The sequence below is a fragment of the Streptomyces sp. NPDC058872 genome (genome assembly GCF_042743065.1).
GTDB lineage: Bacteria > Actinomycetota > Actinomycetes > Streptomycetales > Streptomycetaceae > Streptomyces.
In genome coordinates, this window is record NZ_JBHYMK010000011.1 from 114,004 (window position 1) to 164,122 (window position 50,119).

At 72.0% G+C, this 50,119-nt stretch carries 47 protein-coding genes, 1 pseudogene and 1 riboswitch (1 of these 49 cut by a window edge); of the genes and pseudogenes, 20 read left to right on the top strand and 28 right to left on the bottom strand.

Annotation, left to right across the window (positions count from 1 at the left end):
- A protein-coding gene (locus tag ACFW22_RS09635; protein WP_386401045.1) for a hypothetical protein crosses the window boundary here: on the top strand, window positions 1–400 show its 3' portion. 200 nt of this gene lie to the left of the window's left edge; only the last 400 of its 600 coding nucleotides appear in the window; its start codon lies beyond the left edge, outside the window; it ends in the stop codon at window positions 398–400.
- A gap of 6 nt (window positions 401–406) precedes the next feature.
- On the opposite strand, the gene ACFW22_RS09640 is transcribed toward ACFW22_RS09635, so the two are convergent.
- The 9 genes from ACFW22_RS09640 to ACFW22_RS09680 all read right to left on the bottom strand — a co-directional run bounded on the left by ACFW22_RS09640 (window position 407) and on the right by ACFW22_RS09680 (window position 8,423).
- On the bottom strand, window positions 407–1,060 hold the full coding sequence (locus ACFW22_RS09640) for an aspartate/glutamate racemase family protein (RefSeq protein ID WP_386401047.1): 654 nt from the start codon (window positions 1,058–1,060) through the stop codon (window positions 407–409).
- Between the two features lie 62 nt (window positions 1,061–1,122).
- Window positions 1,123–2,472: a nucleobase:cation symporter-2 family protein gene (locus ACFW22_RS09645; RefSeq protein ID WP_386401140.1), complete on the bottom strand. Its 1,350-nt coding sequence runs from the start codon at window positions 2,470–2,472 to the stop codon at window positions 1,123–1,125.
- Window positions 2,473–2,872: 400 nt separating this feature from the next.
- Window positions 2,873–4,264 carry an 8-oxoguanine deaminase gene (locus ACFW22_RS09650; protein WP_386401049.1) on the bottom strand — a complete coding sequence of 464 codons (1,392 nt, stop codon included), beginning with the start codon at window positions 4,262–4,264 and terminating at the stop codon, window positions 2,873–2,875.
- Window positions 4,265–4,309: 45 nt separating this feature from the next.
- On the bottom strand, window positions 4,310–5,728 hold the full coding sequence (locus ACFW22_RS09655) for a nucleobase:cation symporter-2 family protein (RefSeq protein WP_386401051.1): 1,419 nt from the start codon (window positions 5,726–5,728) through the stop codon (window positions 4,310–4,312).
- Window positions 5,729–5,799: 71 nt separating this feature from the next.
- Window positions 5,800–6,723 (bottom strand): factor-independent urate hydroxylase, encoded by a 924-nt coding sequence (gene pucL / locus ACFW22_RS09660; protein WP_386401053.1) that lies wholly within the window; start codon window positions 6,721–6,723, stop codon window positions 5,800–5,802.
- A gap of 5 nt (window positions 6,724–6,728) precedes the next feature.
- Window positions 6,729–7,118, bottom strand: coding sequence for a hydroxyisourate hydrolase (uraH, locus tag ACFW22_RS09665; protein WP_386401055.1), 390 nt, complete (start codon window positions 7,116–7,118; stop codon window positions 6,729–6,731).
- The gene (gene uraD, locus ACFW22_RS09670) at window positions 7,118–7,630 is read right to left on the bottom strand and encodes a 2-oxo-4-hydroxy-4-carboxy-5-ureidoimidazoline decarboxylase (RefSeq protein ID WP_384877684.1); all 513 of its coding nucleotides are present in this window, start codon (window positions 7,628–7,630) and stop codon (window positions 7,118–7,120) included. The genes uraH and uraD overlap by 1 nt, the downstream gene beginning before the upstream one ends.
- A gap of 155 nt (window positions 7,631–7,785) precedes the next feature.
- A complete protein-coding gene (locus ACFW22_RS09675) occupies window positions 7,786–8,124 on the bottom strand; it encodes a helix-turn-helix domain-containing protein (RefSeq protein WP_384877748.1) in 339 nt (112 codons plus the stop codon).
- 44 nt (window positions 8,125–8,168) lie between these two features.
- Window positions 8,169–8,423: a thiamine-binding protein gene (locus ACFW22_RS09680; protein ID WP_386401058.1), complete on the bottom strand. Its 255-nt coding sequence runs from the start codon at window positions 8,421–8,423 to the stop codon at window positions 8,169–8,171.
- A 137-nt stretch (window positions 8,424–8,560) separates the two neighbouring features.
- Here ACFW22_RS09680 and ACFW22_RS09685 point away from each other — a divergent pair, with 137 nt between their 5' ends.
- From ACFW22_RS09685 to ACFW22_RS09695, 3 genes are all read left to right on the top strand, one after another.
- Window positions 8,561–9,394, top strand: a complete 834-nt coding sequence (locus ACFW22_RS09685) for a TIM barrel protein (protein ID WP_386401060.1) — start codon at window positions 8,561–8,563, stop codon at window positions 9,392–9,394.
- A 44-nt stretch (window positions 9,395–9,438) separates the two neighbouring features.
- Complete coding sequence (locus ACFW22_RS09690; RefSeq protein WP_386401062.1) at window positions 9,439–10,329, top strand: 2-hydroxy-3-oxopropionate reductase; 891 nt, start codon at window positions 9,439–9,441, stop codon at window positions 10,327–10,329.
- Window positions 10,330–10,515: 186 nt separating this feature from the next.
- Complete coding sequence (locus tag ACFW22_RS09695; RefSeq protein WP_386401064.1) at window positions 10,516–11,973, top strand: catalase; 1,458 nt, start codon at window positions 10,516–10,518, stop codon at window positions 11,971–11,973.
- Between the two features lie 295 nt (window positions 11,974–12,268).
- Here the strand turns inward: ACFW22_RS09695 and ACFW22_RS09700 are convergent, their stop codons facing one another.
- Window positions 12,269–13,525 carry an MFS transporter gene (locus ACFW22_RS09700; protein WP_386401066.1) on the bottom strand — a complete coding sequence of 419 codons (1,257 nt, stop codon included), beginning with the start codon at window positions 13,523–13,525 and terminating at the stop codon, window positions 12,269–12,271.
- Between the two features lie 59 nt (window positions 13,526–13,584).
- Between ACFW22_RS09700 and ACFW22_RS09705 the strand changes: the two genes are divergently transcribed.
- Window positions 13,585–14,559 (top strand): ArsR family transcriptional regulator, encoded by a 975-nt coding sequence (locus ACFW22_RS09705; protein WP_386401068.1) that lies wholly within the window; start codon window positions 13,585–13,587, stop codon window positions 14,557–14,559.
- Window positions 14,560–14,619: 60 nt separating this feature from the next.
- Here the strand turns inward: ACFW22_RS09705 and gcl are convergent, their stop codons facing one another.
- Entirely contained in the window at window positions 14,620–16,407 is a 1,788-nt protein-coding gene (gene gcl, locus ACFW22_RS09710) for a glyoxylate carboligase (protein ID WP_386401070.1), read from the bottom strand.
- A gap of 232 nt (window positions 16,408–16,639) precedes the next feature.
- Between gcl and ACFW22_RS09715 the strand changes: the two genes are divergently transcribed.
- The 3 genes from ACFW22_RS09715 (at window position 16,640) to ACFW22_RS09725 (ending at window position 19,145) form a co-directional block, all read left to right on the top strand.
- A complete protein-coding gene (locus ACFW22_RS09715; RefSeq protein ID WP_386401072.1) occupies window positions 16,640–17,668 on the top strand; it encodes a hypothetical protein in 1,029 nt (342 codons plus the stop codon).
- Between the two features lie 99 nt (window positions 17,669–17,767).
- Window positions 17,768–18,610: a TIGR04222 domain-containing membrane protein gene (locus tag ACFW22_RS09720; protein ID WP_386401074.1), complete on the top strand. Its 843-nt coding sequence runs from the start codon at window positions 17,768–17,770 to the stop codon at window positions 18,608–18,610.
- 19 nt (window positions 18,611–18,629) lie between these two features.
- Entirely contained in the window at window positions 18,630–19,145 is a 516-nt protein-coding gene (locus tag ACFW22_RS09725; RefSeq protein WP_386401076.1) for a GNAT family N-acetyltransferase, read from the top strand.
- 58 nt (window positions 19,146–19,203) lie between these two features.
- Here ACFW22_RS09725 and ACFW22_RS09730 read toward each other — a convergent pair whose 3' ends face one another.
- Complete coding sequence (locus ACFW22_RS09730; protein WP_386401078.1) at window positions 19,204–20,799, bottom strand: AMP-binding protein; 1,596 nt, start codon at window positions 20,797–20,799, stop codon at window positions 19,204–19,206.
- Window positions 20,796–22,478, bottom strand: a complete 1,683-nt coding sequence (locus tag ACFW22_RS09735; RefSeq protein WP_386401080.1) for an AMP-binding protein — start codon at window positions 22,476–22,478, stop codon at window positions 20,796–20,798. Before ACFW22_RS09735 ends, ACFW22_RS09730 begins: the two co-directional genes overlap by 4 nt.
- 91 nt (window positions 22,479–22,569) lie before the next feature.
- Between ACFW22_RS09735 and ACFW22_RS09740 the strand changes: the two genes are divergently transcribed.
- Window positions 22,570–23,385, top strand: coding sequence for a response regulator transcription factor (locus ACFW22_RS09740; RefSeq protein WP_386401082.1), 816 nt, complete (start codon window positions 22,570–22,572; stop codon window positions 23,383–23,385).
- Between the two features lie 82 nt (window positions 23,386–23,467).
- On the opposite strand, the gene ACFW22_RS09745 is transcribed toward ACFW22_RS09740, so the two are convergent.
- Both ACFW22_RS09745 and ACFW22_RS09750 read right to left on the bottom strand, forming a co-directional pair.
- Window positions 23,468–24,337: a peptidoglycan-binding domain-containing protein gene (locus ACFW22_RS09745; RefSeq protein WP_386401084.1), complete on the bottom strand. Its 870-nt coding sequence runs from the start codon at window positions 24,335–24,337 to the stop codon at window positions 23,468–23,470.
- 588 nt (window positions 24,338–24,925) lie between these two features.
- Window positions 24,926–26,530, bottom strand: a complete 1,605-nt coding sequence (locus ACFW22_RS09750) for a sigma-70 family RNA polymerase sigma factor (protein WP_386401086.1) — start codon at window positions 26,528–26,530, stop codon at window positions 24,926–24,928.
- A gap of 565 nt (window positions 26,531–27,095) precedes the next feature.
- Here ACFW22_RS09750 and ACFW22_RS09755 point away from each other — a divergent pair.
- The 5 genes from ACFW22_RS09755 to ACFW22_RS09775 all read left to right on the top strand — a co-directional run bounded on the left by ACFW22_RS09755 (window position 27,096) and on the right by ACFW22_RS09775 (window position 30,190).
- Entirely contained in the window at window positions 27,096–27,383 is a 288-nt protein-coding gene (locus ACFW22_RS09755; protein ID WP_386401088.1) for a hypothetical protein, read from the top strand.
- A 214-nt stretch (window positions 27,384–27,597) separates the two neighbouring features.
- The gene (locus tag ACFW22_RS09760; protein ID WP_386401143.1) at window positions 27,598–28,071 is read left to right on the top strand and encodes a GNAT family N-acetyltransferase; all 474 of its coding nucleotides are present in this window, start codon (window positions 27,598–27,600) and stop codon (window positions 28,069–28,071) included.
- A gap of 139 nt (window positions 28,072–28,210) precedes the next feature.
- Window positions 28,211–29,017: a hypothetical protein gene (locus tag ACFW22_RS09765; protein WP_386401090.1), complete on the top strand. Its 807-nt coding sequence runs from the start codon at window positions 28,211–28,213 to the stop codon at window positions 29,015–29,017.
- Between the two features lie 134 nt (window positions 29,018–29,151).
- Window positions 29,152–29,658 carry a DinB family protein gene (locus ACFW22_RS09770; protein WP_386401092.1) on the top strand — a complete coding sequence of 169 codons (507 nt, stop codon included), beginning with the start codon at window positions 29,152–29,154 and terminating at the stop codon, window positions 29,656–29,658.
- 85 nt (window positions 29,659–29,743) lie between these two features.
- Window positions 29,744–30,190: a VOC family protein gene (locus ACFW22_RS09775; RefSeq protein ID WP_386401094.1), complete on the top strand. Its 447-nt coding sequence runs from the start codon at window positions 29,744–29,746 to the stop codon at window positions 30,188–30,190.
- Window positions 30,191–30,495: 305 nt separating this feature from the next.
- Here ACFW22_RS09775 and ACFW22_RS09780 read toward each other — a convergent pair whose 3' ends face one another.
- The gene (locus ACFW22_RS09780; RefSeq protein WP_386401096.1) at window positions 30,496–31,488 is read right to left on the bottom strand and encodes a GlxA family transcriptional regulator; all 993 of its coding nucleotides are present in this window, start codon (window positions 31,486–31,488) and stop codon (window positions 30,496–30,498) included.
- 53 nt (window positions 31,489–31,541) lie between these two features.
- On the opposite strand from ACFW22_RS09780, the gene ACFW22_RS09785 reads away from it, so the two are divergent.
- Window positions 31,542–31,937 carry a cupin domain-containing protein gene (locus ACFW22_RS09785; protein WP_386401098.1) on the top strand — a complete coding sequence of 132 codons (396 nt, stop codon included), beginning with the start codon at window positions 31,542–31,544 and terminating at the stop codon, window positions 31,935–31,937.
- A 197-nt stretch (window positions 31,938–32,134) separates the two neighbouring features.
- Here ACFW22_RS09785 and ACFW22_RS09790 read toward each other — a convergent pair whose 3' ends face one another.
- Both ACFW22_RS09790 and ACFW22_RS09795 read right to left on the bottom strand, forming a co-directional pair.
- The gene (locus ACFW22_RS09790) at window positions 32,135–32,374 is read right to left on the bottom strand and encodes a hypothetical protein (protein ID WP_386401100.1); all 240 of its coding nucleotides are present in this window, start codon (window positions 32,372–32,374) and stop codon (window positions 32,135–32,137) included.
- A gap of 143 nt (window positions 32,375–32,517) precedes the next feature.
- Window positions 32,518–33,858 (bottom strand): diacylglycerol/lipid kinase family protein, encoded by a 1,341-nt coding sequence (locus ACFW22_RS09795; protein ID WP_386401102.1) that lies wholly within the window; start codon window positions 33,856–33,858, stop codon window positions 32,518–32,520.
- 509 nt (window positions 33,859–34,367) lie between these two features.
- Between ACFW22_RS09795 and ACFW22_RS09800 the strand changes: the two genes are divergently transcribed.
- Together ACFW22_RS09800 and modA are read left to right on the top strand one after the other, a co-directional pair.
- On the top strand, window positions 34,368–36,068 hold the full coding sequence (locus ACFW22_RS09800) for a sigma-70 family RNA polymerase sigma factor (RefSeq protein ID WP_386401104.1): 1,701 nt from the start codon (window positions 34,368–34,370) through the stop codon (window positions 36,066–36,068).
- 285 nt (window positions 36,069–36,353) lie between these two features.
- Complete coding sequence (gene modA / locus ACFW22_RS09805) at window positions 36,354–37,136, top strand: molybdate ABC transporter substrate-binding protein (RefSeq protein WP_386401106.1); 783 nt, start codon at window positions 36,354–36,356, stop codon at window positions 37,134–37,136.
- Window positions 37,137–37,240: 104 nt separating this feature from the next.
- Here modA and ACFW22_RS09810 read toward each other — a convergent pair.
- The 7 genes and pseudogenes from ACFW22_RS09810 to ACFW22_RS09840 form a co-directional block, all read right to left on the bottom strand.
- Window positions 37,241–38,625: pseudogene (locus ACFW22_RS09810) on the bottom strand (MFS transporter); the annotation flags it as partial.
- 103 nt (window positions 38,626–38,728) lie between these two features.
- Window positions 38,729–39,106 (bottom strand): ArsR/SmtB family transcription factor, encoded by a 378-nt coding sequence (locus ACFW22_RS09815; RefSeq protein ID WP_386401108.1) that lies wholly within the window; start codon window positions 39,104–39,106, stop codon window positions 38,729–38,731.
- Window positions 39,079–39,912, bottom strand: coding sequence for an ABC transporter ATP-binding protein (locus ACFW22_RS09820; protein WP_386401110.1), 834 nt, complete (start codon window positions 39,910–39,912; stop codon window positions 39,079–39,081). Before ACFW22_RS09820 ends, ACFW22_RS09815 begins: the two co-directional genes overlap by 28 nt.
- On the bottom strand, window positions 39,909–40,907 hold the full coding sequence (locus ACFW22_RS09825) for a FecCD family ABC transporter permease (RefSeq protein ID WP_386401145.1): 999 nt from the start codon (window positions 40,905–40,907) through the stop codon (window positions 39,909–39,911). Before ACFW22_RS09825 ends, ACFW22_RS09820 begins: the two co-directional genes overlap by 4 nt.
- A gap of 101 nt (window positions 40,908–41,008) precedes the next feature.
- Window positions 41,009–42,091 carry an ABC transporter substrate-binding protein gene (locus tag ACFW22_RS09830; protein ID WP_386401112.1) on the bottom strand — a complete coding sequence of 361 codons (1,083 nt, stop codon included), beginning with the start codon at window positions 42,089–42,091 and terminating at the stop codon, window positions 41,009–41,011.
- A 37-nt stretch (window positions 42,092–42,128) separates the two neighbouring features.
- A riboswitch (cobalamin riboswitch) is annotated at window positions 42,129–42,309 on the bottom strand.
- Between the two features lie 55 nt (window positions 42,310–42,364).
- A complete protein-coding gene (locus tag ACFW22_RS09835) occupies window positions 42,365–42,574 on the bottom strand; it encodes a cold-shock protein (protein WP_386401114.1) in 210 nt (69 codons plus the stop codon).
- A gap of 381 nt (window positions 42,575–42,955) precedes the next feature.
- On the bottom strand, window positions 42,956–43,549 hold the full coding sequence (locus ACFW22_RS09840) for a TetR family transcriptional regulator (RefSeq protein ID WP_386401116.1): 594 nt from the start codon (window positions 43,547–43,549) through the stop codon (window positions 42,956–42,958).
- A 115-nt stretch (window positions 43,550–43,664) separates the two neighbouring features.
- On the opposite strand from ACFW22_RS09840, the gene ACFW22_RS09845 reads away from it, so the two are divergent.
- Entirely contained in the window at window positions 43,665–44,879 is a 1,215-nt protein-coding gene (locus tag ACFW22_RS09845; protein WP_386401118.1) for an alkane 1-monooxygenase, read from the top strand.
- Window positions 44,880–44,922: 43 nt separating this feature from the next.
- Here ACFW22_RS09845 and ACFW22_RS09850 read toward each other — a convergent pair whose 3' ends face one another.
- The 3 genes from ACFW22_RS09850 to ACFW22_RS09860 form a co-directional block, all read right to left on the bottom strand.
- The gene (locus ACFW22_RS09850) at window positions 44,923–46,275 is read right to left on the bottom strand and encodes an MFS transporter (protein WP_386401120.1); all 1,353 of its coding nucleotides are present in this window, start codon (window positions 46,273–46,275) and stop codon (window positions 44,923–44,925) included.
- Between the two features lie 383 nt (window positions 46,276–46,658).
- Window positions 46,659–47,645 (bottom strand): NAD-dependent epimerase/dehydratase family protein, encoded by a 987-nt coding sequence (locus ACFW22_RS09855; RefSeq protein WP_386401122.1) that lies wholly within the window; start codon window positions 47,643–47,645, stop codon window positions 46,659–46,661.
- A gap of 14 nt (window positions 47,646–47,659) precedes the next feature.
- On the bottom strand, window positions 47,660–48,610 hold the full coding sequence (locus ACFW22_RS09860; RefSeq protein ID WP_386401124.1) for a ScbA/BarX family gamma-butyrolactone biosynthesis protein: 951 nt from the start codon (window positions 48,608–48,610) through the stop codon (window positions 47,660–47,662).
- 128 nt (window positions 48,611–48,738) lie between these two features.
- Between ACFW22_RS09860 and ACFW22_RS09865 the strand changes: the two genes are divergently transcribed.
- Both ACFW22_RS09865 and ACFW22_RS09870 read left to right on the top strand, forming a co-directional pair.
- Window positions 48,739–49,419 (top strand): ScbR family autoregulator-binding transcription factor, encoded by a 681-nt coding sequence (locus tag ACFW22_RS09865; RefSeq protein WP_386401126.1) that lies wholly within the window; start codon window positions 48,739–48,741, stop codon window positions 49,417–49,419.
- A 128-nt stretch (window positions 49,420–49,547) separates the two neighbouring features.
- Window positions 49,548–50,119, top strand: a 572-nt coding sequence (locus ACFW22_RS09870; protein WP_386401128.1) for an acyl-CoA dehydrogenase family protein, incomplete at its 3' end; no start/stop codon positions are given.

Genomic DNA, 50,119 nt, shown 5'->3' on the forward strand with positions numbered 1-50,119 from the left:
GCTCTGCCGCGCTCCGGCTTCGGTCTCGGCCGGCCGCACCGGGCAGCGGCGGGCCGCCGTCCTGGCCGCGGTCCGGGCGGAACCGATCGAGGTGCCCCGGCTCCCCCGCCCGGAGCTGGAGCGGCGTGCCGTCCGACACCGACGCCTACTGGGGGCGCGCGAGCCGGGAGGCCCGCGCGGAGGAGGCACCCCCGTCCCGGCCGGGGCACTGGTGCGCTGGCAGGTCAGCTATCTGCGCCATGCCCTGTCGCGGTACGAGGCGCTGCTCGACGGCTTGTACGGGGAGACCGGACGGGGCGAGGTCGAGAGGCTGCTGCGGCGGCGGTCGTACGAGGCGATCGCGGCTGCCTACCCCTTCCTGGCCCGGGAGTGCCGTCGTCGGATCGAGCTGGAGCGGTGAGGGCGATCAGCCCGCGAGCGCCTGGGCGACGGCGCGGCAGGCCGCCGGTATCGGCGCCACGATCCGCACCCTGCAGCGGCCCCGGAGTTCCTCGGCCGCTTCGCCGAGCGGGCCGCCGCCGATGACGACGGCGCGGGCCCCGTCCCGTTCCGCGCAGGCGCGGACCGCCCGTTCGAGTCGGTCAAGCAGCAGGGGCGGATCTGCGGAGAGGCGCTCGGGCGTGCCGGCGGTCAGTCGTAGGCCGGTGTACCGGTCGGCGAGCCCGAGGGCCATCACCCGTGCGTGGATGGCATCGGCCAGGAGCGGGGTCGTGGTGGCGACGCCGAAGGGGGTTCCACCAGCGGCTGCCTCCCGGAGCGCCGCCTCGCCCAGGCCGATCACGGGAACGCCGGCCGTGCCCTCCGCCGCCCGCAGTGCCGGGAGGCCCGGGTCGCCGAAGGCTGCGACCAGAAGGGCGGCACAGGCCCCTTCGGCAACTGCCCGGAGGCCTGTGGCGAGGACTTCGGGGGCGGCGGCCCGCAGCGCCTCCGGATCGGTGAGCATGCGCGGCCCCCGGGAGACGGTCACGCCCCGAACGGAACGTGCGGACCCCAGGGTCCGCCGGGCGATGGCGGTCATCGCCGCGGTGGTGGCGGTGGAGGTGTTGGGGTTGATCAGCACCAGCGCCCCGGGCACCGCGGTGTGCGCGGGGCCCGGGGCAGGAGGGGGAAGACGGAGTGGGTTCAGTGGACGTGCGCCGCCCTCGTGGTGCGGGTCTCGGAGATCTCCTCGCCGGGCTCCATGGGCGCGGTGACGTCGTCGTCGTCGCGGCCCCTGCCCAGGTGGTTGAAGACCACGTTGAGCAGGACGGCGGCGACACAGCCGGTGGAGATGCCGGAGTCCAGGATGATCTGCGCGGTCTCCGGGAAGGCGTGGTAGAACTCCGGCTTGGTGATCGGGATGATGCCGACGGCCAGGGAAACGGCCACGATCAGCACGTTGTTGTCCTTCTCCAGGCCGGCCTTGACCAGGGTCTGGATGCCGCTGGCGGCGACCGAACCGAAGAGGACGACGCCCGCGCCACCGAGAACCGGTCGGGGAACGACCGAGATGAGCGAGGCGGCGACCGGCGACAGGCCCATGAGGAGCAGGAAGCCGCCACCGCAGGCGACCACGAAGCGGCTGCGGATCCTCGTCATGGCGACCAGGCCGATGTTCTGGGCGAAGGCACTGCACATGAAGCCGTTGAAGAGCGGGCTGAGCGCGGAGCCGAGGGTGTCGGCACGCAGTCCGGCGGCGATGGTCTTCTCGTCCGCGGGCCGCTCGACGATCTCGCCGAGCGCCAGCATGTCGGCGGTCGACTCGGTCATGGAGACCAGCATGACGACGCACATGGAGAGGATCGCGGCGAGGGCGAACTGCGGGGCCCCGAAGTGGAAGGGCGAGGGGAAGCCGACGATGTCGGCCTCGGTCACCGGGGTGAAGTCGGTGACGCCGAACGGTATGGAGATCAGGGTGCCGATGACGAGGCCGACCAGGACGGCCACCTGCTTGAGGAAGCCCCGGGTGAAGCGGCGCAGCAGCAGGACCACGACGAGCGTGCCGGCGGCGAGCGAGAGGTACGTGGTCGAGCCGTAGTCCTCGGCGGCCGGATTGGGTCCCTGGGCCCAACCGAACGCGACCGGGAGGAGGGAGACGCCGATGAGGGTGATCACCGTGCCGGTGACCACCGGCGGGAAGAACCTCACGAGGCGGGAGAAGAAGGGGGCGGCGGCGAAACCGAGGAGTCCGGCGACGATGATCGCGCCGAAGATCACGGGGAGCGCATCGGCCTTGTTCTCGGTGGTGTCGACGATCGCGAGCATCGGCGCGACGCCCGCGAAGGTGACGCCGTTCACGAACGGCAGCCGGGCGCCGATCTTCCAGATGCCGAGCGTCTGCAGGAAGGTGGCGAGGCCGGCGGTGAAGAGGCTGGCGCCGGTGAGGAAGGTGAGTTCGGTCCCGGAGAGGCCGACGGCCGCTCCGACGATCAGGGGCGGGGCGACGACGCCCGCGTACATGGCGGCCACGTGTTGCAGGCCGCTGGTGAGCATCTTCAGTGGGGGCAGCGTCTCGTCGACCGGATGCTTCTCACGGTCGTCGGGAGCGGAGCCTGCGTCTTGTGCATTGCGAACCTGGGGCTTGGCGGCCACGGCGGTTCCTCCGGTCGGTTACACGTCGGCGGTGACGCGGGGTTCAGGGAGGTGGTGCGATGCGGTGCGGGGTGCAGGAGGTGCGGCTCGTTGCGGCGTGCGGGGTGGTGCGGTGCGGCCGAGGAGGGGTGCCGCGCGGGGGACGGGCCACCCGTGTGGGGGGCGGGTGGACGTCACCGTCCCGGGGGGTGCCGTTCGCCTTTCGGCGTACGCCACCCCCCGGTCGGGCTGCCGCGGACCCCGCTCGGGTCCGCGGCGACCGACCGAGGGCCGTCCCCCTCGGTCGGACTCCGTGGGGAGGTCAGCCCTGGGCCGTGATCCGGGCCAGGCGCTGCGCCTCCGCGCGCGCGTCGCGCGCGATCTGCTCCTCGTCGGCGAAGAGCAGCCGGTTGTTCTCGACGATCTGCTTGCCGTTGACGAAGGACGCGGTGACCGGGGCCGCCGCGCCGAAGACGACGGCGGTGACCGGGTCGGCGATCGAGGAGTGGCCGAGGCCGTCGATCTTCCAGAGGACGAAGTCGGCGAGCTTGCCGACTTCGAGCGAGCCGATGTTGTCGGCGCGGCCGAGGACCTGGGCGCCGCCGTAGGTGCCCAGGCGCAGGGCCTGGCGGGCGTTGAGCGCGGCCTCCCGATGGGCGCCGAGGCGGTTGATGAGGAGCGCGTTGCGCAGCTCGGTGTGCAGCTCGCCGGACTCGTTGGAGGCGGTGCCGTCGACGCCGAGGCCGACGGGTACGCCGGCCCTGAGCATGTCCGGTACGCGGGCGATGCCGGCGGCGAGGCGCGCGTTGGAGGACGGGCAGTGGGCAACACCGGTCTTGGTCCGGGCGAAGGCGGCGATGTCGGAGTCGTTCATGTGGACGCAGTGGGCCATCCACACGTCCTCGCCGAGGAAGCCGGTGGACTCGAAGTAGTCCGTCGGTCCCATGCCGAAGAGCTCGTGGCAGAACTTCTCCTCCTCCACGGTCTCCGAGCCGTGGGTGTGCATGCGCACGCCGAGGCGACGCCCGAGCGCGGCACCCTCGCGGAGCAGGTCGGTGGAGATGGAGAAGGGGGAGCAAGGGGCGACGGCGACCTGGGTCATCGCGTCGAAGGAGGCGTCGTGGTGCTTGCGCACCGTCTCCTCGGTGGCGGCGAGCGCGCCCTCGGTGGTCTCGACGGCGAAGTCCGGCGGCAGACCGCCGTCCTTCTCGCTGCGGTCCATGGAACCGCGGGCGAGGGTGAAGCGGACGCCCATGTCGGCGGCGGCACCGATGATGGCGCCGGAGAGGTCTCCGGAACCCCGCGGGTAGACGTAGTGGTGGTCCATGGCCGTGGTGACACCACCGCGGGCCATCATCGCCAGGGAGCCCTGCGCGGCCACGCGCACCATCGACTCGTCGATCCGCGACCACGTCGGGTAGAGCGCGACCAGCCAGTTGAAGAGGTTGTGGTCGGTGGCCAGGCCCCGGGTGATCCACTGGTAGAAGTGGTGGTGGGTGTTGACCAGGCCGGGTGTGATCAGGTGACCGGTGGCGTCGATGCGACGAACCACGTTCTCCAGGCCCTCGGGGGCCCTTCCGGATCCGATGGACTCGATCTTGTTGTCGGCGACGACGAGGTACCCGGAGGCGTATTCCGTGTCCTGGGCGTCGACGGTGGCGATCGCCGCGTTCTCGATGACGATCCGCTGGGAAGCTGCCGAAGGTGCTGCCATGGCGGTGGTTCCTTCATTCCTCGGTGGTGTGGGCACGGCAGGACCCTAGGAGGATTTGAGTGCCGGAGCCGGTTGGCGGCTCCGGGTGCCGAGATGGTGGAAGAACAGGTTGAGCAGGACCGCGACGAGCGCGCCCGCGCTGATGCCGGAGCCGAGCACCGTCTGGGCCCAGGGCGGGAAACCGGCGTAGAAGGTGGGCGCGGCCAGAGGGACGATGCCCGCCCCGAGCGCGACGGCCACCAGGATGATGTTGGAGCTGTCGTCGAGTCCGGCCTCGGAGAGGGTGCGGATGCCGCTGACCGCGATCGAGCCGAAGAGGACGATGCCGGCGCCGCCGAGGACGGGCATCGGGACCAGCGAGACGACCGCACCGAGGACGGGGAAGGCGCCGAGGACCAACAGGGCGCCGCCGGCGACGGCGACCACGTACCGGGAGCGGACCCGGGTCAGCGAGACGACACCGACGTTCTGGGCGAAGGCGGAGGTGGGGAAGCCGCCGAAGACCGGGCCGATCAAGGTGGCGATGCCATCGGTGCGCAGGCCCCGGGTGATGGTCTTCCCGTCGCTGCGGCGCTCGCAGATCTCTCCGAGGGCGAGCATGCCCGCGCTGGACTCGGTCATGAGGACGAGCATGACGATGCACAGGGAGAGGATCGCGGCCGGTTGGAACTCGGGGGCCCCGAAGGCGAAGGGGGCGGGCAGTGCGGCGACGGGCGCTTCGCGCAGGGCGGTGAAGTCGGCCATGCCGAAGGGAACCGCGGCGAGGGTGCCGATGAAGAGGCCGAGCAGCAGGGCGATCTGCCGGACGAAGCCGGTGCCGAAGCGCTGGAAGAGCAGGATGACGACGAGGGTGAAGCCGGCGAGGGCCAGGTGCCGCAGCGAGCCGAAGTCGGCGGCAGTACGGTCGCCGCCCTGGGCCCAACTGACGGGCACGGGCATCAGGGTGACCCCGATGAGGGTGATCACGACACCGGTGACCAGCGGCGGGAAGAAGCGCAGGAGCCTGCCGAAGAAGGGACCGACCGCGAGGCAGAAGACTCCGGCGACCATCACCGCACCGTAGATCGCGGGGAGTTGGTGACCCGGGGCGCTGGTTTCGGCGATGGCGAGCATCGGGGCGATGCCCGCGGACGAGGCGGCGTTGACGAACGGGAGCCGGTTGCCGGCGAAGCGCCCCATGCCGAGGGTCTGCAGGATGGTCGCGCAGCCGGCGATGAGCAGACTGGCCGCGATGAGCCGGGTCATTCCGGCGGCGTCCAGGCCGACCGCCTGGCCGATGATCAGCGGAGGGGTGACGACGCCCGCGTACATGGCGGCGATGTGCTGGAGTGCGGCGGGGACGAGCCGCGGTGCGGGGAGCCTCTCGTCCACCGGATGGCACTCGACCGGGGTCGAGGCGGGGGTGGACGGAGGGGTGGAGCACGGGCCTCCGGCGGATGCCGGCCCCGGTGCGGGCTGTGCCATGGTGGTTCCCTCCGGTCCGGTTCCGGCCCCGCCCGACTGCGGGCGGGCGGGGCCGGTCACGCGGATGCCGCTTAGAGGTTGGTCATGTCGACCGGGATCAGCGCCGTGGCTCCGTCGCGGAGGACGGTGGCCTCGATGAGGCCGTACATGCGGTCGGCGGCGTAGTAGACCTCGTTGTCGTTCTTCAGGCCGAAGGGCTCGAGGTCGACCAGGAAGTGGTGCTTGTTCGGGAGCGAGAAGCGGACTTCGTCGATCTCCGAGCGGTGGTTGATGATGCGCGTGGCCATCTGGTAGAGCGTCTGCTGGAGGGAGTACGAGTACGTCTCCGCGAAGGCTTCGAGCATGTGCTTCTTGGTCTGCTCGTAGGACCGCTCCCAGTGGGGCATGCGCTGCTCGTCGTCGGTCCAGTTGAAGCGCCAGCGGGCGGACACCTGGGTGGCGAGGATCCGGTCGTACGCCTCCTGGAGGGTGGTGTACTGGTCCTTGATGTAGCCCCAGAACTCCGAGTTGGTGGAGTTCATGACGACGAGGTCCTTGAGGCCGGAGATGACCTCCCACTTCTCGCCGTCGTAGGTGATCTGGGTGACGCGGGTCTCCTGGCCCTTGCGGGCGAAGGAGTGGTTGACCTCGTCGGCGCCGATGAACTTGGAGTTGGCGTCGGAGGAGGCGATGCGCTCCCAGGCGTACTCCTCGATCCGGATGCGCGCCTGCTTGATCGGCTCCTGGCTCGTCACGAAGTGGCGGGCGAGGTGGATGCCGAACTGCTCCGCGGACTCGATGCCGTGCTCCTTGGCGAACGCGAAGACGGTGTTCTTCGTCGTGTCGGTGGGGAGGCAATGGGCGTTGGAGCCGGTGAGGTGCACGTCGTCGAGGTCACCGGAGAGGGCGACGGAGACGTTCAGGTCCTTGATGTGGTGGGTGGCGCCATCCCGCGTGATCTTGACGACGCGGTTCTCTGCTTTGCCGTACTGGTTCTGGCCGAGAATCGTGGGCATGTCTGCTAGCTCCCTCGGTAAACGGAGTAGCCGAACGGGTTGAGCAGCAGCGGTACGTGGTAGTGCTCACCCGGCTTGACGGCGAACGTGATCGCCACCTCCGGGAAGAACGCACCGCTGTCCCTTACGCGGGGGGCGTCCTGCTGCGCCTCGGCTTGCTTCTTGGCGAAGTACGCCTCGGTCTCGAAGTCGAGACGTACGTGGGTGGTTTCCTCCGGCAGCGCCGGCAGGTCCTTGCAACGCCCGTCCGCGTCGGTGGCGGAGCCGCCGAGCGCGACCCACTGCGCGTCGGAACCGCTGCGGGCCGCGAGCGTGATGGCCACGCCCTCGGCGGGGCGGCCGATGCTGGTGTCCAGGATGTGGGTGGACACCGAAGCCGTGGTGTCGGTGCTCATCAGGAGCTCTCTTCCTCTACGAGACGGGTCAGCCGGATGCGGTTGATCTTGCCCAGTTCGGTGCGGACGATCTCCCGCTCCTTCTCGGGCGGGTTGTCGATCCGCTCGCGGACCGCGTCGCGCATCTGCTCGCCGGTCCGGCCGGTGGCGCAGATGAGGAAGACGTGACCGAACTTCTCCTGGTAGGCCAGGTTGAGTTCGAGCATGTCGGCCTTGAGCTCCGCGGAGGCACCGGCCATCCCGCTCTGCTCACGGGAAGAGGTCGGATCCCCTGCCTTCGGACGACCGATCGGCGGGTGCCCCGCCATCGCCTCGGCCAGGTCTTCTGCGGTCAGCTCGGCCATGGCGGCGTCGCTGGCGAGGAAGAGGGCTTCGACGGTGGCGTACGGGCGCTGGGCGAGCAGCCTGCTCCCCCACGCCGAACTGGAGCACACCTCGTGGAGCGCGGCGACGGCCTCGCTGTCCGAGGAGGTGTTGAACCGGGTGAGGCCCGGTGTCGTACCTGAAGTCACGGGAAGCCTCCGTGGCTGTTTTTCGCTGTGCGTCGGACGGGCTGCGGATAGCTAACGCCCTCCACAACACAACGTCAACAGTTTGTTGAAAACTCGGCCACACAAAAGCCGTCGTCTCGACATCTGGACGACGGCTTAGGGTCCCGCATGATCAACTACTCGCCCTTGGCGGCCTTTTCCCTGCTCAGGGCGGTCTCCCGGTTCAAGTAGTTGTACACGGTGAAGCGACTGACACCGAGCGCACCCGCCACCGTCTCCACCCCGTGACGCACCGAGAAGGCGCCGCGGGCCTCAAGGATCCGAACGACCTCCTGCTTCGACTTGCGGTCCAGTTCGGCCAGCGGCATCCCGTGTCGCCGCTCCATCGCCGCGAGGATGCGGTCCAGGGAGTCGGAGAGCTGCGGCAGTCGCACGGCAAGCACCTCCTCCCCCTCCCAGGACAGGACGATGTCATCGCCTTCCGCCTGCGCGGGGCCGAGCAGCTCGGCGCCCATGGCGTCCACCAGCGGCTTCACCGCCGCGACCAGGGGGTGCTCGCTCACTTCCCCTCCTCCTCGATGACGTTCACCTGGAGCGAGACGCGCGTGGCGCCGGCAGCGAGCGACTTCCGCAGCAGCGCATCGACCGCGGTGAGCACCGCATCGGCGCTCCCCTCCGCGGTATTTCCGAAGGGACCGACGTCGACCGCGTCCAGTTCGGCCGACTGAATGACCTCACGGGCCACGATCGCGTGCGCCGGCGCCTCGTCGAGATCGAACGGCTCGGTCGTGAACTCCACTCTCAAACGCTCCATGGCCCCACGCTACGGCCCCGTTCGACCGGGCGGGAGCCCCGGACCTGCGGGGACCCCTTGACAAGCACGGCAGCCGCCTTGCAACATTCCGTCAGACAGAAACTTACTTCCGCAATACGGAAGGAGCGCCGCCCCTCATGGGATTCTCGGACCAGCGCTTCGATGTGAACCTGTCGATCCTCTTCACGGAACTCCCGCTCCTGGAGCGCCCCGCGGCTGCCGCCGCGGCGGGCTTCACCGCGGTCGAGCTGTGGTGGCCCTGGATCGACACCGCCACCCCCGAGCAGAGCGAGCTCGACGCCCTCAAGAAGGCCCTTGAGGACGCCGGCACCCAGCTGGTGGGACTGAACTTCTACGCCGGACGGCTCCCCGGCCCGGACCGCGGAGCCCTCTCCGTGCCCGGGGACGAGTCGGACCGCTTCCGCGCCAACATCGAGGTGGCCGCGGACTTCGCCGCCTCGGTCGGCTGCACGGCGCTCAACGCGCTCTACGGCAACCGCGTCGAGGGCGTGGACCCGCAGGTCCAGGACGCCCTCGCGCTGGAGAACCTGGTCCTGGCCGCCCGCGCGGCGGACCGGATCGGCGCGGTCCTCCTCGTCGAGACCCTCAACGCGCCGGAGTCGCCGCTCTACCCGCTGGTGAGCGCCCCCTCCGCGATCGAGGTCGTCGACAAGGTGAACGCGGCCACCGGACTCGGCAACGCCAAGTTCCTCCTGGACGTCTACCACCTGGCCATGAACGGCGAGGACGTCTCCCGGGTCATCGCGCAGTACGCCGACAAGACCGGTCACGTCCAGATCGCCGACAAGCCCGGCCGCGGCGCACCCGGCACCGGCGAGCTCCCCCTCGAACAGCTCCTCGACGAGCTGGAGAAGGCGGGCTACGACGGCTGGGTCGGCCTGGAGTACAAGGCCGCCGACGCCGCGGCTTCCTTCGAGTGGCTGCCCGCCGAGGCCCGCCCGGCCCGCTGACGCAGGACTCCTCCCCGTACCACCTTGTTTTGAGAGGCACCCTCATGAGCAACCTCCCCAAGATCGCTTGGATCGGCCTCGGCATCATGGGCTCCCCCATGTCCGAGAACCTCCTGAAGGCCGGTTACCCGGTCACCGGCTTCACGCTGGAGCAGGACAAGCTGGACCGGCTGGCCGCGGCCGGCGGCACCGCCGCGGGCTCGATCGCCGAGGCGGTCAAGGACGCCGACGTCGTCATCACGATGGTGCCCGCCTCCCCGCAGGTCGAGGCCATCTCCTACGGCCCCGAGGGCATCCTGGAGAACGCCAAGCCGGGTGCGCTGGTGATCGACATGTCGTCGATCACCCCGCAGACCTCGGTCGACCTCGCCAAGAACGCCGCCGCGAAGGGCATCCGCGTCATCGACGCCCCCGTCTCCGGCGGCGAGGCCGGCGCCATCGAGGCCGTGCTCTCCATCATGGTGGGCGGCGAGCAGGCCGACTTCGACCAGGCCCTCCCGATCCTGGAGGCCCTCGGCAAGACCATCGTGCTGTGCGGTCCGCACGGCTCCGGCCAGACGGTGAAGGCCGCCAACCAGTTGATCGTCGCGGTCAACATCCAGGCCTGTGCCGAGGCCGTGGTCTTCCTGGAGAAGTCCGGCGTGGACCTCACCGCGGCCCTCGACGTCCTCAACGGCGGCCTGGCCGGCTCGACCGTCCTGACCCGCAAGAAGGACAACTTCCTGAACCGGGACTTCAAGCCCGGCTTCCGGATCGACCTGCACCACAAGGACATGGGCATCGTCACCGACGCCGCCCGCAACGTCGGCGCCGCCCTCCCGGTCGGCGCGGTCGTCGCCCAGCTCGTCGCCTCGCTGCGCGTGCAGGGCGACGGCGGTCTCGACCACTCGGCCCTGCTGCGCGCCGTCGAGCGCCTCTCCGGCCAGCAGGTCTGACCCCGCGCCCCTTCGAGGGGTCCCAGATTTCCGGTCGGCGTCGGCGCTGACAACCTGTCCTGTCGCGCCCAGGCGCCGTCGCCGGCCGGAACACCACACTTCATTTTCAACAAACTGTTGACGTCCTGATCAGCGCCTCCTTAGGCTCCTCGGACCGTCAGCAGAGCTCCCGTACGGAAGGTCACCATGTCGAAGCGCGTGCTTACGACCGAGTCCGGCGCCCCCGTCGCCGACAACCAGAACTCCGCCACCGCCGGCGTCGGTGGCCCTCTCCTCCTCCAGGACCAGCACCTGCTGGAGAAGCTCGCGCGCTTCAACCGTGAGCGGATCCCGGAGCGCGTCGTGCACGCCCGCGGCTCCGGCGCGTACGGCTACTTCGAGGTGACCGACGACGTCACCGGCTTCACCAAGGCCGCGTTCCTCTCCGAGGTCGGCAAGAAGACCGAGACCTTCATCCGCTTCTCCACCGTGGCCGACTCGCTCGGTGGCGCGGACGCGGTCCGCGACCCCCGCGGCTTCGCGCTGAAGTTCTACACCGAAGAGGGCAACTACGACCTCGTCGGCAACAACACCCCGGTGTTCTTCATCAAGGACCCGATCAAGTTCCCCGACTTCATCCACTCGCAGAAGCGTGACCCCTTCACCGGCAAGCAGGAGCCGGACAACGTCTGGGACTTCTGGGCGCACGCGCCGGAGGCCACCCACCAGATCACCTGGCTCATGGGCGACCGCGGCATCCCGGCCTCGTACCGCCACATGAACGGCTACGGCTCGCACACCTACCAGTGGACCAACGAGGCGGGCGAGGCCTTCTTCGTCAAGTACCACTTCAAGACGAACCAGGGCATCCGCTCCCTCTCCGCCGAGCAGGCCGCCGAACTCGTCGGCAAGGACGCCAACTCGCACCAGACCGACCTGCTCCAGGCCATCGAGCGCGGCGTGAACCCGAGCTGGACCCTGTACGTCCAGGTCATGCCGGCCGCCGAGGCCGCGGACTACCGCTTCAACCCGTTCGACCTCACCAAGGTGTGGCCGCACGGCGACTACCCGCTGCAGCGGGTCGGCCGCCTGGTCCTCGACCGCAACCCGGACAACGTCTTCGCCGAGGTCGAGCAGGCCGCCTTCTCCCCGAACAACTTCGTTCCGGGCATCGGCCCGTCGCCGGACAAGATGCTCCAGGGTCGTCTCTTCGCCTATGCGGACGCCCACCGCTACCGCCTCGGCGTGAACCACACCCAGCTTCCGGTGAACGCCCCCAAGGCGACCGTGGCCGACAACTACGGCCGCGACGGCTTCATGGCCACCCGCAACGGCTCGCGCCACGACAGGAACTACGAGCCCAACTCGCACCAGGGCCCGGCGCAGACCGATGCCGCGCTCTCCGCGCCGCTCGCGATCCACGGCTGGACCGGCACCCACGCGGCGCCGCAGCACGCCAAGGACGACGACTTCTTCCAGGCCGGTGAGCTCTACCGCCTGATGTCCGAGGACGAGAAGCGCCGTCTGGTCACCAACATCGCCGGCGGCCTGTCCCAGGTGTCCCGCGAGGACGTCATCGAGAAGAACCTCGCCCACTTCGCCGCCGCCGACGCGGACTACGGCAAGCGGGTGGCAGAGGCGGTCCGCGCCCTGCGCGAGGACTGATCACAGAGCAACACCCAGGCTGCGTACGACACGTGACGGGAGGTCAATGTCGTACGCGGTCCGGATCGCCGGCCCGGATGAGGGGTGGCCGGCGAACCGGACAAGCGTGAGGACCGCGGCGGCACCGAGCCAGTGCGGTGGTCAGGGCGCCGGCTCCCCTTCTTGACCTGAAGGAAGGGGAAGGCCGTTCCGCCCGTCGGCACCGCCGCGGTCCCAACGCCCCCCGCAAGGGGTTCCCGATACTCCGTCCGGCGGCGCGAACGTCCTGTCGCGCCAGCCTCGTGCCGTCGGACGGTCACCAAACGGGAGGGCGCGGAACCAGGTTTACGGTCCCTGGTTCCGCGCCCTTCTCCGTGGAGCCCGCGGAAGCGGAAGACCGCTTCCGCCGCCGCGGGGGCCGTCGCCCTTCCGCCCGTGCGAGCAGGAACGTCACGACGAGCGAGGCGACAGCGAGGAGCACCATCGCGGCGCGCGGCGACGCGTACTGGGCGACCGTCCCCGCCAGGGCCGCGCCCACCCCCTGGAGCCCGAGCATCCCGGCCGAGTGCAGCCCGAGGGCGTGACCGCTCGACTCCTCCGGCACCAGGGTCAGCAGGTGCTCCTGGTGCAGGAGGCTCGCCCCGTACCCGACCGCCGACACCGTCACGAGGACGAGTGCCAGGGGAAGCCCCGGACCGAGGGCGAACGCCAAGAACGGAGCCGCGAGCAGGGCCTGGAGCGGAAACCGGATCCGGCCCCCCAGCCCCGGCGGAACGCAACGCCCGATGACCGCGTCCCCCACCACCATGCCGAGCGCCCCACAGGCGAAGAGCAGTCCGGCGTGCTCGGGGTCGTACGGCACGAACTGCGACTCGCAGCCGACGATCAGACCGTTCGGCACCCAGAGCGCGAGGTAGTCGCGACGGACGGCGGGCACCGCCCAGAGCCGTCCGTTGGTGCGCAGCGTCTCGGCGACCGACGGCCGTCCGGCGGAGCGGGGCGGGCGCTCGGCAAGGCCGAAGCGTGCGAGCAGGGCGGCGGTCAGGTGGAGCGCCGCGCCGGCGAGGACCGTGCCGTGGGGCGAGAACAGGGCGACGAGCACGCCGCCGACGGCGAAGCCCCCGATCTGGCAGACGCCCGTGGCGGCGTTCAGCACGGAGCGGCCGAGGAGGTACTCCCCGTGCGGGAGGACCTCGCGCAGCAGGCCGTACCCCACCCCGCCACCCGGCGAGGCCACGAGCCCCTGGGCCGACAGGACCACGAAGACCGTCCAGGTCGGCAGGGCCGGGACCGCCAGGACGGCGGCGAACAGGGCGTGGCAGAGGGCGATGCCGAAGAGCGCGGCGCGCGGTGGTAGGCGGTCTGCGGCGGACAGCAGGGTGGTGGCACCGAGGAGTTGGACGAGGGAGGGGCCGAAGAGGGCCAGGGCGGAGAGCAGGGGGGAGCCCGTCGCACGGAAGACGAGCGTGGCGAGGCCCAGCCCGACGACGGTCTGGGCGGCTGCTTGGGCCGTGCCGGTGAGGAAGAGCGGGGCGAACTCGGGGGTCCGCAAGAGCGCGCGGTAGCGGGACATGGAGCGGAGTCTCGAAGGACGCCACGGGCCGGCGGTACTCTTTCGCGGGGAGGCGAAACATGGGCTGGTGGCACATCGGCACGGACGCCCTGGCGGGAAGCGGTTTCGTGCTCTCGCCGCTCGCCGAGACGGTCGCCTCGCTCAAGACCCTGCACGCGGGTGCGGCGACGCACCCCGGCGAACGGGGCTGGCTCGGGCACCATCTGCCCGCCTACCGGGAGCGGCTCGCGACCGACCCCCTCGACGGACTGGTGGTGCGGGCCGCGATCGGCCCCACCTGGAACGCGGACTTCCTGACCCCGACGCCCCGGGGTGACCGGGAGCGGGAATTCGAGGAGGAGGTCGAGGCGGTCCGTGCGACCGAACCGGGATCTGCCGTCGAGCAGTTGGCGGTGGCGATCGGAGGGCCGGTGCCGGAGCCGTTGCGCTCGGCGACCGATCTGCCGGAGCGGCTCGCGGGCGTGCTCGACTGGGTGTGGCGGGAGACGGTGCGACCCGAGTGGGCGCGCCGGCGAAGGGTTCTGGAGGCCGACGTCACGGCACGGACGGCGCTTCTGGGCCGGGGCGGCTGGGCGGCGGCGCTCGACGCGCTGTCCCCGGGGCGGACCCGCTGGCTGGGCGATGGCCGGCTCCAGGTCAACGCCCGTGACTATCCGCCGCGTTCGATCGACAGGGGGCGGCTGCTTTTCGTGCCCGTGACGCCGGCCACCGGCTGGGTGTCCTGGGAGGGGTCGGAGCGGTACGCCCTCGTCTATCCCTGCGCCGGGGTGCTGGCGGACACGGGGGGCCCGGCGGTGCCGCAGGCCTTGGAGGCCCTCCTCGGGAGGGCCCGGGCCGGGGTGCTCGTACGGCTTGGATCCCCGCTGTCCACCAGCCAGTTGGTGGCGCTCACCGGGCAGGGGCTCGGCTCGGTGGGGCGCCACCTGAAGGTGTTGCGGGAGGCCGGGCTCGTACGGCGGGGCCGGTCGGGCCGCTCGGTCCTGTACACGTGGACGGAGGCGGGCGCGGCGCTCGTGGCGGCGCAGCAGCGGTGAGCGGGGGCGGCCCCCGTCCCGGTGCTCCTCGGGACGGGGGCCGTGCTCCTGCGGGCGTGATCAGACCTTGAGGGCCTTGATCGCGGTGGGCGCGTGGCCGGGCTCGGTGGCCAGGTCCTCGAACTCGGTGACGTCGCTCATGTCGACGGTCTTGCTCATGGCGATGTTGGTGATGCGCTCCAGGATGGCCTCGACGACGACCGGGACCTGGAACTCGACGGCCAGCTTCTTGGCCTCCTCCAGCGCCTCGCCGAGCTTCTCCGGGTCCTCGACGCGGATCGCCTTGACGCCCAGGCCTTCGGCGACCTTGACGTGGTCGACGCCGTAGACGCCGATCTCCGGGGTGTTGATGTTCTCGAACTCGAGGTTGACCTCGAAGTTGATGCCGAGGCCGCCCTGCGCCTGACGGATCAGTCCCAGGTAGGCGTTGTTGACCAGGACGTGGACGTAGGGGACCTTGTGCTGGGCGGCGACCGCCAGCTCCTCGATCATGAACTGGAAGTCGTAGTCGCCGGAGAGGGCGACGACCGGGGTCTCCGGGTCGGCAGTGGCGGCGCCGATGGCAGCCGGAATGGTCCAGCCGAGCGGGCCGGCCTGGCCGCAGTTGATCCAGTGCCGCGGCTTGTAGACGTGCAGGAACTGCGCGGCGGCGATCTGGGAGAGGCCGATGGTGGTGACGTAGCGGGTCTCCGGACCGAAGGCCTTGTTCATCTCCTCGTAGACGCGCTGCGGCTTCATCGGGATGGCGTCGAAGTGCGTCCGGCGCTGGAGGGTGGCCTTGCGCTCCTGGGCGGAGTCGGCCCAGGCGGAGAAGTCCGGCAGCTCGCCGGCGGCCTTCAGCTCCTTGGCGAGCTCGATGAAGAGCTCCAGGGCGGCCTTGGCATCGGAGGCGATGCCGTAGTCGGGGGCGAAGATCTTGCCGAGCTGGGTGGGCTCGATGTCGACGTGGACGAACTTCCGCCCCTTGGTGTACGCCTCCAGGTTGTAGCCCGTGTGGCGGTTGGCCCAGCGGTTGCCGATGCCGAGGACGAAGTCCGACTCCAGGAAGGTCGCGTTGCCGTAGCGGTGCGCGGTCTGGACGCCGACCATGCCGGCGGCGAGCTCGTGGTCGTCCGGGATGGTGCCCCAGCCCATGAGGGTGGAGATGACCGGGACGTTGATCAGCTCGGCGAACTCGACGAGCAGGGCCGAGGCGTCGGCGTTGATGATGCCGCCGCCGGCGACGATCAGCGGGCGCTCGGACTCCAGCAGGAACTGCAGCGCCTTCGCCGCCTGCGCACGGGTGGCCTGCGGCTTGTAGACCGGCAGCGGCTCGTAGGTCTCCGGGTCGAACTCGATCTCGGTCAGCTGGACGTCGATCGGCAGGTCGATGAGGACCGGGCCGGGGCGGCCGGAGCGCATCAGGTGGAAGGCCTGCTGGAAGACGCCGGGGACCTGCGCGGCCTCCAGGACGGTGGTGGCGGCCTTGGTGACCGGCTTGGCGATGGTGGCGATGTCGACGGCCTGGAAGTCCTCCTTGTGGAGCTTCGAGACCGGGGCCTGGCCGGTGATGCAGAGGATCGGGATGGAGTCCGCGATGGCCGAGTACAGGCCGGTGATCATGTCGGTGCCGGCGGGGCCGGAGGTTCCGATGCAGACGCCGATGTTGCCGGCCTTGGCCCGGGTGTAGCCCTCGGCCATGTGGGAGGCGCCCTCGACGTGACGGGCGAGCGTGTGGTTGACGCCGCCCACGTTCTTGAGCTCGCGGTAGAAGGGGTTGATCGCCGCGCCGGGGACGCCGAACGCCTGGGTGACGCCTTCGCGCTTGAGGATCTCAACGGCCGCTGCGGCGGCGGTCATACGAGGCATGGGAGTGCTCCTGCTTCGGCCGGGCGGATCCAGGCGGGGCCTCCTCTCGGAAGGCTTTCCCATCTGTTTCCGTAATGCGGAAATACTGTTCTGCTATACGGAAGCAATGTAGGTCGGGCTGCGAAGGGGCGTCAAGAGAGGTCCGGCCGTCGGGATCACGGAAGTGGCCGAACACCCTCCCCCGGAACGCCGATGGGTGGACGATGGGTGTCAGAACGACAGGGGGTCGACTGTGGGCGATGCGGTACCGGTGCACTGTCCGGAATGCCTGCGCACGCAGGTGTACGCGGCACCCGTCTTCCCCTGCGCGTGTGGAAGCCCGGTCTCGGCACCGGTCGCACCGGGCGCGGTGGCGGAGCGGATCACCCACCGGAACTGGACGGACGAATGGGTCACCGTCCGCTGCACGGCCTGCGGTCGCGAGAACGACTGGCCCCAGCCGGAACTGGGCTGCCCGTGCGGAACGGTCCTCCGGGTGCCGGTCCGCCCCGTACGGCCGCGGCCCGCGGCGACGGAGCGGGACGGGGCTGTGCCCCGGAACGACGGAAACACCGACGCGACCGACCCGGCCGGCGGCCGGCCCCCCGCCTCCGGCAGCGGGGCCGGCGGTACGGCCGACGGCGGCGCCTTCCCCGTGGACGGTCCGGCCGACGGCGGAGTCCTTCCCGCAGGCGGTCCGGTCCGGGCCACCGGGACCGGATCCCCGTGGTTCGACCCCCGTCCCAAGGACACGACGGGGCAGCACGGGGGCGGGGGCGGCCCCGCGGACCCGGCGGGACGGAGCGGGGCCGGAAACGGACCGGCGCGGCCCCCGACCTTCGCCGAGCGGTACCCCACGGACGTCACTCCGCCGGCCGCCGCCCCGCACCCGGCCCGACCGCGCGGGCCGTTCGAGCCGGTGACGATCCGGACCTCGCGGGACGCGGTCGCTGCAGTGGCCGAGTACCTTCGCTGGCTCGGCTTCCGCGATGTCGTCCAGCCGGAGGAGCGACCCGCGTCCGGTGTGGACCTACGGGCCCCCGGACTGGTCGCCCAGGTCGACGCGAGCACCCGCCCCACCGGGCTGCGGGCCGTCGAGTGCCTCTGGTTGAACGGTCTGACCAGCGCCGCGGCGAGCGTCTTCTTCTCCCTCGCCGGCTACACCCCGGAGGCCCGCGCACGGGCCTCCGAGATCGGCCTGCCGCTCTTCGCCCTCGACTTGACCGGCACCCCGCAACCGGTCAACGGGCCCGCAACGGAACTGGCAGCGGGCCCGGCCTGATGCGGTAACCACCCGCGCACATCCTCGGCATCCGAAATCGGCCATTCACGCGTGAGGATCACGCTCCGCCGGGCACAACCCCCTCGGGGGGTGGGCGTCATGCCGACGGGAACGTGGTGGTGCATCGGAGCGGCCTGGGTCGAACTGCTGCTCGCCGTCCTCCTCCTGCTGCCCCGAGGAAGCCACGGAGGAACCCGCAGCAGGGACGGCGGGACGGCGGACCCGGGCGAGGTGCCGGGTCCGCAGGCCCTCGCGCTGCTGCGGGGCGGACGCCGGGCCGCCGTCACCGTGGCGCTGGTGGCCCTGCACCAGCAGGGCGCCGTCGCCGCGGGCCGCAACCATACGATTCGGGCCAATGGCGGTGCCGGGCGCACCGACGATCCGGTCCAACTGGGCGTCCACGGGGCGCTCCGCCGAGCCCTGGCCCTGCGGAGCCTCGCCCTGCGGCCCGAAGCGCGGCGGGCCGTGCAGGCACTGCGCCACGAGCTGCGCGGGGCAGGCCTGTTGCGCTCGTTGACGGAACTGTGGGCCGCCCGGGCCCTGCTCGGGTGCGTCCCGCTGACGACGGCGGCGGGAGCGCTCGCGGCGGGGACCTCCTGGACGCACCGGGCCGTGGCCCTCGCGGTCGGGCTGCCACCGGCCCTCGCGGCAACGGTGTTGTTGCCGCTGCGGGCCACCACCCGCGCGGCGCGGCGGCTCCTCGCGGGACTGCGGAAGCAGTACCCCCTCCCGCGCGATCGGGGCGAGGTGACGGACGGGAAGCTCGTGCAGTTGTACGTGGCGCTGTACGGCGATCCGGCCCTGGCCCTGTTCCTGCCCCGCTTCTCGCGCGCCGGCGGGCTGCTCGACCGCCCGCCCGAGCGGGACCGCGGCTCCCGACGGCACGATCGGAACCGGCCGCGTCCGGCCCCCGGTCGGGGGACCGGCGACGCCGCGCGCTGATGCCGCGCCATACTGGCGTATGCGCATCAGAGTGGCCTCTCTGGCCGAACTCCCGTTGCTCCAGGACATCGAACGGGCCGCCGGCGAGCCGTTCCGTTCCCTCGGCATGGCGGCCATCGCCGACGACGACCCCCTGCCCCTGGAGGTCCTGGAGTCCTACCGTCGGGCGGGCCGGGCCTGGGTGGCGGGCGACTCCGCCGACCGTCCGGTCGCGTACCTGCTCACCGACACGGTCGACGGCGCCGCCCACATCGAGCAGGTGTCGGTGCACCCGGACGCGGCCCGCCGGGGCGTCGGCCGGGCGCTGATCGAGCACCTGGCCGACGCCGCCGGGCACCAGGGCCTGAAGGCACTGACGCTCACCACCTTCGCCGAGGTGCCGTGGAACGCCCCGTACTACGCCCGACTGGGGTTCCGCCCGCTCGCCGACGCCGACCCGGCGCTGACCGAGGGGTTGCGGGCCATCAGCCGTGCGGAGGCCGCCCACGGCCTCTCGGCCTGGCCCCGGGTCTGCATGCGTCGGGAGGTCGGATGACGGAGCCCCGCCGCCGGGGCTGCGGTACCGCGCCCGGTGCCGCAGCCGGTGGCGCACCCTAGGAGCCGTACCGCTCCCGCAGCTCCACCTTCCGCACCTTGCCGCTGACCGTCATCGGGAACTCGGCGAGGACCTCGACCCTGCGCGGCATCTTGTAGTGGGCGAGTCGGTCCCGGCAGAAGGCGGTGACTTCCTCGGCGGTCGGCGGGTCGGCGGGGTCCCGGGGGATCACACAGGCCAGGATCTCCTCGCCGTACCGCTCGTCGGGAACGCCGACGACCTGGACGTCCGCGATCTTGGGGTGCCCGTAGAGGAACTCCTCGATCTCGCGCGGGTACACGTTCTCCCCGCCCCGGATGATCATGTCCTTGATGCGGCCGACGATCTGCACGTAACCGTCCTCGCGCATCACCGCCAGGTCACCGGTGTGCATCCAGCGCCCCGGGTCGATGGCCTCGGCGGTCTTGGCCGGTTCGTCCCAGTAGCCGAGCATCACGCTGTAGCCGCGGGTGCACAACTCCCCCGCCGCACCGCGTTCCACGGTCAGTCCGGTCGCCGGGTCGACCACCTTCACCTCGATGTGCGGCATGACCCGGCCGACCGTGCCGGTGCGGCGCTCCAGGTCGTCGTCGCGGCGGGTCTGGGTGGAGACGGGCGAGGTCTCGGTCATGCCGTAGCAGATCGACACCTCCGCCATGTTCATCTCGGCGACGACCCGCTTCATCACCTCGACCGGGCACGGCGAACCCGCCATGATCCCGGTGCGGAGGGTGGAGAGGTCGTACGCGGCGAAGTCCGGCAGGTTGAGCTCGGCGATGAACATCGTCGGCACCCCGTACAAGGAGGTGCAGCGCTCCTCCTGGACCGCGCGGAGGGTGGCGGCCGGATCGAAGGACGGCGCCGGGATCACCATGCAGGCCCCGTGCGAGGTGGCCGCGAGGTTCCCCATGACCATGCCGAAGCAGTGGTAGAAGGGGACCGGGATGCAGATGCGGTCCTGCTCGTCGTAGGCGATCATCTCGCCCACGAAGTAGCCGTTGTTGAGGATGTTGTGGTGGGAGAGCGTGGCCCCCTTCGGGAAGCCCGTCGTCCCCGAGGTGTACTGGATGTTGACGGGCTCGTCGCAGGACAGCGGCGCGGGGCGCAGCTCGCCGGGCGTGCGGGCGAGGAGCCCGTCCCAGCTGGGGTCGTCGAAGTAGACGACCTCCCGCAGCTCCGGGCACCCGTCGCGGACCTGGTCGACCATGGCGCGGTAATCGCTGGTCTTGTGGGCGAGGGTGGCGAAGAGCAGCGAGATCCCGGCCTGCTTCAGGACGTAGGCCAGCTCGTGCGCGCGGTAGGCGGGGTTGATGTTGACCATGACGGCGCCGATGCGGGCGGTGGCGTACTGCACGAGGACCCATTCCGCGCAGTTCACCGCCCAGATGCCGACCCGGTCGCCCTTGCCGACCCCGCTGCCGAGCAGGGATCCGGCCAAGCGGTCGACGTCCGCGCCGAACTGCGCGTACGTCCAGCGACGTCCGGTGGGGACGTCGACCAGGGCCTCCCGGTCGGGCCAGGCCGCGACGGCCCGGTCCAGGTTGTCGCCGATGGTGTCACCGAGGAGCGGCGTGTCCGAGACGCCGTGCGCGTAGGAGGGTTCCGGCCCGCTCATCCGAGGTCCCCCTCCGCGTACTCCTTGCCGCCGCCCTCGGCCGTGAGCCGGCGGAGCTCGACGCGCCGGATCTTCCCCGAGACGGTCTTCGGCAGGTCGGCGAACTCGATGCGCCGGACCCGCTTGTACGGGGCGAGGACCGCGCGCGAGTGGGCGAACAGCGCCCGGGCGGTCTCCTCGCCCGGCTCCCAGCCCGCGGCGAGGACGACGTACGCCTTGGGGACGGCCAACCGCAGCGGATCGGGAGCGGGCACGACCGCGGCCTCCGCGACGGCCTCGTGTTCCAGGAGGGCGCTCTCCAGCTCGAAGGGACTGATCTTGTAGTCGGAGGCCTTGAAGACGTCGTCGGCCCGTCCGATGTACGTGATGTAGCCGTCCGCGTCCCGGGACCCGATGTCCCCCGTGCGGTAGTAGCCGTCGGCCATCGCCTCCGCCGTGCGCTCCGGGTCCCCGTGGTAGCCGGCCATCAGGCCCACCGGGTTCGCGGAGAGGTCGAGGCAGATCTCTCCCTCCTCGACGTCCGGTGCTCCGCTGACCGGGTCGACCAGGGTGACCCGGAAGCCGGGGCTGGGACGCCCCATGGAGCCCTCCTTGAGCCGTTGGCCGGGGCTGTTGGACACCTGGACGGCGGTCTCGGTCTGCCCGAAGCCGTCCCGGATCGTGACGCCCCAGGCGCGCCGCACCGACTCGATGACCTCGGGGTTGAGGGGTTCGCCCGCGGCGACGACCTCGCGCGGCGGGGTCTTCAGCTGACCCAGATCGGCCTGGATCAGCATCCGCCAGACGGTCGGCGGGGCGCAGAAGCTGGTCACCCCGTTCCGCTGCATCTCGTCCATGAGCCGGACCGGGTCGAAGCGGGCGTAGTTATGGATGAAGACGGTGGCCTCCGCGTTCCAGGGCGCGAAGAGGTTCGACCAGGCGTGCTTCGCCCAGCCCGGCGAGGAGATGTTGAGGTGCACGTCGCCCGGCTTGAGGCCGATCCAGTACATCGTCGAGAGGTGACCGACGGGGTACGAGGCGTGGGTGTGCTCGACCAGTTTGGGGCGTGCGGTCGTGCCGGAGGTGAAGTACAGCATCAGGGTGTCGTCGGCGCGGGTGACGCCGTCCGGCTCGAATTCCGGGGACCGTTCGGCGGCGGCCTCGTACTCCAGCCAACCCGTGCCGCCGCCGACCGCGATCCTGGTGTACTCCCCCGGCACGTCGTCGAACTTGGCGGTGTCCTCCGCCCGCACGATCACGTGCCGGGCACGGCCCCGGTCGACGCGGTCCCGCAGGTCGGCGGGGCCGAGCAGCGGAGTGGCGGGGATGAGGACGGCCCGCAGCTTCATCGCGGCGAGCACGGTCTCCCACAGTTCGACCTGGTTGCCGAGCATCAGGACGATCCTGTCACCGGCACGGACGCCCTGGTCACGGAGCCAGTTCGCGACGCGGTTCGAGCGGGCGGACATCTCCGCGAAGCTCACCCGCGTCTCGGAGCCGTCCTCTTCGACGATGTGCAGGGCGGTGCGGTCGTTGTCCCGCGCGATGACGTCGAACCATTCGAGCGCCCAGTTGAAGCGGTCGGGCCGGGGCCATGCGAAGCCGGCCCGGGCCGTCTCGTAGTCCTCGCGATGCCGCAACAGGAAGTCCCGGGCGGCCCGGAACCCCTCCGTCGCGCTGCTCGCGCTCGTCGGCGTCATGCTGTCCTCCTCATTGCGGGACCGGTCCCGGACATCGTGTAATCAGTGACCCAGGTCTCACTACCCCCGTTCGGGGGTGAAGGAGTGATCAGTGCCGGAGATGGCGGAAACGGCGGAGCTGCGCACGGCCCTGCTGCGGCTGAGGCGCACCAGCGGGCTGCCCGTCGTCTTCGGCGGACTGCTCCAGGACGGGCGCACCCTGCGGATCGCCGAACTGAACGGGGCCGTGACGCCGGCGCTGCGCGGACTGGCGATCTCGGCCGGCTCCGGCCTCGGCGGGAAGTGCCTGGCACTGTCCCGGCCGTGCGCGGTCAACGACTACCGTGCGTCCCGGCACATCACCCACGAGTACGACGTCCCGGTCTCTGCGGAGGGCCTGCGCGCGGTGATCGCCGTCCCCGTCGTCGTGCGGCGCAAGGTGCGCGGGGTGCTCTACGGGGCGCTGCGCGATTCCCTCCCGATCGGCGAGCGCGTCTTCGACGCGGCGGTGGCGGCGGCCCGTGACGTCGAGCAGGCCCTCGCGGTGCGGGACGAGGTGCAACGGCTGCTCGTCCCGCCCGCGCCCGGCCCGTCGTGGGAGGAGGTGCGCCAGGCGTACGGGGAACTGCGCGAGTTGGCTCCGAGGGTCGTCGATCCGGAGCTCCAAAAGCGCCTCCTCGCCGTCTGCGGGAGGCTCTCGTCGGCCTCCGGCGGCACCTCCGCACCCCTCGGCGTCTCCCTGACCCCGCGCGAGACGGACGTCCTCGCGGCCGTCGCCACGGGCGCGACGAACGCGAGGGCGGCCGAGCGTCTCGGCCTCCGTCCGGAGACCGTGAAGGGCTACCTCCGTTCGGCCATGCGCAAGCTGGGCGCACGCACCCGCACGGAGGCGGTGGCGACGGCCAGGAGGGCCGGGGCCCTGCCGTGAGGCCCGGGCCCGCATCGTGATCGGGAAGGTGCGGGGCACGTCCCCGTGGCGCCGGAGGCGGAGCGTGCGGGCCGGCCCCGGATCAGGGGGAGACGACGTCGGGAACCTCGCGCCGGAGTGCCTCCCTGGTCGCCCGGCCGTAGGAACCCGGCGGATCGGCCGTGATGCCGCGGCTCCGCTGGTAGGTGGTGACCGATTCGGTCAGCCGCTGGTTGTAGGTGCCGTTGACACGCCCCTCGTACAAGCCGAGCCAGCGGAGTCGGTACTGCAGGTCGGCGACCTCGGGACCGCTGGCACCACAGCACAGGCCGGTGGGTGCCGGTGGGGGGCCGGAGGCCTCCGGCCCCCCACCGGTGGACGGACACGGCGCCCCGGGGAGACGGGGAGCGGTGCACGGGCCGGAGCCCCGGCCGGAAGGGGCGGGCTCCGGGGCCGTGGCGGAGGGGGGAGCCGTGGAACGGAGGCGCCCCGGGGGCGGGTTCGGGACCGGTGCGGCACCTGCGGTGCCGGTGGTCCCGCCCCCGGCGGCCCGGCCCGGGGCGCCACCGGCCACCGGTGTCGCGGTCGGTGCCGGGGTCGACGGGGTGGCGGGAGGCGAAGTGCTCGCCGGCGGGGTGGTCGCCGTGACGACGGCCACCGCAGTGGACGGTGCCTCCGGCGCCGTCCACTGCACGGTGCCGTCCGCACCGGTCAGCGTGCCGGCCAGTGAGGTCGTGCCGACCACGGCCGCCAACACCACGGCGGCCCCGGCCACCTTGGCCGGCCGGCCCCGGTCGGTGGAGCGACGGGCCGCGGCCCTCTTGCGGTGGGACCGGCGCGGTCCGGGCGACTCCCCGGGCACCGGGGGCTCCTCGGTGGTCCACTGGACGGCGACCGGACGCAGACGGAGGGTGTCGTCCTCTGCCGGGAAGGCCGCCCCCTCCGGGCCGACCTGCCCGGGAGCGTCCGGCACGGGTGGCGGGGGCACCGGCCCGTGGGCGAACGGGGAGTGTGGTGCGAACGGATCCGCCGTGCGGTGTTCCGTCGCCGGATCCGGTTCCGCCCACCACGACGCGTGCGCCTGCACGATGCCGAACACCGGGCCGGGCCGGTGCGGGGCGACCGGAATCGGCGTACCGGGATACGGTCCCCCGTCCGGAGTGGACGGGGATTCCCGGCGCGGCGGCGCGAGGTAGGGGCGCACCCACGTCTGGGCGAACGGCTCGGGGTCGCCGTGCGCGCTCGCCCCGGCACCAGAGCAGCCCGCGTCCCCCGTCGGTCGGGCGGCGCCGCCGTGGGGGCAGATCGATCCGGACGCGTCCGTCCGTCCCCTTCTCGGAGATCCTTCCAATGTTCCGCGCCCCCTTGGTCCGTTGCTCTTCACGGGGGAGGAGCAACGGGGTCCACCACCCTCCCGGCGCTTTGCCCTTCCTTTGCCGAAGGCCCTCGGGAACCCGGCGGGGTCCGGGGTGCACGGTCCCCGGCCCCCGGCCCACCGCCCCGTGCGGGAAGCCGGGGCGACCGACGCCGCCCCGGTGCTGCCGGGCAGCGGCCCGTGGGGTCACCAGTCGGTGCGGAAGTGCAAGGACGGGGAGAGGTAGTAGTGGTGGGTCGTCGCGATGAGCGGGTCGTGCGGTTCGTCGCGGGCGGCCGGCGCCCACTGCTTGAGCCCCAGGTACATGTTGTCGCTGGTGAAGATCCCTGCGGTGCCCTTGTCGTCGTGCCGGTTGATCGTCCAGATCTGCAGGGCGTCGGCAGGGTCGCAGGCGGTCTGCCGCACGGGAGCGCCGTCAACGGTGGTACCGGTGTGGGAAAGGCACAGCTCGGTGCCCGCGTTCCTCAGCATCACCCGACGGCGTCTCTCCTGCGGGATCACGTCCCACTCCTGGTGCGCCGCACCGGTGCACGCCGCTTCGCGCGGCTGGGCCCCCGCCTCCCTGCTCCCTCCCGGAATCTCCATGCACAGCCCCGTGGCGTCGATCCGCAGCCGGGTGCGGTCGCCGGGGCCGGGCGGCAGGGCCGTCACCGGCGGGCTGGTGGTCTCCGCACGGGCGAGGACCGGCAGGGTCGAGGGGGACGCATCGGCATCGGCGGTGCGCACGGTTTCGTCGGGGGGAGCGGGCGTGCCGGCCGAAGCGGCTTCGGGCAGCACGCGGAGTTCCTGGACGGCGGGCGGGGCGGCGCGCACGGGATCCGGTTCGGTCGGCACGACGAGGTAGGCGAGGGTGCCGAGTGCCGCGGTGACGGCCAGCGACGCCCCGGCGAGCTGCGCGGTCGACAGGACGGACGGGGCACCGGCGCCGCCGGAGGCAGCCGCTCCGCCGCTCACCGGCACGACGGCCGCGACCGCAGCCGTCGCCCCGTATGAGGAGAGGTACTGCTCCGCCCCCCACAGCAGCACGGCGCCCGGCAGTACCGCGCGCAGCCGGGAGTTGATCTCCCTCAGGTCCCGGAACGCCCTGCGGCAGGAGCGGCACTCGCCCAGGTGCCGGTCCAAGTGGCGGCCGGCCCCACGACGGCTCCGCCGGACCGCGGCGGCCATCAGGGGGCTGTACCGTCGGCATTCGTTCGAAGCCGTCGGGCCGTGCGCGTGTTCCGACAGGTACGCCTCGCGCAGTCCTTCCCTGGCTCGCTCCGCCAACGACCACACCCCGCTGGCGCTCAGCCCCAGCATGCTCCCCACCCGCTGGGCGCTCTCCTCCTCCACGAGCGTGTGCCACAGGACCGCCTGCCAGCGCTCGGGCAGCGTGCGGAAGCAGCGCACGACCAGGTCGTCCTCCTCGCCCCGCAGAGCGAACTCCTCGCCGCCCTGGGCGTGCGGAACGGCGTCCTGCCAGCGCTCGACGTCCTCCGTCAGCTCCGCCCGCCGTGCCGTGGCCGTCCAGGCCATCGCCGTCCGCCGCACCACGGTCAACAGGTACGGCCGCCACGGCCCGGTCGGGCCCCCGCCCGACCGCACCGCCTCCAGCGTCCTGGCGAAGGCCTCGGCCGCGAGGTCCTCGGCCGTGTGCGCATCGCGGCAGCACGTCCGCGCATAGGCCAGCACGGCGGACCGGTGGCGCGCGTACAGTTCGGCCATCACCCCCTGCGCCGAGCCGGCGCGCATCAGTTCGGCCAGTTCCGCGTCCGAACGCTCGGCGATGGGCGGTCCCGCGTACTCCGTCATGGTGCTCCTGAAGTCCGGCCGGACGACGTGGGGTGGCATGCCCGGGGAGGCCTGGCGGCAGCCCCGCAGGAGGGAGCTCGGCAGCCGATCGCTCCCCGCACGCCCTACCGGAATCTGCTCATCCGGTAGACGTCGCCCAGCGAGAATAGACGTACGTTCCACTGCTGGGGCGTCCGCGGTGCTCCGCGGACGCCGACGGACGGGCGCCGAGGGGCGCCCGCCCGGATCCACCGCCCTTCGGGCGGACGGCACGGGCCCTGGGCCCTCAGGGCGCCCTCGGCCACCGGAACGTCAAGGACCCCGCCCCGTCCGGACCGTAGGACACCGTCCCGCCACCGCACCGGATGCACCCCGGCGCCACGGCACGGATGTGGTGCCGACCCGGCGGGGACGCCCCGATCCACCGGCCCTCCCCCGCAGGAACTCCTGCGGCCCGGGCGGCGCCCGGGCCGGCGACCGGGGCGGGCACAACGGCTCCGCCGGCTGCAAGGCGCAGGGGCGGACGGCACCTGAGGTCGTTCACGGGCTTCCTCGTCGTTCGGGAGAAGGGCGTTCAACACCACCGATGCCTTCGCTCCCGCCCCATCCCGCCGCGTTATCGAAACGTGACCAAAAGTCGACGGGACGCACAGGCGGAATCGACGAGGCCCGCATCGGCTCGACGTACTTCGAAGCGGAGACGCCGCTCTCCGACGGCTCGGGCAACCCGCCCGAGGGATGGGACGACCCCACCCAACTCGGCACCATGACCTTGAAGTCCGAATCGGAAGCCGTCTTCACCGACGATGCCGGGCACGAAGTGAGGTTCGTCGCCAGACCGGGCGCGAGCGCCTTCAAGCACATCTGCGCCTAGGCGCATTGGCCTGTGGGGGTGGGAGTCACGTCCAGCCCGTGGGCTTCGCTCCGGCGGTCACGCCCGTTCCGGTGATCGCTTTGCGCACTGTGGCGCGACCGGCTTGCTTCGACGGGGAGTTCGCCGGTCCGCACCTGCCGATCGACGAGTGCGGAGCGGTCCACCTCGCTCCCGCCCTTCCCCCACGGTCGCTAGGGTCGGCCCCATGGCTTCCATGGATGTGTCCCTGCGTCCCGTGCACCCCAGCGACCTGCCCGTGTTCTTCCGGCACACGAGCGATCCCGAGTCGAATCGGATGGCCGCCTTCACCGCCGAGGACCCCACGGACCGGGCCCACTTCGACGCGCACTGGAAGCGCATCCTCGCCTCGCCCGTCGTCGTCGCCCGCACCGTGCTCGCGGACGGCGACGTGGTCGGGCACGCGGCCGTGTACGGCGATCCGGGCGAACGGGAGGTCACCTACTTCATCGATCGCTCCCACTGGGGGCGGGGCATCGCGACCGCGGCCCTACGGGGGCTGCTCGCCGAGGCCCCTGAACGCCCGCTCCTCGCCCGGGTGGCGGCGGACAACATCGGCTCGGTGCGGGTCCTGGAGAAGTGCGGCTTCGAGGTCATCGGCGAGGACCGGGGGTTCGCGAACGCACGGGGAGCGGAGATCGACGAGCTGGTGCTGCGGTTGGACGCCTGATCTCCCCCGCTCCGTACGGTGGGGTCCGCCCCGCCCGTCGCTCCGGGCAGACCCGAGTCGCGCCCGTCGACCGGCAGGCTGGTAACGTCGCGCCCTTCGCCGGTGTCGGCCGCGCGGAGTCCCCGCGGCAGGTCCCCGCATGTCCGAACCCCTCGCACCCGCCCCGTACACGATGTGGCGCGACGCGCTCGCCGAGGTGGACGAGGCCTTCGCATCGCCGCCTGCGCTAGACCGTCCGGTCGGCGGGTGCGCGCACTGCACTCCGGAGTCGGAGCTGCGCGTTCTCGGCGGTGCCCCTGCCGACGTGCCGGATGACCTCCTCGGGCACTTCATGCGTGAGGTCGCCAGCCATGGGGACGAGGACCAGTACCCCGTCCTGTGGCGCCGCTTCATCCCTCGTGCGCTGCGCCGCTGGGGCCCGGACGGGGACGGCACCGACCCGTCGGACGAGATGGGGCGCCTCGGCCGTCGCGGTGCCCGGCTCTCGGACTGGCCCGTGGCCGAGCGCACCGCGGTGGAGCGGGCCTTGGGGGCGCTGCTGCACCTCGCGGTGACCGATGGCCGGCCGTACGAGAAGGTCACCGGCCTGATCGAGGGGATCGCTCATGCGACGGGTGGCCTGGAGCCGTGGCTGGACCACATCGCCAGGCTCACCGGTCCCGAGGCGGACGCCGGCGTGGTCCGCCTCGCCTTCGGCTGGTCCACCGAACTCCTCTGGGACGAGCTGGAGTTCACCTGGTGGCACGACGGAGACCCGCAGCTCGTCGCCGCCTGGCTGCCCACCCTGCGCGCCCGCATCGCGGCCTTCGCCGTGCGGCACCCCCACTGCAAGAACTCATCCGACGCGCTGCTCGCGATCGACGCGCTCGATGCCGGCACCTGGAGCCCCTGGCTCTACCCCTACGGCATGCGCGCACTCGGCGGCCCTGCGCTCGTCCGCCGGTGATGGGGATCGTGCCGGGCGGCCCACCGGCGCTGAATGCCCGGAGCGACCCGCCGGACGAGGAGCGGAGCGGCGCAGGTCGGGCCCGTCGCTCCATGCCTCGACGTCGGTCGCGGTGATCGGGGACACTTCGCACGATGACGAGGATCAATGACACACCGCCCGCGTGGGACGAGCGCACCCAGCTCACCACCTTCCTCGACTACGCGCGGGACACCGCCCGCGCAAAGTGCGAAGGCGTCTCTGCGGAGAACGCCCGCAAGGCGCTCCTGCCGGGTTCGCCGCTGATGACCATGAGCGGAGTGATCAACCACCTCCGCTGGGTCGAGTACTACTGGTTCCAAGTAATCTTCCTCGGCGAGGAAGACCGGGCCCCCATGACGGACGAGGACCCGGACCGCGAGATGCGCATCGCCGTGGAGTTCCCGCTCGCGCAGTTGCTCGACGAATACGCCGAACAGAGCGCCCGGTACCGAGAACTGGTCGCCGGGAACGACCTGGACGAGCAGGCCGAGGGAACCATCCGCAACGGCCTCCGCGTCGACCTGCGCTGGATCCTCCTCCACCTCACCGAAGAGACCGCCCGACACAACGGCCACCTGGACATCCTGCGCGAGATGCTCGACGGCACGACCGGCTATTAGGTGCCGCATCAGGCGACGTTCGCCCTGTTGCAACGGTAGCTTTGCTGCCGGGTGGCGATCTCCTAGCAACACATGGAGGCGATTCATGAACCAGCAGTTGAACCTGGTGACACTGGGCGTCGAGGACGTGAAGGTCAGCCGCCAGTTCTACAGCCATGGCCTGGGCTGGACACCGCTGCTCGATCTGGAGCAGATCGTCTTCTACCAGATCGGCAAGGGACTGGCCCTGGCGCTCTTCCCCCTGGCTGACCTCGGTGCCGACACCGGACATCCGGCAACAGTCGGCACGTCCTTTACCCTCGCCCAGAACCTCGGCTCGTCCGCCGAAGTCGACAAGGCCATGCAGCGGGCCCGTGCGGCAGGAGCAACCGTCCTCAAAGAGCCGCAGCGCGCGGCATTCGGCGGCTACCACGGCTACTTTGCCGACCTCGACGGCCACCGCTGGGAGGTGTGCCACAACCCCGGCTGGTCGGTCGCCGAGGACGGCACCGTGACGCTGGCGGCCATCGAGGCAGCCGACACGGAGGACTGACGCCGCTTCCACCTTCTTGTTCTTGGCTGTCAAGCTGTGCGGGTGGCTGAACGCGTGCGTGTCCGCGAGGTCGATGCGACTTCGTTCCCGCCCCGTCTCCGGTGGCCCCACGGGCGGGAGGAAGCCCACCGCCATGGCCAGGAGCATCGCCGTGACGCTCATGACGCCCGTACGGGTCCAGCCGTATCGGACCACGCACGAACCCGTTGAACCGTCCCATGCGGACCGTGATGACGCGCTGCACGTGCCCGCAGCCGGCGTGGTCGAAGTGCACCGCGGCCGAACGCGGCAGCGCCGGAAGCCCCTCATGTGGCCTCCGGCCCGAACCGGTTCCGGTACGCCGACGGCGTGATGCCGGTCTCGCGGCGCATGAGGGTGCGCAGATGGGTGGCGGTGCCGAGCCCGCTGCGTCGCGCGACCACCTCGAAGCGCGACTCCCCCCGCTCGATCAGGCGACATGCCAGGGAGAGTCGTTCCCCCGTGAGCCACGCCAGGGGCGTCGTGCCCAACTGCGCCCGGAAACGGCGGTGCAGGGTCGCCGGGCTGACCGCCGCACGTGCCGCGAGGTCGGAGACGGTGAGGGGCGAGTCCAGGCGCTCCTGGGCCCAGGACAGGACGGGGGCGAGGGACTCGTCCGGCAGATCGGGCATCGGGCGCTCCACGAACTGCCGTTGTCCGCCGTCCCGATGTGCCGCGAAGACCAGTCGCCGGCTCACGGAGTTGGCGACCTCCGCACCGTGGTCGCGGCGGACCACGTGCAATCCCAGGTCGAGCGCAGCCGCGCTCCCCGCAGCGGTGAGGATGTCGCCGTCGTCCACGAACAGCACGTCCGTTTCCAGGTGGACGGAGGGGAAGCGGGCCCGGAAGGAATCCGCCCACTGCCAGTGGGCGGTGGCCCGTCGCCCGTCGAGGACGCCGGCTTCGGCCAGGGTGAAGGCGCCGCTGCAGAAGCCGACCAGTCGGGCACCGCGCGCGTGCGCCCGCCGGACGGCGTCGAGCACGGCGGGACGGCGGGGCACCTCGACGTCCGGCCGGTTCGGGACGATCAGGGTGTCGGCCGCATCGGCCGCTTCCAGACCGGCCACTCCCGTGAGGGTGAAGAATCCGTCCCGCATCAGGGTGCGGGGCTCGGGGGAGCAGAGCGCGAAGTCATAGAGGTCGCGGCCGATCTCCGGTCGGCGCAGGCCGAAGACCTCGGTCGCGCAGCCGAGCTCGAAGGGGTTCGAGTTCGCGTCGACGATCACGACGACCCGGTGCGCACGCGCCCCCCGATCGTGGTGCGAGGATTGTTTCGCCATGTGCAATTCCTAGCACTCACGACGGTCGTGCGACAGGCCCCAGGATTGACCCCATGAGCAGCGATCCCATTTCCCTGAGCAAGGCCCTGAGCTCGTTCGACGCCCTGTGGAGCCCCCGCATCGTCACGCACGTCAACGACTACGAGGTCCGCATCGCCAAGGTCGAGGGCGAGCACGTCTGGCACGTCCACGACCACACCGACGAGTTCTTCCTGGTGCTCGACGGCGAGCTGGACATCTCCCTGCGCGAGCCCGCCGGGGAACGCACGGTCACGCTTTCCCGGGGATCCGTCTTCACCGTTCCCCGGGGCACGGAACACAAGCCGCAGGCTCCGTCCGGCGCCTCCCTCCTCATGTTCGAGCCCACCGGGACGTCGAGCGTGGGCGATCGCCACGACACGGTCCCGGACCACGTGGACTCGACGACCGGGCACGCTCTGGACTGCTGATCCGGGGCGACCGGCGCGGGGGCCTCCGATCGCCCGGACCTCCGGCCGGGTGGAAGTCGGGGACGACCGGCGGACCGGGGCGGCTGCCCCTGCGACGGGCCTCGCGCTCGCGGCGCGGACCGGTCCGTCGCCCAAGGCCCTTCCGCGGCCCGCCCCGATGCGCGGGCCGCAGAGGGGCGGTGGTCCGGGCCCGCCGCTCAGCCGGTGCCGTGGTCGAGGACGTTTCCGTTGGCGCAGTGGTTGACGGTGTCGCCCGTCCAGGCCCCGCCCACGGGGACGACCGCCAGTTCCTGGAAGCAGACGGCGGCGGCGCTGAAGTTCCAGTTGTTCGCGGCGTTGACGCCGCTTCCGAAGTTGGCGTCGTCGTCGGCATGGGCCGGTGAAGCGAGCGCGAGACCCGTGAGGGCGAGGGCAGCGGTGGCAATGATCTTCTTCATGGTTTGCCAACGACCTCGGATGCGTCGGGTCACCGGGTCACCCCCGGAGTCCCCCGTCAGGACCGCGACCGGACGGGTCCCTCCTTCCTCGTGCGGCACCCGGAGGCTCCGTGCCGTGCTCGGGGGCGAGGCGCTTCGCCCCCTCAGGGCGCCGCCGTCCCGGTCCCGAAGGCGAGGTCGAGGATCCGGCGCCATTTCACGGGGGGCACCGGTGGCGCAGCGCCCGGACGGTCACGGGGAACCCGGACCCGCAGGACGCCCGGGCGCAGCGTGCACACGACGGGGGTGGGCATCTGCAGTGCCTCGCCGTCGACCGCCACGGGGATCTCGTCCGCGTCGGACGTCACCTCGACCCGCTGCGCGGCCATGACGGTGAGCCCGCTGGACTGCGAACCCCGTACGGCCAGGTCGGCGGCTTGGGTCGCGTCTTCGACCCGGATCGCGAGCACGCCCAGTTCACCGTCGTCGAGACGCGGCCGGCGACCGCTCCCGCTGAGCTCGTCGGGCGAGACGTACGGGTTGTTGCTGACCAGCACCGCCTGCTGGGACGAGAGGGCCGTGCCGTCGACGCGCGCATCGAGCCGTCGCACGCCCTCGCCGACCAGGAGGTCCGGCATGACCTTCAGGATCGTGCCCGCCTTGTCGTCGCGGTACTCGGGGCGTTGGACGACGTCGGCGTACACCCCGAAGGACACGGTGTTGACGAAGGCCCGGCCCGCGACGTCGCCGAGGTCGACCCGGAGCTCCTCCCCGTCGACCAGCGCCTCCAGACAACGGGCCGGGTCGGCGCGGTCGAGTCCCAGGTCCAGGGCGAAGTGGTTGCGGGTGCCCGCCGACACCACGAGGAAGGGCAGGTCGTGCTCGGCGGCAACCGCCGCGACCAGGGCCTGGGTGCCGTCGCCGCCCGCGACGCCGAGCAGGTCCGCGCCCTCGGCGACGGCTTGCCGGGCCAGTGCGGCGATGTCGGTCGGGGTCGACGGGTCGAGGAGGACCACTCGTGCACCGAGCTCCTCCGCCCGCTCGACCAGCCCGAAACGGGCGACCTTCCCGTCCCCCGACTTCGGGTTCATGATCAGGACCGGTCGCTCCGGGCGGACGGCCGGCACCGCCGGTACCGGCCGCTCCGGGCGCGACCTCCGCAGCGCCTCACGGGCACAGGCCAAGGCCGCTCCCCAGCACAGGCCCAGGACCAGAGCCGTCACCCAGCGGCCGCCGTGCGCGAGCAGCACCAGGACCGCGACGGGCGCGCCGACCGCGAGGAGCGCACCGAGCAGGCGCACCGAGCCGCGGCGCGCCACGAACCACCAGGTGCCGACGGCCCAGAGCACCAGGCCGAGGAGCCCGGCACCGACCACCTCCAGTCCGCCGTTCCCCAGCGGCAGCAGGATCACGATCACCGAAGCGACGACCGCGAGCACCGCGAGCCGTGCGAGGAACCGCACGTCCGCGCTCACCCGGGGACCCGTCCCGCGCCGCCTGACCATGGGTCCCTCTCCTCTCCGGTCTCCCCGCTCGACCGCGAGCACGGCCCGGGAACCAGCCTGCCCGCTGCCGGTCGGGAGGGCATCCGAGCGGGTCCGCGCGGATGAACGGGCCGGGGCAGCGCACCGGTCCCGGCCCGGTCGACACGGTGGTCGGGCTTCTGCGCGAGGACGAAGAACTCGCCACCGGGCTTCAGGCTGCGGTGCACCGTGCGGCACGTCCGCGCCGTGGCGGCCCTGTCCGGGGCGTAGTCGAGCAGCCGTACCCCCGGGGCGACGCCGAACCGCCGGTCGAGGTCCCCCAGCCCGGTCACGTCCCCGACCTCTTGGCGGATGCCCAGCGGCTCCCGCTCGCAGAAGCCACGAAGCCCCGGGGTGCGCCCCGGCCTCCCCCACCGGAGGACGGAGTTCTTGGAATTCGTTCGCGGTTTTCTGTTATCGGGCCCGCCGCCCCGTGCTCTCCCATCCGTTGGCCATCGACGACGGCGGGAGCAGACAGGGTGATGGGGAGCATGGGCGCACAGCACGTCACGGAACTGGTCAGGGCGGCACAGGGCGGAGACCCCCGGGCCCAGGACCGGCTCGTCGAGCTGCACCTGCCCCTGGTCTACAACATCGTGGGCCGGGCGCTGAACGGTCACCACGACGTCGACGACGTCGTGCAGGAGACGATGCTGCGGGCGCTCGCCGGGCTCGGCGGACTGCGCTCCCCGGACAGCTTCAGGTCCTGGCTGGTGGCGATCACCATGAACGGCGTGCGCAGCCACTGGCACCGGCAGCAGCAGGCCGGCATACCGACGGGCGACCTCGACGACGCCCGCGGTCTTGCGCAGCCGGGTACCGATTTCGTGGAGCTGACCGTGGTCCGGCTGAACCTGTCCGGGCAACGGCGGGAAACCGCCGAGGCGGCGCGCTGGATGGAGCCGGACGACCGTGACCTGCTCTCCCTCTGGTGGTTGGAGTGCGCCGGCGAACTGACCCGTCACGAGGTGGCCTCCGCCCTCCAGTTGTCACCACAGCACACGGCGGTGCGGATCCAACGGATGAAGGACCGCTTGGAGGCCGCGCGCGTGGTCGTGCGTGCCCTGGCACAGAACCCTCCCTGTCCGACCCTGCAGTACGAGACGGGCACCTGGGACGGCCGTCCCTCGGCCCTGTGGCGCAAGCGCATCGCTCGGCACGCCCGGAGCTGTGCGCACTGCGCGGGGCTGTGGAGCGGGCTCGTCCCGGCAGAGGGGCTGCTCGCCGGACTGCTGCTGGTGCCGCCCGCGGCGATGCTCCTCACGGGGATACGCGAGCGGGCGGGCTTCGAGGGGGCGGGCTTCGAGGGCTCTGCGACCGGGGCCGCCGCGGACACCGCACCCCTCGCCGCCGCCACGACGGCCACCGCTCCGACCCTCGGGCGCGGCGCCCGGAGCGCCCGCGCGGCCCGTCGCCGCCGGCGGCAGCGACGGCGCGACCGCAGGCGCGCCGTCCTCGCGGCGGGCATCGCCGTGGTGGCGGTCGCCGGAGGGGCCTTCGTGTTGACCACCGGTCCCGACGAGGACAAGGGGGCCCGGGAGGGAACGCTCGCGGCGACCAACGGCGTCGACCTGCCCACGGTGCAGGCACCCACCACGGTCACGACCACGCCTTCCCCCTCCGCCACTCCCTCGCGTTCCGCATCGCCGACCCCGAGCAAGACCGCCCGCCCCTCCCCCACCGCGTCGACGGCTCCGCGCACCTCCTCTCCGGCACCGTCCCGGTCTCCGCGGGCGACGCGGACTGCCCCGCCGTCGACCGCGGCCCCCACTGCCACGCGCACGGAATCCGGTTCCGGCGGCGGCTCCGGTTCCGGCTCCACGGAGCAGCAGGTGATCAGCCTGGTCAATGCGGAGCGCTCCAAGGCGGGTTGCGGGCCGCTGAGCGAGAACGCCCTGCTGACGAAGGCGGCCCAGGGGCATTCCGACGACATGGCCGCGCGGAACTTCTTCGACCACACCAACCCGGACGGCGACGGGCCCGGCGAGCGGATCACCGCTGCCGGGTACGCGTGGTCGTCGTACGGCGAGAACATCGCGAAGGGGCAGACCACCGCGGCCCAGGTGATGGACGCCTGGATGAACAGCTCCGGTCACCGGGCGAACATCCTGAACTGCGGTTTCAAGGAGATCGGCGTGGGTCTGCACACGGCCGGCGGCCCGTACTGGACGCAGGCCTTCGGGTCCCGCTGAGCACCGGCGGGCACGTGCGCCGGGGACCCTCGGACGCATGACGGAAACGGCGAAGCAACGGGCACGACGGTCGTGGGAGCGGGCGGGAGGGCATCGACCCCGGGGTGGTGCGGAGGACGGGGGACGTCCCCGGGGGACGTCCCCGGGGGCGGACAGGGCGCGGAAGGCCTCGGGCCCCCAAGAGGCGCCCTTCTTCATCCCTTCCTCCTATCCACCTCTCATCAGCCATGGAGACTCCCACAGACTTGTTGCAGATGCGAGCCTTCACTGCCTAACGTGTCGCACATGCCACTGACCCCACGTCGTGTCGCCACGGCCGCTCTCGTCGTATCCCTGCTCGCTCCGCTCGCCGCCTGCGGGAGCGGCGAACGGGGGGACGCACCGAAGGGCTCCGGGGCGCCCTCCGTCCGGCTGACGGTGCTCGCGGCCGCCTCGCTGACGGACGTGTTCAAGACGGCCGGGGCCGCGTACGAGGAGGACCACCCCGGGACGACGGTCGCCTTCTCCTTCGCCGGCTCCCAGGAGCTCGTCGCCCAGGTCGCCCAGGGCTCCCCCGCCGACGCCCTGGTCACCGCGGACACCAAGAGCATGGACAAGGTCCGGGCGGACACCGGCACTCCGACCGTCATCGCGAAGAACCGGTTGGTCATCGCCACCGCCGAGGGAAACCCCTTCGGGGTCGACGGGCTCGACGACCTCGCGGATCCCGGGCTGAAGGTCGTGCTCGCCGCCCCCGAGGTTCCGGCCGGAAAGTACAGCCGGAAGATCCTCGACGCCCACAAGGTCACGGTGCGGCCGGTCTCCCAGGAGCCGAACGTCCGCGCGGTGCTCAGCAAGGTCGAGCTCGGCGAGGCCGATGCCGGGCTCGTCTACGAGACCGACGTCGCGAGCGCCGGGGACAAGGTCGACGCGGTCGAGATCCCCGACGCCCAGAACGCCGTCGCCTCCTACCCGGCCGCCACCCTCAAGGAGTCGAAGAACGCCGAAGCCGCAACGGCCTTCGTGACCTGGCTGTCCTCGCCCGCGGCGCAGGAGCTCCTTCGGGACGCCGGCTTCCAGACCCCGTAGCCGCAGACACCGCACGGACGGCGGAGCGGCGTTCAGCGTCCGGGGCTCGACGTCCGCACCGCGGTGCGGACGGCCGCCTTCGCCCGTCCTGGTGGTGGGGGCCATCGCCGGTGCAGGTCATCGATGTGGAACGCATGCACGTGGGAAGCGCCCGCTCCCGCCACGTGCGGGTGCCCGGAGGGAAGTTCGGGGTGGTCGTGCTCCAGCGCGGCCGGGTCGTCCCGGGGCCAGAGGCGCACTGCGGCCACCGCCCCGAGGAGGGCGAACGCCGCGAGCACGACCGCCGAGACCGCGGGAGCGACCCGCGCGGCAAGCACTCCGGCCAAGGGGTAGGCGAGCAACCAGCAGGCGTGCGAGAGGGAGAACCGGGCGGCGAAGGCGGCCGGCAGGTCATCGCTCCGGGCGGAGCGGCGCAACACCCGGCCACCGGGGGTGAGCACCGCCGAACCGGCCGCGCCGAGGACCCCCAGAGGGCGAGGAGGGCGGGCCAGGACCAGGGGCCGGGCGCGACGGAGAGGCCGAGGGCGAGGAGGACGAGGGCACCGGGCAGGACGAGGGCGGCCCCCAGCATGAGCCCCCGATCGTCCCGCCGGTTCAGGACGCGGGGCAGCAGCAGGGCCACGGCCATGGATCCCGCACCGTACGCGCCGAGCGCGAGCGGTACGTCCCCGGGGCCGCGCCCCAGGACGTCGCGGACGAGGAGCACGGTGTCGACCAGGACCACGGCCCCGGCTGCCGCGACGGCCAGGTCGAGCGCGAGCAGGGCCCTCAGGCGCGGGGTGGCGAGGAGCAGTCGCATGCCGAAGGCCACCCGGGCGTACCGGTCGTGCCCCCCAGCCCCGGCCCGCGGTTCGGCCCCGGGCTCCGTTCCCGCGTCGACGTCCCGTTCCGTGTCGGACCGTCCGCCCGGTGCGTGCCCGGGTGCGGGCAGGCGGGCGGTCCGCACGAGGAGGGCGGAGGCGAGGAACCCGACGGCGGTGCCGGTGAAGAGCCAGTCGTACGGGGCCAGGGCGAGCAGGGCGGCGGCGAGCACCGGGCTCGCCAGGTTCTCCAGGTCATAGGCGAGTCGGGAGAGGGAGAGCGCCTCGGTGTAGTCGCGCTCTTCGGGCAGCACCTGGGGGATCGTCGCCTGGAAGGTCGGGGTGAAGAGGGCGGAGGCGGCCTGGAGCAGCAGGATCAGGACGTACGCCTGCCAGACCCGGGTGACGAAGGGGAGCGCCAGCACGACCGTCGCCCGCGCCAGGTCCATCGAGACGAGCAGGGCACGGCGGGGCACGCGTGCGGCGAGGGCGCCGGCGAGCGGGGCGATCCCCACGGAGGCGGCCATCTTGATGGCGAGCGCGGTGCCGAGCACGGCGGCGGCGTCCGTCCCGGCCAGGTCGTAGGCGAGGAGGCCCAGTGCGACGGTGGCCAGGCCGGTGCCCGCGAGGGCGACGACCTGGGCGCCGAAGAGGCGTCGGTAGGTGCGGTTGCGCAGGACGGACAGCATGGGGGTGCCCCCGGTCGGCCACGGCGAACGGCTGGTGGTTCCACCGTAGCCGACACGTGCACGATTGCGCACATGTTGACGCCTTCGGGTGCGGGAAGGAACGTCAGTCGTGCCAGGGCTCTCCCGTCACCTGGTGGTCGGCACGGTTGATCGCCTCGACGACCAGGCGCTTCAGATGTCCGTCGGGCATCGCGTACACGACCCGACGGCCGTCCTTGCGGGACTGGACCAGCCCGCCGAGGCGGAGTTTGGCGAGGTGTTGGCTGACCGCCGGCCGCGCGGCCCCGCACGCCTCGGTGAGGGCGCCGACGTCGGATTCGCCCCGGGTGAGCAGCCATACCAGGTGAAGCCGGGTGGGATCGGAGAGGAGGCCGAACACCTCGGCCGCTGACGCGAGTTCGCGCGCTCCCGGAGTCCGCTGGTGGGGGCGGGCAGCGGGGGCGGAATCGGGTGCTACGGATTCGGGTTCGGGCCTGGACATGGGCCCACCGTACCCAGGAAGCGGATGTGCGGGCGCCCGTCGGGGCCCGGTCGGGTCACGGTGCTGCGGACGCGGTAGACCTCGGCGATGAGTTCCTCGGTGAGCACCTCCTCCGGTGCCCCGCTCGCCACCACCCGCCCGCGGGCGAGGACCACGAGTCGATCGCAGTACATCGCCGCGAGATTGAGGTCGTGCAGGGCGACGACGGCGGTGAGGCCGAGGCCGGCGACGAGGGCGAGGAGGTCCAGTTGGTGTTGGACGTCGAGGTGGTTGGTGGGTTCGTCGAGGAGGAGTTCGCGCGGCTCCTGGGCGAGGGCGCGGGCGATCTGGGCGCGCTGGCGTTCGCCGCCGGAGAGGGTGCGCCAGGGCTGCCGCGCACGGTCCGCGAGCCCGGTGCGTTCGAGGGCGGTGCGGACCGCCGCCTCGTCGTCGGCCGAGGCCGGGGTCCAGGCCCGGCGGTGCGGCACGCGACCGAGGCGGACGACGTCGACGACGGTCAGATCGGTCTGGGTGTCGGCCTGCTGCTCGACCGCGGCGAGGCGCCGGGCGACCGTGCGGCGACCGAGCCCGCCCAGTGGCTCCCCGTCGAGCGTGACGGTCCCGGAGTGGGGGGCGAGGACCCCGGAGAGGAGGCGCAGCAGTGTGGACTTGCCCGATCCGTTGGGTCCGAGCAGCCCGGTGACGGTCCCCGGGACGAGCCGAACGCTGACCCCGTCGAGGACGAGGACGTCAGCGGCCGTGCGCACGACCCGATCGGCGGCGAGTCCGGTGCCGGCGCTCGTCCTCACGTCCGCGGTTTCGGTCATCGGGCGCTCCTGGTGCGGTACAGGACGAGGACGAAGGCCGGCACGCCGATCAGCGAGGTGAGCACGCCCACCGGCACCTCCTGTGGGTCGAGGACCGTGCGGGCGAGCGTGTCGGCCCAGACCAGGAAGACCGCTCCGGCCAGGGCCGTGATCGGCAGGAGGCGGGCGTGTCCGGGCCCCGCGAGCGCACGGGCTGCGTGCGGCAGGACGAGGCCGACGAAGCCGATCGCGCCTGCGGCGGAGACCAGGGCGGCCGTCAGGAGGGCGGTGACGCACAGCAGGACGAGCCGGGTCCGCACGACGGCGACGCCGAGGGAGGCGGCGGCCTCCTCTCCGAAGGCGAAGGCGTCCAGGGTCCTTGCGTACCCTCCGCAGACGAGCAGGGCCGCGGCGAGGGCGGCGAGGCACGTCCCCACCTCGGTCCAGCCGGAGCCGGCGAGCGAGCCGAGCAGCCAGAAGAGCACTCCCCGGGTGGTCTCGGCGTCGGCCGCGGTCATGACGACGAAGGAGGTGAGGGCGGAGAAGAGTTGCATCGCGGCGACACCGGCGAGGACCACCCGGTCCGTCGAGCCGCCGAGGGTGTGGCTGAGGAGGAGGACGAGCGCGAAGGAGACCACGGCTCCGAGGAAGGCGCCACCGGTGACGGAGAGGAGGCCCCCGCCGACGCCGAGGACGACGACCGCGACCGCACCGGTCGAGGCTCCGGAGGAGACACCGAGGACGAAGGGGTCGGCGAGCGGGTTCCGCAGGAGCGCCTGCATCACCGTTCCGCAGACGGCGAGTCCGGCTCCGCAGACGGCGGCGAGGAGGGTACGGGGCAACCGCAGGTCCCAGACGATCCCGTCGCGGATCGGTGAGAGCGTCGAGGTCCCGCCGGTGAGGTGCGCGGTCACCACGGACCCGACCTCGCCGACTCCGATGTCCGCCGGCCCGATGGTGATGGCCACGGCCACCGACAGGGCCAGCAGGGCGGACCCGAGCGCCGTCCACAGCAGCGCCCCGGTCCGGACCGACGGCGGGGCGTCTCCGCTCCCGCCGCCGGGGGCTCCGAGGGCCCGACCGGGAGCGGCGGCGACCTCGCTCCGGGGGTGCGCGGTCACCCGGCGAGCCCGTACGAGCGGAGCGCAGCCGCCACCTTCTCGATGCCCTCGACCGTACGGAGGGTGGGATTGAGCGCCTGGCCGCTGAGCAGGACGTACCGCTTGTTCTTCACCGCCGTCATGTTCCGGGTGACGGGGTCGGACTCCAGGAACTCGATCTTCTTGGCGGCACTCTCGGCCGACTGGGCCCGGCGTGTCAGATCGCCGATCACGAGGACGTCGGGGTCGCGGTCCGCGACGGTCTCCCAATTGACCTGGGGCCACTCCTCGCGGGTGTCGTCGAAGACGTTCTTCGCCCCGAGCGCGTTCGTGACGATGCCGGGTGCCCCGCAGCAGCCCGCCGTGTAGGGCGCCTCCGCGTCGGAGTACCAGTAGAGCACGGTGGCATCGGTGAAGTCGGCCGCCGCCGTGGCGCCGGTCACCCTGGCCTTGAGCCGGGCAACGAGTTCCTCGCCCCGCTCCGGGACCGCGAAGACCTCTGCCAGGTCCCGGATCTCGCCGTAGACCGTCTCCATGGTGAGCGGGCGGGTGCGGACCCCGTCGCCGTCGCCGCTGTTGTCCTTGCCGACGCAATCGGTGGGCGAGAGGTAGGTGGGGATGCCGAACTGCTCGAACCGCTCGCGGGTCGCGACGCCGCCCTCACCGAGGGTGTACGCGAAGGAGGCGGCGGCGAAGTCGGGTTCGACGTCGAGGACCTTCTCGAAGGAGGGATAGCGGTCGGCGAGTCGCGGAACCTTGGCGTTCTCCCGTTCCAGGCCCTTCAGCACCGGGTCCGTCCAGGTCGCGGTGCCCACCATGCGGTCGGCGAGGCCGAGGGAGAGCATGATCTCCGCTGCGCCCTGGTCGAGGGCGACGGCACGCCGGGGGGTCCGGTCGACGCGGACCGGTCGGCCGCAGTTGTCGTCGAGCGCCACCGGACGGGCGCGCTCCGGGGCTCCCGTCCCGGACGGAGCGGCAGTGGGCCCACCACCGCAGGCGGTGGCCGTCGCGGCGAGGAGGAGCATGCCGGCGAGGGCGGGCAGGGCGGAGCGGACCGGGGGTGCGAGCAGCACGGAACTTCCTCTGCGTCCACGGCTCATACGCGGAGCCTGTCGTACGGTGCTCCCCGGACGACCACGTGCCGCCGGGGCCGCCAGCAGGTCTTCGGACTCGGGGTCAGCCGGACGGAGCGCCTTCCCGGGCCCGTCGTGCTGCCCAGTGGCCGATGCGCCGCCCGTCGCCCTCACCGCTGCGCGTCAGTTCCGGTCTCGCACCGGATTCCCTGACCCGTGCACGTACCCGCTCAGGTGCGTACAAAGGTGCGACTGGCTTCGGCACAGTACCACCGGGCGTCGGACGCACACCGACCCCCGTCAGACGCGCAGTTCCTTCGCCTCGAAGCGGCCCTCGCCGAGGACCAGGACGAAGGTGACCTGTTGTCCCTCGGCGAGGACCCGGTCCTCGCCCTCGATGTCCTCGGCACTGAAGTAGACCTGCTCCTCGGAGCCCACGGGGACGACGAAGCCGTACCCGCCGAGACGGTTGAAGGACCGCACGAACCCCTTGCTCCTGCCTTCCACCACGACCTCCTCGTCACCGGCGGCGCGACGGAACGGGCCCCGGCTGCCGGACCCGTCCGGCACCGATCGGCCGGCCGTCGGCCGCGTCCGCGCCTCATGTGAGGTGTACCCCGCCGCCCCGCCCTTTCGCCACCGACGCCCCGCGGACGAAGCACGCTCGAACATCTCGTAGAATGTTCAACAGAGGTCCGCTGTCGGAGATCCCCCGTGTCCGACAGCGGACCTCACCCGTTTCCGGTGACGCCGGGAGGGAGCGGCGGCCACCCGCGAGCCGCACGACGCCCCGTGGCCCCGGTGGATGCGGGGAGCGGAGCGGGCCGACCGGAGAAGGGCCGGGCCGACGCCCGGACCGCACCGGGCCGCCCCTTCACCCGCCCGGGCCGCTCACGCGCCACCGGGGTACGCGATCCTCGCGGTGATCCTGGCGATGCGGCGCGCCGACTCCTCGGGTGCGGCGGCCGGCTGGACGATGTGGCTCACGGTGAGCCGCACGATCGTCTCGACGGCGAGCCCCCGGGATTCCTCGTCCACATCGGGCCAGGCCTCGATCGCATACGCGTCGAGCATCGCCATCGCCGTACCGAAGACCGGTTCCGGGCGGGTCGTGAGGTAGGCGAGGAGGTCGTCCTCGCCCCCCCGGGCCGCAAGGAGGACGCTCTTGATGAGCGGATTGTCCACGGCCTGCTGAAGCGTGTAGCCGACGCCCGCGGCAGCCGCCGCCTCCAAATCACCCGGGTGAGCGTCGAGTTCACGCTGAATGCCGAGCAGGAAGCCCTCCAGCTCGCGCTGGACCAGCGCATTGCCTATGGCGTCCTTCGAGCCGAACTCGTTGTAGAGCGTCTGTCGACTGATGCCGGCGGCCCGCGCGACGGCGGCCATGCGCAGCCCGCCCCACCCTTCGGCAGCGACGAGGCGGTAGGCGGCATCGAGCACCTGCTCGCGCAGGAGGGACCGAACACTCTCGCGGAAACGTGTCATCGTGTCCCCACTTTATCCAGGGGGCACTGTCCAAAGCATTGACGGTTAGCAGGGAAGGCGTCTATAAAATGGACAGAAGACATGCAAAGTGTCCACCCTCCGTGAGGAGCCGGTCGTGCCCCTGCCCAGCGACTCCCCCGACACGCCGGAAGCGCCCCGGGTCACCGGCGCTCCCGAAGCACCCGTCGCCTGGCGCGACCCCAAGCGCCACCTCTGGTTGCTCGGTCTGCTCATCCCGGCCTTTCCCTTCCTCTCCTGGGGGCTGGCGACCGCCACCGGTCTCGGCGTCTTCTGGTGGACCGGGCCCCTCGTCCTGTACGCGGTCTTCCCCGTCGTCGACCACCTCATCGGCAAGGACGCCGCCAACCCGCCGGACAGCGCGATCGCCCGGCTCGAACAGGACCGCTACTACCGCTGGTGCACCTTCCTGTACCTGCCCCTCCAGTACGCCGGTCTGGTCCTCGGCTGCTGGCTCATCACCCGGGGGGACCTCTCCGCGGTCGACCGGATCGGGCTGACCCTCACCCTCGGTGGAGTCGCCGGCATCGCCATCAACACGGCCCACGAGCTGGGGCACAAGACGGAGGCCCTGGAGCGCAGGCTCTCCCGGATCGCGCTCGCCCAGACCTGGTACGGGCACTTCTACGTCGAGCACAACCACGGCCATCACGTCCGCGTCGCCACCCCGGAGGACCCGGCGAGCGCCCGGCTCGGCGAAGGCTTCTGGCGCTTCCTGCCGCGGACCGTCCTCGGTGGCCTCACCTCGGCGTGGCGCCTGGAGGCGCGACGCCTCCGACGCCGGGGACGGTCCGTGTGGAGCCCGCACAACACGGTCCTCAACTCCTGGGCCCTGTCGCTCGTGCTCTTCACGGCGCTCGCGCTCGCCTTCGGCCCCGGAGTCCTGCCCTACCTCACCGCCCAGGCCGTCTTCGGCTTCTGCCTGCTCGAAGTCATCAACTACACCGAGCACTACGGCCTCAAGCGGGAGCTCGCCCCGAGCGGTCGGTACGAGCGCTGCGCCCCGCGCCACAGCTGGAACAGCGACAACGTCGCCTCGAACGTCTTCCTCTACCACCTCCAGCGGCACAGCGACCACCACGCCCATCCCACCCGGCGCTACCAATCGCTGCGCCACTTCGACGAGGCCCCCGAGATGCCCACGGGGTACGCGGGAATGATCGTCCTCGCGTACGTGCCCCCGCTCTGGCGACGCGTCATGGACCCGCGGGTCCTCGCCCACTACGACGGGGACGTGACCCGCGCGAACCTCCAACCGTCCCGTCGGGAGCGGCTCCTCGCGCGGTACGGGGCGGTGGGCCCCCGAGGATGAGGCCGGCGCGCCCCCACCGGACCCGTCGCCCCGGGGCGACGGGTCACCCCTCCTGGCCCCCGGGGGTGGCACCGCGCACCGGCCGTTCGTCGGGACCGATGCCGGAGCGGGGGTGGGCACGGGCGTCCTCGGGCACCTCGGGCACCTCCTCCCGGTCGGGGGGACGGCGCGTCCGCCGGTGCTCGAAGAGGAGCGCGACGAGGGCGGCCGCGGCGGAGACGAGGCCGCCGAACCAGAGGCCCGCGCGGGCACCGAGCCGTTCGGTGAGCAGACCGACGAGCAGGGCTCCCAGCGGAGTGGTGCCCTGCAGGATCACGGTGTAGAGGGCGAGGATCCGGCCCCGGTAGTGGGGGTCGCTGCCGAGTTGGATGCGGTGGTTGGCGGCCTGCAGGAAGGAGACGGAGGCGAATCCGGTGAGTCCGAGCAGACAGGCCGCACCGATGAAGCCAGGCGCCCACCCGGCCGCCGCCTCCAGCACCCCGAAGGCGAGGGCCGCGCCGATGACGGTCCGGGCCGCGGGACGCCCGCTGCGCCGGGTGCCGGCGACGGCCCCCAGGAGGGAGCCGGCCGCGAAGGAGGCGCTGAGGAGGCCGAAGGAGGCGGCATCGGCGTGGAACACCGTCTTGGCGAGCAGCGGCAGGGTCAACGGGAAGTTCATGCCGAAGAGGCCGATCGCGGCGACGAGCAGCATCGGCAGGGTGAGGTCGATGCGGGAGGCGACGTACCGCAGCCCGTCCCTCACCCGTACCTCTGCCTCCTCCCGCCCCGCGGCGGCGTCCTCCACGACGCACCCCCGGTACTCCTCCGGTCGCACCATGCGCAGCCCGGCGACGGTGGCGAGGTAGCTCACCGCGTTCAGGGCGATGGCCCAACCGGTGCCGAAAGCGGTGATGAGCAGTCCGGCGAGGGCCGGTCCGGCCACGCGGGCGATGCTGAAGTAGGCGGCGCTCAGCGCGGAGGCGTTGGGCAGCAGTTCGTTGCCCACCAACTCCCCCACGAACGACATCCGGGTCGGGACCTCGACCGCGTTGACGATGCCGACGCCGAGGGCGAGCAACCAGACGTGCCAGAGCCGCACCGTCCCCGTCAGGTCGAGCACGGCCAGAGTCAGGGCCAAGGCCCCCGCCGCCAGGTTGGCGAGGGTGAGCAGCATCCGCTTGTCGTACAGGTCGGCCAGGCGCCCTCCGTAGAGGGTGAGCAGTAGCACCGGGGCGAACTGGAGGGCGGTGACGGCCCCCAGGGCCGTGGCGGAGTCGCCGGTCATGCCGAGGACGAGCCAGTCCTGGGCGACGACCATCGTCCAGGTTCCCGCGACGGACACCAACTGTCCGGCCGCGAAGAGCCGGAAGTTGCGGACGGAAAGGGAACGGAAGGTGGTCGGCGGGGCCTTCGGCACGAGCGCGGATCACATCCCGGGTCGCGCGGACGGCTCTCGCCCTGCGCGGAAGCAGCGGCACAAGACGCCTGCCGCACCGCCGCCCGGTTGATCGATGGCCCTCTTCACTTCCGGAAGGACTCCCTTTCCCCTCTCGGCCACGCCTTTTCCCGGCACGGCAGCACGGGGTGTTCGCCCCGCTCCGCGCGCCCCGGCGAAGGGCTCGGCCGGAAAGCACGGGAAGCGCATCGGCAATCGGCACATTACCAAGCAGTCGCTTTGGTGGAATGGAGCGACAGGGGGCGACGGGGTGAACCTCGGCTCCGCGCCGCACATCGCACCGGGACACACGGGTGACCGCACGGGGGAACGTCGCACGGACCCGCGGCGCGGCGGGGAAAGGCTCAGGGCGTGTCGCCGAGGAGCTTCCGGTACCAGGGCAGGTGATCGGCGAAGCCCGCCCCGAAACCCGGACCGGGGTCGCAGCCCCAGTCCTGCCAGGGCCGCTCGTCGGCGAACCAGTGGTCAACGGCGAGCATGTCCAGGTGGTGGCCCGCGAAGGGGAGGCCCGCGAGCAGGTCCCTGGCTCCGGCGATGTCGACCGCGCGGTCCCGGGGCCGCTCCGCCGCACCGCCGACGAGCCCCTCGACTGCGGCGATCAGTTCCGTCACCGGGACCGGCTCGGGGTGGCCGACGTAGTGCGGACCGGGCTGGACCGTCGGCGCGAGCGCCGCGCCGAGCACGGCACGCGCCAGTGCCTCGACGTCGATCATGGAGTGCAGCGAGGACCCGCCGTCCAGTGGTCCCGGCAGCGCGGCGAGGAGCCGGGCGATTCCCGGCACCACCTGCCGGTCGCCGGTGCCGTACACCAGGTGCGGTCGCAGTGCCGTGCCGCCCGCATCCACGACGTGCCGCTCTCCTGCCGCCCGGGTACGGCTGGTCGTCGATCCGGGGGCGAGCGGAAGGCTGCCGGGCTTCGCCGCGCGGAAGGGGCCGCGGCCGTGGACGGATGCGGTGCTGAGGGCAACGATCCGGGTCGCCCCGGCCTCCAGGGCCGCGTCGACCAGGGCCCGGGTGCCCTCGTCGTTGACCGCGCGGGACACTTCCTCCCCGGCACCGACCGCCGAGGCACAGTGGACCAGCACGTCGATGCCGGCACAGGCTCGACGGAGCGCTTCGGCATCACGGAGGTCGCCCGGGACGGCCTCGACCGTCGGGCGGTCCACTGCGCGCACCCCCTCCTCGGCGGCCGTGGCGAGTGCCTCCGACGGGACGACGGGGCGGCGGGCGAGCAGCCGTACGTGCGCCGGCTCCGGGGCGAGCGCCGCGAGCGCCGCCACCCGGCTGCCGATGAATCCGGTCGCACCGGTGATCAAGAGGCGAGGTCCCATGGCCCTGGTCCGGTTCAACCCGCCAGGCAGGCGTCGCGGCGTGCGCCGACCAGCGCCAGGTCCCGGGTCGGGGAGGTGATCGTGGAGAGGAAGACGGCACGGCCGTCCTGCAGTCCGGTGACCCTGACGGCGACCGTCCGGGGATCTCCCCCGGTCAGGACCTCGGTTTCGATCCAGCAGGGACTGTCGAGTTCGGCGTACCGGGAGAAGGAGACGTCCATGGCCGTCGGCAGGAAGGCCCCGCCGCCGAGCGTCGCCAGGGCCGCCTGCCGGGCTGCTTCGAGGAGCAACATCCCCGGTATGTGGTCGTTCGGGCGGCGGAAGAGCGTGGGGTGTCCGGTGTTGATCCTCAGCTGCCACTGACGGGGACGGGTGCCGGGGGCGAGGACGACGTCCGCGCTGCGCCGGCGACCGACCAGCTGTGGGTCGACACCCGGTACCAGCGGAACCGGGCGGCCCAGTGCGGCCATGCGCTCGCCACGGATCCTGCGGTAGGCGGAGGCCGAGGTGCAGCGGGTCATGCCGGTCCCGGTGGCGAGGTGGCGGCCGTCACGGGTGAACACCATGGTGGTGCGCAGGCTGCGGAGACCACCGCGCCGGCTGTCCACGTCGGAGCAGGTGACGTCGACGGTGACGTCCGGGGAGAGCCCGCTCACGGCGAGGACCTCGGCGTCGGCGGAGTAGCCCAGGCCGTACATGACGAACTGGTCCTCGACGGGTACCCCGAATTCGGCGTGAGCGAGGAGCATGGTCACCTGACGTATCGTCTCGGCCACCAGCACCGGGTCGTGACGATCGCCCGTAACCGGGGAGAAGAAGGGATGTGCGGCAGGGAAGTGGGCGGAGACGGAGAACCGACTCTCCGACAATCGGGTCCAACCCGTGGGAATGATGTCCGCGGGGTCCGCTCGATGGACGAACTCCCCGGGGACGTGCGTCCTCGTTTCCGGACAGTCCCTTACCACGGATCCCCCTTGCGTCCACGCACCCCCGGGCGGCCTGTCCGCCCGATTTAGAATACGTACAGCGCGGTTTTCTTTTCAATGCTTCACGTCACACGGTGAGCACGGACAGCGACACAGCAGGAGGCGCCTTGGCTCAGCAAGCGCGTGCAATAAAGACCCGACGGGCGATCCTGGAGTCGGCCGCCACCGTCTTCGCGGAGCGCGGGTACGAGCGCACGACCATCGGCGAAATCCTGGTGCGCGCCGGGGTGACCAAAGGGGCGTTGTATTTCCACTTCGCCTCCAAGGAGGACCTGGCCCTGGGCGTGCTCGACGCACAGATGCTCGACGTGCCCCTGGCTCCGCAGGCGATCAAGCTCCAAGAACTCGCGGACCAGGCCTTCCTGCTCGCCCACCGCTTGCAGTGCGACGCGCTGGTGCGGGCGAGCGTCGCCCTGGCGTTGGACAGCGGTGCCACCGGGGTCGACCGGGTGGCCCCCTTCCAGGCCTGGATCGATCAGGTCTCGGAGATCCTGATGGTCGCGAAGGCGCGCGGGGAACTGCTCGTCCACGTGAACGTGACGGACACGGCCCAGCTCTTCTCCGGCGCCTTCTCCGGGGTCCAGGCGATGTCCCAGATCCTGTGCGACCGCAGCGACCTGCTCCATCGCGTCTCGGTGCTGCTCCAGCACTTCATGCCGAGCATCTGCACCCCGGCACTGCTCACCGGCCTCGACCTCACCGAGGGACGCGCCCGGACGCTCGGTGCCGATTACGACGCGGCCCTGCGCCGCAGGGAGCAAGGAAACTTCACGGAAGCCTCTGACTGAAAAAGCAAACCGTGCGGTTCCCTCTGCGCCCCGACACCCCATGGTGTCGGGGCGCCCTGGCATCATGGCACTGAGTGTGTTTTGCTGAGGGTACTCAGTGCCACAAGCGTCTAGGGGAGCTCCACATCATGGCTAAGGACTTCGACCTGTACCGGCCTTCCGAGGAGCACGACATGCTCCGGGAGTCGGTGCGTGCCCTCGCGGAGGCGAAGATCGTTCCGTTCGCGGCTGCGGTGGACGAGGAGGGCCGGTTCCCGCGGGAGGCCCTGGACGCGCTGGTCGCCAACGACCTGCACGCGGTGCACGTCCCGGAGGCCTACGGCGGCGCGGGCGCCGACGCCCTCGCCACGGTGATCGTGATCGAGGAGGTCGCCCGCGCCTGCGGCAGCTCCTCGCTGATCCCGGCGGTCAACAAGCTCGGCTCGCTGCCGCTGATCCTGTCCGGCTCCGAAGAGCTCAAGCACACGTACCTCGGCCCGCTGGCCAAGGGCGACGCGATGTTCTCCTACTGCCTGTCCGAGCCCGACGCGGGCTCGGACGCGGCCGGGATGAAGACCCGCGCGGTGCGCGAGGGCGACTCCTGGGTCCTCAACGGCGTCAAGCGCTGGATCACCAACGCCGGCGAGTCGGAGTACTACACCGTGATGGCCGTCACCGACCCCGACAAGCGCTCCAAGGGCATCAGCGCCTTCGTGGTGGA

What these genes read in the sequence shown, in the direction of transcription:
- ACFW22_RS09645 (WP_386401140.1), bottom strand. Translation starts at nt 2,472, where the DNA reads ATGCTCACCAGCGGCCTGCAACACGTGGCCGCCATGTACGCGGGCGTC.
- ACFW22_RS09650 (WP_386401049.1), bottom strand. Translation starts at nt 4,264, where the DNA reads ATGGCAGCACCTTCGGCAGCTTCCCAGCGGATCGTCATCGAGAACGCG.
- ACFW22_RS09655 (WP_386401051.1), bottom strand. Translation starts at nt 5,728, where the DNA reads ATGGCACAGCCCGCACCGGGGCCGGCATCCGCCGGAGGCCCGTGCTCC.
- pucL (WP_386401053.1), bottom strand. Translation starts at nt 6,723, where the DNA reads ATGCCCACGATTCTCGGCCAGAACCAGTACGGCAAAGCAGAGAACCGC.
- uraH (WP_386401055.1), bottom strand. Translation starts at nt 7,118, where the DNA reads ATGAGCACCGACACCACGGCTTCGGTGTCCACCCACATCCTGGACACC.
- ACFW22_RS09675 (WP_384877748.1), bottom strand. Translation starts at nt 8,124, where the DNA reads ATGGGCGCCGAGCTGCTCGGCCCCGCGCAGGCGGAAGGCGATGACATC.
- ACFW22_RS09680 (WP_386401058.1), bottom strand. Translation starts at nt 8,423, where the DNA reads ATGGAGCGTTTGAGAGTGGAGTTCACGACCGAGCCGTTCGATCTCGAC.
- ACFW22_RS09685 (WP_386401060.1), top strand. Translation starts at nt 8,561, where the DNA reads ATGGGATTCTCGGACCAGCGCTTCGATGTGAACCTGTCGATCCTCTTC.
- ACFW22_RS09690 (WP_386401062.1), top strand. Translation starts at nt 9,439, where the DNA reads ATGAGCAACCTCCCCAAGATCGCTTGGATCGGCCTCGGCATCATGGGC.
- ACFW22_RS09695 (WP_386401064.1), top strand. Translation starts at nt 10,516, where the DNA reads ATGTCGAAGCGCGTGCTTACGACCGAGTCCGGCGCCCCCGTCGCCGAC.
- ACFW22_RS09700 (WP_386401066.1), bottom strand. Translation starts at nt 13,525, where the DNA reads ATGTCCCGCTACCGCGCGCTCTTGCGGACCCCCGAGTTCGCCCCGCTC.
- ACFW22_RS09705 (WP_386401068.1), top strand. Translation starts at nt 13,585, where the DNA reads ATGGGCTGGTGGCACATCGGCACGGACGCCCTGGCGGGAAGCGGTTTC.
- gcl (WP_386401070.1), bottom strand. Translation starts at nt 16,407, where the DNA reads ATGCCTCGTATGACCGCCGCCGCAGCGGCCGTTGAGATCCTCAAGCGC.
- ACFW22_RS09720 (WP_386401074.1), top strand. Translation starts at nt 17,768, where the DNA reads ATGCCGACGGGAACGTGGTGGTGCATCGGAGCGGCCTGGGTCGAACTG.
- ACFW22_RS09725 (WP_386401076.1), top strand. Translation starts at nt 18,630, where the DNA reads ATGCGCATCAGAGTGGCCTCTCTGGCCGAACTCCCGTTGCTCCAGGAC.
- ACFW22_RS09730 (WP_386401078.1), bottom strand. Translation starts at nt 20,799, where the DNA reads ATGAGCGGGCCGGAACCCTCCTACGCGCACGGCGTCTCGGACACGCCG.
- ACFW22_RS09735 (WP_386401080.1), bottom strand. Translation starts at nt 22,478, where the DNA reads ATGACGCCGACGAGCGCGAGCAGCGCGACGGAGGGGTTCCGGGCCGCC.
- ACFW22_RS09750 (WP_386401086.1), bottom strand. Translation starts at nt 26,530, where the DNA reads ATGACGGAGTACGCGGGACCGCCCATCGCCGAGCGTTCGGACGCGGAA.
- ACFW22_RS09755 (WP_386401088.1), top strand. Translation starts at nt 27,096, where the DNA reads ATGCCTTCGCTCCCGCCCCATCCCGCCGCGTTATCGAAACGTGACCAA.
- ACFW22_RS09760 (WP_386401143.1), top strand. Translation starts at nt 27,598, where the DNA reads ATGGATGTGTCCCTGCGTCCCGTGCACCCCAGCGACCTGCCCGTGTTC.
- ACFW22_RS09765 (WP_386401090.1), top strand. Translation starts at nt 28,211, where the DNA reads ATGTCCGAACCCCTCGCACCCGCCCCGTACACGATGTGGCGCGACGCG.
- ACFW22_RS09770 (WP_386401092.1), top strand. Translation starts at nt 29,152, where the DNA reads ATGACGAGGATCAATGACACACCGCCCGCGTGGGACGAGCGCACCCAG.
- ACFW22_RS09775 (WP_386401094.1), top strand. Translation starts at nt 29,744, where the DNA reads ATGAACCAGCAGTTGAACCTGGTGACACTGGGCGTCGAGGACGTGAAG.
- ACFW22_RS09780 (WP_386401096.1), bottom strand. Translation starts at nt 31,488, where the DNA reads ATGGCGAAACAATCCTCGCACCACGATCGGGGGGCGCGTGCGCACCGG.
- ACFW22_RS09785 (WP_386401098.1), top strand. Translation starts at nt 31,542, where the DNA reads ATGAGCAGCGATCCCATTTCCCTGAGCAAGGCCCTGAGCTCGTTCGAC.
- ACFW22_RS09790 (WP_386401100.1), bottom strand. Translation starts at nt 32,374, where the DNA reads ATGAAGAAGATCATTGCCACCGCTGCCCTCGCCCTCACGGGTCTCGCG.
- ACFW22_RS09795 (WP_386401102.1), bottom strand. Translation starts at nt 33,858, where the DNA reads ATGGTCAGGCGGCGCGGGACGGGTCCCCGGGTGAGCGCGGACGTGCGG.
- ACFW22_RS09800 (WP_386401104.1), top strand. Translation starts at nt 34,368, where the DNA reads ATGGGCGCACAGCACGTCACGGAACTGGTCAGGGCGGCACAGGGCGGA.
- modA (WP_386401106.1), top strand. Translation starts at nt 36,354, where the DNA reads ATGCCACTGACCCCACGTCGTGTCGCCACGGCCGCTCTCGTCGTATCC.
- ACFW22_RS09815 (WP_386401108.1), bottom strand. Translation starts at nt 39,106, where the DNA reads ATGTCCAGGCCCGAACCCGAATCCGTAGCACCCGATTCCGCCCCCGCT.
- ACFW22_RS09820 (WP_386401110.1), bottom strand. Translation starts at nt 39,912, where the DNA reads ATGACCGAAACCGCGGACGTGAGGACGAGCGCCGGCACCGGACTCGCC.
- ACFW22_RS09830 (WP_386401112.1), bottom strand. Translation starts at nt 42,091, where the DNA reads ATGAGCCGTGGACGCAGAGGAAGTTCCGTGCTGCTCGCACCCCCGGTC.
- ACFW22_RS09840 (WP_386401116.1), bottom strand. Translation starts at nt 43,549, where the DNA reads ATGACACGTTTCCGCGAGAGTGTTCGGTCCCTCCTGCGCGAGCAGGTG.
- ACFW22_RS09855 (WP_386401122.1), bottom strand. Translation starts at nt 47,645, where the DNA reads ATGGGACCTCGCCTCTTGATCACCGGTGCGACCGGATTCATCGGCAGC.